We start from the raw sequence: 54,358 nt of genomic DNA on the forward strand, positions 1-54,358 counted from the left end.
GGGAGAGCGACGCCGCGCGGGAGAGCGACGCCGCGCGGGAGAGCGACGCCGCGCGGGAGAGCGACGCCGCGCGGGAGAGCGACGCCGCGCGGGAGAGCGACGCCGCGCGGGAGAGCGACGCGGCGCGGGAGAGGGACGCGGCGCGGGAGACTGATGTCGCGCCGGAGAGCGACGTCGCGCGGGAGGCGGGCGCGGCCTGGGCGGCGGACGGGGCGAACAGGAGCGGCAAAACGGCGGCGAACGCCGCGAGCAGGACAAATTTGGGCATGGTGAAACGGACACGAGCAGACAAGACGATTCCTGGTCCTTCAACCGCCTGCGAGGTTAGCTGTCGGGTTGGGCCTGAAGGCGGCCCGCCGCGCTGCGCGCGACCTCACCCCGGAGCCGGCGAGCCGGCAGAAAATGGGTCCCCCGTTCCCGCCCACTGAAGCTTCCGATCGGAGGAATGGACCGCTCGCGGTGGGCGGGACTCGGCGTCCGCGGCGGCGGTGGCCGCCGTTGCGGAAAACGGGGCCGGAAGACCAGTTCGGTGCGCGGGTCGGGCAGAAGCGGGAAAGGGCGGGGTTGCTCCCCGACGGCTACCCGCGCATCCCGGCGGCTACCCGTGAATCGGAGCATCCAGCCCGGTGAGGGGCAGACCGGACCCGCCCCACGCCGTGGCGACGATCTCGGCGGCGATCGCGACGGCCGTTTCCTCGGGGGTGCGGGCGCCCAGATCCAGGCCGATCGGAGCGGACAACCGGGCCAGCGCGGCCTCGGACACGCCGGCCTCGCGCAGGCGGCGCATCCGGTCGGAATGGGTGCGGCGGCTGCCCATCACGCCGATGTAGCGGGCCGGCGTGCGCAACGCGACCTCGAGCAGCGGAACGTCGAACTTGGGGTCATGGGTGAGGACACAGAGCACGGTGCGCTCGTCGACCTCGGTGGACTCCAGGTAACGATGCGGCCATTGCACGACCAACTCGTCGGCCGAGGGGAAACGCTTGCGGGTGGCGAAGACCGGACGCGCGTCGCAGACCGTCACGTGGTAGCCGAGGAAGCCGCCGATGCGGGCCATCGCGCCGGCGAAGTCGATCGCGCCGAAGACGATCATGCGGGGCGGCGGAAGGTAGCTCTGCACGAAGATCTCGACGGCGGTGAGGCGCTGCTCGCCGTGGGCGCCGAGGTGGACCACGCCGGTCGTGCCGGCCGACAGCATCCCGGCCGCCTGCTGCTCGGCCGCCCGGTCGAGGCCGGGGTCGCCCAGCGAGCCGGCGACGCGCGTGGGCCAGACCGCGAGCTGCTTGTTGTCCAGCGAGACGGTGGCCACCGGGCGGCCGTCCTTGACCGCCGCGAGCACCTCGTCGACGTCGGCCAGGGCGTCCCACGGCTGCACCAGCACCTCGATCGTCCCGCCGCAGGTCAGCCCCACCTCGAACGCGTCGCCGTCGCTCACGCCGTACGTGTGCTGCTGGGCCTTTCTGGTCTGCATGACCTCCTCGGCGGCGGCGTAGACGGCGCCCTCCACGCACCCGCCGGACACGCTGCCCAGCACCTCGCCGCGCTCGTTGACCGCCATGGCCGAGCCGGGCTGCCGCGGCGCCGAGCTCCACGTGCGCACGACGGTGGCCACGGCGAACGCGAGGCCCTCCGCGCGCCAGGCGATCAGCCCGTCAACGATGTCCCGCACACCCAAACCCTCCGCGATCGAGTAGTGGATCGTCAACGGTCAGTTAAGAGATCCCTTAGGTCGCTGTTGACATTGATCACCACACGCGAGAAGTTTTCCAGAATTCTTGGGAGGTGCAGCGTGCAGGTGCCGGCCCCGTTCGAGTACGAACGCGCCACCACTGTGGACCATGCCATCGGACTGCTGGAACGTCTGGGAAGCTCAGCGCGGCTCGTCGCGGGCGGGCACAGCCTGCTGCCGATGATGAAGCTGCGACTGGCGAACTTCGAATACCTCATCGACATCAATCCGCTCCACGACGAGCTGGGCTACATCAAGATCAACGACGATGACGTACGGATCGGCGCGCTGACCCGGCACCGCGAGCTGCTGGAGTCGGACGAGCTGGCGGCGGCGTTCCCGATCTTCCGGGAGGCCGAGCGGGTGATCGCCGACCCGGTGGTGCGCAACCGGGGGACGCTCGGCGGGTCGCTGTGCCAGGCCGACCCGTCGGAGGACCTGTCGGCCGTGTGCACCACGCTCGACGCGCGCTGCGTGATCCGCGGGCCCCGGGGCGAGCGGGTCGTGACCATGGAGGAGTTCCACGTCGGGCCCTATGAGACGGCGGTGGGCGACGACGAGATCCTGGTCGAGATCCGGCTGCCGCGCCGGCCCGGTCACGGCAGCGCGTACGAGAAGGTCGAGCGCCGCGCCGGGGACTGGGCGGTGGTGTCGGCCGGGGCGGCCGTGTGGCTGGCTGCGGACGGCACGATCGTCGACGCCCGGGTCGGACTCGCCGCCGTCGGGCCGAATACCACCGGGATTCCCGAAATCTCGGACACGCTCCGCGGCCGGGTTCCCGATGAGAGCGCCTACGAGCAGGCGGGCGCCATCGCGGCCCGCAGCTGCGACCCGGTCACCGACCAGCGGGGCAGCGAGGAGTACAAGCGCCACCTCGCGGACGAGCTGACCCGGCGGACCCTGCGCACGGCCGTCGAGCGGGCGAGGAGCTGAACATGCAGGTCACGATGACCGTCAACGACGTCGAGGTCACCCGGGAGATCGAGGGCCGGCTGCTGCTCGTGCACTTCCTGCGGGACGTGCTCGGCCTGACCGGCACCCACTGGGGCTGCGACACCAGCAACTGCGGCACCTGCGTGGTCTGGCTGGACGGCGAGCCCGTCAAGTCGTGCACCGTGCTCGCCGCGATGGCCGGGGGCCACGAGGTCCGTACCGTCGAGGGCCTGGCCCGCAACGGCGAGCTGGACCCGATCCAGGAGGGCTTCATGCAGTGCCACGGCCTGCAATGCGGCTTCTGCACGCCGGGCATGATGATGACCTGCCGGGCGCTGCTCGACCGCAACCCCGACCCGTCGGACGCCGAGATCCGGGAAGCGATTTCCGGGCAGATCTGCCGCTGCACCGGATATTCGACGATTGTCCGTTCCGTGCGGTGGGCCGCGGTGCATTCCGAAAAGGAGATCCCGGCATGACCACGGTGCAGGATCCGAGATTTACCGAATTTCATGACAACGACCAGAAGCCGGTCGGCTTCGGGCGCATGCTGCGCAAGGAGGACCCGCGGTTCCTGCGGGGCCGCGGCCGCTACACCGACGACGTGCAGCTGCCCGGCATGCTGCACCTGGCGATCCTGCGGTCGCCGTTCGCCCACGCCCGCATCGTCAGCGTCGACACCAGCGCGGCCGAGGCCTCGCCGGGCGTGAAGCTGGTGGTCACCGGCGCCATGCTGGCCGAGAAGGGCCTGGCCTGGATGCCGACCCTCTCCAACGACGTGCAGGCCGTGCTGGCCACCGACAAGGTCCGCTTCCAGGGCCAGGAGGTCGCGTTCGTCGTCGCCGACGACCGGTACGCCGCCCGGGACGCGCTCGAGCTCATCGACGTGGAATACGAGGTGCTCGAACCGGTCATCGACGCCCGCAAGGCGCTCGAGCCGGACGCGCCGCTGATCCGTGACGACCTGGAGGGCAAGGAGAACAACCACGTCTTCGACTGGGAGACCGGCGACGAGGCGGCCGCCGAAGCCGTGTTCCAGCGTGCCGACGTGGTGGTGCAGCAGGACATCGTCTATCCGCGCGTGCACCCGGCGCCGATGGAGACGTGCGGCGCGGTCGCCGATTTCGACGCGGTCGAGGGCAAGCTGAAGCTCTGGTCGACCACCCAGGCGCCGCACGCGCACCGTACCCTCTACGCCATCGTGGCCGGCCTTCCCGAGCACAAGATCCAGGTGATCTCGCCGGACATCGGCGGCGGTTTCGGCAACAAGGTGCCGATCTATCCCGGGTACGTCTGCGCGATCGTCGGCTCGATCCTGACCGGCAAGCCGGTGAAGTGGATGGAGGACCGCTCGGAGAATCTGATCAGCACCGGGTTCGCGCGCGACTACATCATGCGCGGCGAGATCGCCGCGACCCGCGACGGCAAGATCCTGGCCATCCGGACGAACGTGCTCGCCGACCACGGCGCCTTCAACGGGACGGCCGCGCCAGTGAAATACCCGGCCGGCTTCTTCGGCGTCTTCACCGGCAGCTACGACCTGCAGGCCGCGTATTGCAAGATGACCGCGGTCTACACCAACAAGGCGCCGGGCGGTGTCGCCTACGCCTGTTCCTTCCGGATCACCGAGGCGGTCTACCTGGTCGAGCGGATCGTCGATTGCCTCGCCGACGAGCTGGGCATGGATCCCGCCGAGCTGCGTCTGAAGAACTTCATTCAACCCGACCAATTCCCGTACGAGACGAAGACCGGCTGGGTCTACGACTCGGGCAACTACGAGCCCACGATGCGCCTGGCCATGGACATGGCGGGGTATGCGGACCTGCGCAAGGAGCAGGAGCTCAAACGGGCCCGGGGCGAGTTGATGGGCATCGGCATCGCGTTCTTCACCGAGGCGGTGGGCGCCGGCCCGCGCAAGCACATGGACATCCTCGGCCTGGGCATGGCCGACGGCTGTGAGCTGCGCGTCCACCCGACCGGCAAGGCCGTGGTGCGATTGAGCGTGCAGAGCCAGGGCCAGGGCCACGAGACGACGTTCGCGCAGATCGTGGCCGAGGAGATCGGCATCCCGCCGGCCGACATCGAGGTCGTGCACGGCGACACCGACCAGACGCCGTTCGGCCTCGGCACGTACGGCAGCCGCTCGACGCCGGTCTCGGGCGCGGCGGCCGCGCTGGTCGCCCGCAAGGTCCGCGACAAGGCGCAGCTGATCGCCTCGGCGATGCTGGAGGTGTCGGTCGCCGACCTGGAATGGGTCAAGGGCTCGTTCCAGGTCAAGGGCGACCCCGGCAAGTCGGTGACGATCCAGGACGTGGCGTTTCGCGCGCACGGCGCCGGCGACCTGCCGGACGGCGTGGAGGGCGGGCTCGAGGCGCAGATCTGCTACAACCCGTCGAACCTGACGTACCCGCACGGGGCGTACATCTGCGTGGTCGACATCGACCCGGGGACCGCGCAGGTGAAGGTGCGCCGCTTCATCGCGGTGGACGACTGCGGCACCCGGATCAACCCGATGATCATCGAGGGTCAGATCCACGGCGGGCTCACCGACGGCGTCGGCATGGCGCTGATGGAGATGATCGCCTTCGACGAGGACGGCAACTGCCTCGGCGCGTCGCTGATGGACTATCTGATCCCGACGTCGCTCGAGGTGCCCGACTGGGAGACCGGGTTCACCGTCACCCCGTCGCCGCACCACCCGATCGGCGCCAAGGGCGTGGGGGAGTCGGCCACGGTCGGCTCGCCGCCGGCCATCGTCAACGCGGTGGTCGACGCGCTCAAGCCGTTCGGCGTCCGGCACGCCGACATGCCGCTCACCCCGTCGCGCGTGTGGGACGCGATGCGCGGCCGGGCCACGCCACCGATCTAGGAGCTGGTCATGACCCTCATCGCCGAACGCGTGCGCGAGCTGACCGGCGCGCGACAGCCGTTCGTGCACGCCACCGTGGTGCGCGCGCAGGCGCCCACCTCGGCGATGCCGGGCGACGACGCGGTGATCCTCGCCGACGGGTCCATCGAGGGCTTCGTCGGCGGGGTCTGCGCCGAGACGTCGGTGCGGGCCGCGGCGCTGGACACGCTGCGCGACGGCAACACCATGCTGCTGCGCGTGCTCCCGGACGGCGCCGCCTCGTTCCCGGATGCGCCGGGCGCCCAGGTCGTGGTCAACCCCTGCCTGTCCGGCGGCGCCATCGAGATCTTCCTGCGCCCGATGCTGCCGCGCCCGCTGATCGGCGTCGCGGGCGCGACGACGCCGATCGGCGCCGCGGTGGTCACCCTGGCCGGTTTCCTCGATCTCGAGATCACCGAGCCCATGGCGTACGCGGGGGCGAGCGCCGTCGTCGTCGCCGGCTTGGGCCGCGACGACGAGCAGGTCATCCGCGCCGCCCTGGACGCCGGCGTCCCGCTGATCTCCCTGGTCGCCAGCCGCACCCGGGGAGCGGCGGTCCTCGACTCGCTCGGCTTGACGGCGGAGGAACGCGCCCGGGTGCGGCCGCATGCGGGGATCGACATCGGGGCTCGCACACACCAGGAGATCGCGCTGTCGGTGCTGGCCGAGATAGTCCGCGAGCTGCGCGCGTCGTCGCCGGAGCCGGTGGCCGCCGCGCCTACGCGGACTGCAATTGATCCGATCTGCGGGATGACTGTCGTGATCGGGGAAGGGACGCCGCACGCCGTCGTGGACGGGGTCGAGCACTGGTTCTGCTGTGCGGGGTGTCGCGATCGGTTCGTGGCGGCCTCATGACGGTCGCCGGGCTCGTGCTGGCCGCCGGACGGTCGTTGCGGCTGGGTGAGGCGAAGCAACTGCTGCCCTACCGGGGGCGGACGCTGCTCGACGCCACCCTCGACATGGCGCGGGCCTGCGGGTTTGATCAGTTGATGGTGACGCTTGGTGGGTCGGCGGCGGAGGTTCGCTCGTGGGTCGATCTGAGCGGGTGCACTGTTGTCGACAATCCCGACTTCTCGGATGGATGTGGATCGTCCATTCGCATGGCGGTGCCCCGGGTCACGGCCGATGCGGTGGTGCTGTTGCTGGGGGATCAGCCCGGGATCGATCCGGGGGACGTGCGGCGACTGTGCGAGACGCGTACGGAAATCGCGGTTTGCCGTTATGCCGACGGCCTCGGGCACCCGTTCCTGTTCCGGCGAGCGACCTTCGGGGTGCTGGCCACGCTGCACGGGGACAAGGCCGTGTGGAAGGTGCTGCATTCCGGGGCGTTCGAGGTCACGCAGGTTCCGGTCGCCCGCGACACGCCGATCGACGTGGACACCCGGGCGGACTATCGGCGGCTGCTGGCGGGGGAGCGCCGGTGAACGACCCGCTCGAGGTGAGCCGGCGCCTGGACGCGGCCGACTATCTGGTCGACGACGGCCTCGCGATGGCCGTCTTCCTGTCGCTGCGGCTGGGGAAGCCGCTCCTGCTCGAAGGCGAGCCGGGCGTGGGGAAGACCGCCGCGGCCAAGGCGCTGGCGCTCGCGCTGGACACGCCGCTCATCCGGCTGCAGTGCTACGAGGGGCTGACCGCGGGCGAGGCGCTCTACGAGTGGAACTACCAGCGGCAGCTGCTGGCGATCCGGCTCGCCGAGGCGCGGCACGAGCGGCTGGCCGACGACGACCTGTTCACCGCCGAGTTCCTGCAGGAGAGACCGATCCTCAAGGCGGTGCGCCATCGCGGCCCGACGCCGCCGGTGCTGCTGATCGACGAGATCGACCGGGCCGACGACGAGTTCGAGGCGTTGCTCCTCGAGTTCCTCGGCGAGGCGTCGGTGACCGTGCCCGAGCTCGGCACCTTCACCGCTGCCCGGCCGCCGGTCGTGGTGCTGACCTCGAACCGCAGCCGCGAGCTGCACGACGCGCTGCGCCGGCGCTGCCTCTACCACTGGATCGAGTTCCCGTCGCCGGCCCGCGCCGCCGAGATCGTGCGGCGGGCCGTCCCCGGCGCCACCCATCCGCTGATCGCGAGCGCCACCGAGCTCATCGGGCGGATTCGCAAGCTGGAGCTTGACAAGGCGCCCGGCCTGGCCGAGACCATCGACTGGGTGTCGGCGCTCGCCGCGATCGGCGCCACCGAGCTCGCGCCCGCCGACATGCTCAGCACCATCGGCACGATCGCCAAGACACCCGACGACCGGCTCGTCATCGCCGTCGCTTTGGAGACGCCATGAAGATCACGAACGAGTTCACCGTGCACACCCCGATCGAGCGGGCCTGGGCAGTGCTGACCGACCTGGAGGGCATCGCGCCGTGCATGCCCGGGGCGCGGCTCACCGGCGTCGAGGGCGACACCTACAAGGGCAAGGTGAAGGTCAAGGTGGGCCCGGTGGTCTCCGAGTTCGCCGGGACGGCGCGCTTAGCCGAGAAGGACGAGGCCGCCTACCGGGCGGTCATCGACGCCAAGGGCCGCGACGCGCGGTCGGCCGGCAATGCCGCCGCGCTGGTCACGGCCGTCCTGACGCCGGCCGGTTCGAGTACGTCGGTGAGCGTCGACACCGACCTGAAGATCAGCGGGAAGCTGGCGCAGTTCGGCAGCGGCATGATCAAGGAGGTGTCCGGAAAGCTGCTGGCCCAGTTCGTGGACAACCTGGAGGCCAAGCTCGCGGCGGAGGAGTCCGCCCCGGCCGCCACCGAGTCGCCGGCCGCTGAGCCGCCGACCGGCACCGAGCAGCCCTCCGTCGGTGACTCGTCGGCGGGCGTTGCCGGGTCCGTGACGGCCGAGCCTGAGGCCGTGCCGGCGCCGACTGAGGGTGCGGTCCCATCGGCGTCGGTGTCCCCCCGGCCGAAGCCGGCGGCTGCGTCCCCGGCGGCTGCGTCTCCGTCGGCTTTCTCGCCGTCCAGCGCGGACGAGCCCGAGCCGCTCGACCTGCTCAGCGTGGCGGGGAGCTCGATCTACAAGCGGGCGATCCCGGTGGTGATCGGCGTGGTCGTGGTGGGAGCCGTCATTGCCTGGGCCATCGCGCGGCGCTGAGCCCACGCCGGTCCTGCTGCGCGGGGTCGACCGGGCGGCGTTCGCGGTGGCGTTCGCGGCGAAGCTGCGAGCGGCCGGCCTGGCCGCCGGGCTGACCGAGGTGGACGACCTGATCCGGGCGCTCGCCGCCGGGCCGCTCGACTCGCGGGACGCCGTCTACTGGACCACCCGCGTCGCCGTGGTGCGCAGGCACGCCGACCTTGCCACCTTCGACCGGGTCTTCGCGGCGGTGTTCGACGCCGCGCCGCCGGCGGCGCCGGCCCGGGATGCCGGGGCGCCCGGGCGGTCCGGCGAGGTGCACGTGCCGGTCGCGGGGGCGGCCGACCGGCCGGCCGAGGGTGGCGGGCTGCCCTGGGCGACGCTGCCGCCGGCCGTGGCCGTCGACGAGGCCGCGAACGACTCCGAGCTGCGCCTGCCCGAGTTGCGGCCGAGCGCGCTCGCGGCGCTGGCCGGTCGGCCGTTCGAGGAGCTCGACGCGGGACAGGTTGCGCTGCTGGCCGCGTCGCTGCGGGCGGCGCTGACCCGGTGGCCGGCCCGCCGCACCCGGCGGCACGCGACCGATCCGTCCGGGCGGCGGGTGGCGCTGCGGGCGACGATCGCGCAGGCCCGCCGGACCGCGTGGGAGCCGGTGACCGTAGTGCGGGAGCGGCCGGTCCGGCGACCCCGGCGGGTGGTGATGCTCTGCGATGTCAGCGAGTCGATGCGCGCGCAGGCCACCGCCTACCTGCATCTGATGCGGGCGTTCGCGACGGTCGGCGAGGCGGAGGTGTTCGCCTTCGCCACCACGCTCACCCGGCTCACCCCGGTGCTGCGGCAGACCTCGCCGCGGGCGGCCATCGCCCAGGCCACCGAGGCGGTGACCGACCGGTTCGGCGGGACGCGGATCGCCACCAACCTCGCCGCGCTGCTGGATTCGCATCACGGGAACGCGTTGCGGGGATCGGTGGCGGTCATCGCGTCGGACGGATGGGACAGCGATCCGCCGGAACGGCTCACGGCCGCGATGCAACGGCTGCGCCGCCGCGCGTACGCAATCTTGTGGTTGAATCCCCGCGCCGGCGCGCCCGGATTTCGCCCCACGGTGGCGGCCATGGCCGCCGCATTTCCCTATTGCGATCGGCTGCTGCCGGCCGCCACCTTCGCGGATCTGATCGAGGTCGTCCGCGGCTGAACGAAGGCTAGGGATGCATGGCGGCGCCCTTCGTCACCTTGTCGACGGCGTTGCGCGGGCCGTGGACGGCCAGGCCGACCAGGTCCCATTGCTCGGCGGTGACGGCCTTGACGGCGGCGCGGTTGTCATTGTCGTTGCCGGTGGAAAAGAGGTCCGAGGTGAATATCGCGACCGGGAGATTGCGGCCGGTCGCCCGGGTGTGCGCGGCCTTCAGCAGTTCCTTGCCGCCGGCGAGAACGAGCACCGGCTGGCGGAACATCGGCAGGTACCGGGTGCCGCCGGCGTCCTCGTACGGCTCGCCGATCACCTCGGGCATGACCGTGCCGAGGCCACTGACCAGGAAGGCGGTCACGTTGAGGCGCTGCCAGGCGAGCAGGTCGTCCCGGAGGATCACGGCGATTTTGGTGTCGAAGCGTTCCATGCGACCGATGGTGCGAGCCCGTACCCGCCCGGCTCTTGTACGATTTTGACGTGTCCGGCGCGGAGTTCTCGGCCTGGCGCCCACCTCTCGACGGCGTCGTCGAGGTGCTGAGCGCCCATTTCACCGGCCACGCCTATCCGATGCACGCGCACGACACCTGGACGCTGCTGATCGTCGACGACGGGGCCGTCCGGTACGACCTGGAAAATCACGAGCGGGACGCGTTCGGCGATCTGGTCACGCTGCTGCCGCCGCACGTGCCGCACAACGGGTCGTCGCCGCGGCCGTTCCGCAAGCGGGTGCTCTATCTGGCGCAGTCGCAACTGCCCGATCGCCTGGTCGGCGCTTCGGTCGACAATTCGGGATTCGCCGACCCGGGGCTGCGGCGCCTGATCTCGTCGATGCACCGCACGATCGGGCGGCCGGGCGAGGATCTGGCCGCCGAGGTCCACCTGGCCGAGATCACCGCGCGGCTGCGCGAACGGCTCGGCGTCCCGATGCTGTCGGACCACCTTTCCCGTACGCCCGCGCATCAGCTCCGCGATCTCCTGGAGCATCACGTCGTCCCGGGCATTTCGTTGCGGCAGGCCGCGAGCCTGTTGCATTTCCACCCGGCCTATCTGGTGCGCTCCTTCACCGCCGAATTCGGGATGTCGCCGCACAAATACCTGGTGTCCCGCCGGGTCGACGTCGCCCGCCGGCTGATTCTCGCCGGCCGCCCGCTGTCGCAGGTCGCCACCGAGAGCGGCTTCTACGATCAACCGCACCTGATCCGCCATTTCAAGCGCATCCTCGGCGTCAGCCCGAAAGCGTTCGCGCCCTCATGACCGGCCGGGTCAGCTCCACAGCGTCACGTGCACCGACGGCCGGAAGTGGCCGACGTTGACCCCCGAGCCGCGCATCATCGCCTGGATCGCCCGCGGCGTCGCGGCGAACCGGGCCAGCTCGGCCGCGGCCGCCGGCGCGCCCCGATCGGCCAGCGTCATCGCGTGCCACACCGCCTCGACGCTCGCGTACGGCCCCGGCACCTGCACCAGCTGGCCGCTGCGCACGTCCGGCGCCACCGTGTACGACAGCGCCGGCGCCACCCCCTTGCCGCGTTTCGCCTCCTCCAGGGCCGCCGCGTGGCTCTGGAAGATCTGCTGGTGCTCCTCCGGGACCGCCAGCCGGCGCAGCAGCTCGGGAGTCGCGCCCATGTCGGCGGCCCCCGACGGGCCCAGCAGCCACGTCTGGTCGCGCAGCTGCCCCGCCGACGCGCGCACCCCGGCCAGCGGATGCCCGGGCCCGGCCACCACGACTACCCGGTAGTTCATCACCGGGCGGCACACCAGGCCCGCGTCGGCGGCGGGACGCGGGCCGATCGCGATGTCGGCGCTGCGGGTCGTCAGCAGCCTCGCGAACGCCTTCGGATTGCGGACGCTCAGCTCCACGTCGAGGTCGTCGGCGCGGCCGGCGAACAACTCGATCAGGCCCGGCGCGGCGTGCTCGGCGAACAGCGCGGACGCGGCCACCCGCAGCAGGCGGCGGCCCTTGCCGGCCGTGCTGACCTCGAGCAGCGTGATGTCCTGCAGGCCCAGCATCTCGGCCGCCCGCGAGGCCAGCCGGAGGCCGCCGGGGGTGAAGGCGAGGCCGGCCGCCGTGCGCGTGAAGAGCTGGTCGCCGAGCTCCTTGCGCAACTGTCCGATGTGCAGGGAGATGGCCGACTCGGAGACCCGCAGCTCGGCGGCCGCGAGTTTCACCGACCCCAGGCGCACCACGGCCGAGTAGGCGCGCAGCTGCGTGGGGGTCATTGCCCGAGCCTGCCACGACGAGCCATGTCGAGCCCCCTATGGAGTGATGCCGAAGCTCCCCGAAATGTAGCGCGTCACACTGAATCGGGGGTGGCCGGCGACGGTCGCGTCCGGGCTGGGTGCGATTGAGCTCGCCGGGCGGAAAATGGACTCCATGCGGCGCCTCGTCGCGGTGCTTGCGCTTCTGCTCCTGACCGGCTGCGCCACGTGGTCCGGTCCACCGCCCGCGCCCTTCACCGTCCCGTACGGCAGTTCCGCGCACACGCTGCGGGTGGACGGGCTCGACCGCACGTTCCGGACATATCGGCCCCGATCCACGGCCGGGGCGCGGGCGCTTCCGCTCGTGCTGGTGCTGCACGGCAGCCTCGGCTCCGGGCGGCAGGCCGAGCAGGCGTACGGATGGAACGCGACCGCCGACCGCGACGGCTTTCTCGTCGCGTACCCCGACGGGGTCGACCGCACCTGGAACGGCCCGGCGGCCGACGACATCGCCTTCGTCGCGGACCTGGTCGCCGCGGTCGGGGCGGCGGCGCCGGTCAACCTCGCCCGCGTCTACGCCACCGGGATCTCCAGCGGCGCGACGCTGGCCTACCGCCTCGCCTGCGAGACCACCCTGCTGGCGGCGATCGCGCCGGTCGCCGGCACGCTGGCCGGCCCGTGCCCCGATCCGCAACCGATCTCGGTCCTGCACATCCACGGCACGGCCGACAAAATCATTCCGTACGGGGGCGGCCCGGGCCCCTCCGCGCTGGAGCTGGCCGGCTTCTGGCGGCGGGTCGACGACTGCCCGCGCCCGCGGTTCAGCACCTCGGGCCTGGTCACCACCACGACCGCGATCTGCCCCGGCGGCCATCTCGTGGTGCTCAAGGCGATCAGCGGCGCCGGTCACCAGTGGCCCGGTGCGGGCGCGCCCGGTGCAGCCCAGCCCGGTGCGGCCGTGCCCGGCCCGGTCGTCGCCCGGCTGCGCGGCCTCGATCCGCCCGCCGGCGTCCTGGACGCGACCGCCGCCATCGCGTCGTTCTTCCGGCTGTCTTGACGCAACCGCCTGGTTGCTATAGCGTCAGTAGCAACCAATCGGTTGCTACTGAAGGAGATCGTCATGGCATTCCCCGATCGCATCGAGCGCACGCTGCAGCTCGCCCACTCGCCCGAGCGGGTCTGGGCCGCGCTCACCACCGCCGAGGGCCTGGGTACCTGGTTCGGCAACGCCGCCGAGGTCGACCTGCGGGTCGGCGGCGTCGCGAAACTTTCCTGGACCAGCGGCGACACCGCGACGCTCACCGTCGAGCGGCTCGAGCCGCCGCGGGTGTTCGGCTACACCTGGAACATCTACGGCCTGCCCGCCGACGACCCGCGCCGCACCTACGTGGAGTTCACGCTGGAGCCGTCCGGCGCCGGCACTACGCTGACCATGGTGGAGACCGGATTCGCGCAGCTGCCCGACGACCTGCACAGCAAGGCGTTCGGCGGCAACACCGACGGCTGGACCAACGAGCTGGGCGAGCTGGTCGCGTACCTCGATGGCCGCTGACCACCGGGAAGCGGTGGCGCAGGAGGTCTTCGCCGCCCTGGCCGACCCGACCCGCCGGCAGATCCTGGCCGCGCTGGCGTCGGGCGGCCCGGCCACCGCGACCGACCTCGCCGCCCGGCTGCCGATCACCCGGCAGGCCATCGCCAAGCACCTCGTCCTGCTGGCCGAGGCGGGCCTGGTGGTGGCCGAGCCGGGGGAGCGGCGGCGGGTCCGATACCGCCTCGACTCGGCCCCGATGAAGGTGGCGCAGCAGTTCCTGGCCGCCCTCGCCCGCGACTGGGACGGGCCGCTCGCCGCCCTGCGCGACCACCTGGGATGACCCCGCGCCCCGGCGGTTCGCCGCCCTGCGCAATGCGGATTGCCGGCCGTATCTGTTCGGCGCCGCATTGGCGATGATGGCCGACAATATCGAGCACGTCATCACTTTGAGGATTATTCAGGGCGGTGGAGACCAAGCCGCTGACCTGAGGCCCACTGCAGCTCAAGGTTGGCCCTGAATAATCCTCATTGGGTGCTCTGGGAGAAATTCCATCTCCGGCTCTCGCCGGCTTCCAGGTGATCAGCCACTGGGTGCCGTTCCTGCTGTTCTCCGTCTATTTCGGCGGCCTGGCCGACCGGTTCGACTGCCGGCGGGATCGTGCGGCACGAGCGGCTCGGCCTGCTCGGCTCGCTGCGGGTACTGCGCCAGGTTCGCGCCAACCGGCTGGATCCCGGCGACGGCCGGCGCGGCGGTGGTCAGCACTTTCGGGCACGGCGTGAGCACGTTGCTCTTCGCGGTGACCGGCTCGTATCCGCTCGCGGTGGCGCTGCTGGTGATCGGCGGCCTGGCGAATCTCGCGGCGATGTCGGTCGGGCAGACCGTGGTGCAGCTGCTCGCCCCGCCCGGAGATCGCGGCAAGATGCTCGGGGTGTACGGCGTGTCGGCGAGCGGCTTGCGGTTCGGCAGCGGGATCACGGTCGGGCTGTTCGGCGCGGTGGCCGGGATCCACTGGTCGCTGGGGCTGAGCGCCGCCGCAATGTGCGTCGGAACCATCCTGGCGGGGCTTCCGGTTCTTCGCGATTACCGGCGGCGGAGCTGACCGATGGTGATCAGTTGTTCATCGTCCGCTGAGGGCCGGTAACCTGTTGAGTTGGTGAAGATCTGCTGGGTATTGCCTGAATAACGATTGAGATACGGGACAGACTTTTCGCGACCCAGCCAGTACGGTCGCGAAGCGCTCTACCCCGCAATTTCGATTGGATTCTCATAGTGTCCCTCAACGAGCAGGTTCCTCCGCCGCCTCCGGGCCAGCCGCAGTATCCGAATTTCCAGGCCCCGCCGCCTCCGCCACAGCAGGGCACCAGCGGTCTCGCGATCGCCGGCCTCATCTTCGCGTTCGTGGCGCCGCTCATCGGCTTCATCCTGAGCCTGATCGCGATCTTCAAGACCGGCCCCGGCAAGGCGAAGGGGCGCGGTCTGGCGGTCGCGGGCACGATCATCGGTGGTCTGTTCACCATCGGCATCATCGGCATCATCGTCGCCGCCGGCCTCTTCGTCAGTAACTCGACGGTCGCCGACCCGGGCTGCGTCGCCGGCAAGGCCGCCATCATCAAGGGCGCCGAGAAGGTCGACGCCGCCTCGCTGCAGACCACCGTCGACGAGCTGAAGGCCGCCGCCGGCAAGGCGAAGCACGACGAGGTCCGCGACGCGATGAACACGATGGCCGACGACTACAGCCAGCTGCTCAACGCGATCAAGACCGGCGACATGCCGGACAACCTCGAGTCCAAGATCACCACGGACGTCAACAAGGTCGACTCGCTCTGCACCATCGGCTCCTGACACCGATCCACTCGCGGGCGGGGGCGCGCCGAGCGCCCTCGCCCGTGCGATCCGCACCGCCGGCATCCGCGATCAGATGAGAGCGCCGCGCCTGCCGCATCGGTTGCCGGAACGGCACGCCGCGAAAACCGCGAAAGATTGGGCGGCCTCCTCATCGGAGCCCGCCCTTCCCCCTATCCAGCCCATTCCTAGCATCTCTGCCTCGCAAGCCCCGGAAGCGGCCCGCGGAACCGAGTCAGATCGACGACGTTCGGCTCGCGCCCCGCACCTCCACCGCCTTCGGCGCCATCGATGGATTCCGGCCTGGCCCCGCCCGAGGGTGACCGACTTCGGCCAGAAAGCCGGGCCACGCCGCGCCCCCCGCGGGTGATCCATCGGGCCTAACGTGGGTACGAAAGCGTGGGCCGAGTGTCGAGGGGGACGTCTTGTCGATCGCCGTGGGTTACGCGCCGGGCGTGCGGGGGCTGCTGGATCAGGCCCGCACGGGCATGGAACGACTGACGCCCGAGCAGGCGCGAGCGGCCCACGCGGCCGGCGCGCTGCTGATCGACACGCGGACCGACGTGCAGCGGCGCGAACAGGGCGAGTTGCCCGGCGCGCTGGTCATCGACCGCACCGTCCTGGAGTGGCGTCTCGACCCGGCGTCGCCCGACCGCATCCCCGAGGCCACCGGTCACGACCTGCTCGTCATCGTCGTCTGCCGGCAGGGATACAGCTCCAGCCTCGCCGCGGCGAGCCTGCGGGCCCTGGGCCTGCGCCGGGCCACCGACATGATCGGCGGCATCGAGGCGTGGGTGGCCGCCGGCCTGCCGCTGCACACAGGTCCCGCCGACGAGCGTCGTTAGTCCGCGGACGCCGGCGAGCGTCGTCAGTCCGCCGCCGCCGGTGCGCGGCGCTGGTCGACGGCCCCGGCCGGGGCCCGGCTGGCCGCCGTGACCGCGCCGGTCAGCCGGCGCACAATCTCGGCCGTGCGGGCCAGCTCGTCCGCCGAGAACTCCGCCGCCGCGTCGCGCATCCGCTCGCCCAGCGGCACGAAGAACGCCGTGGCCACGCTCAGGGCCGTCTCGGTCATGGCGACCGTCACGCGACGGCGGTCGTGCGGGTCACGCGTACGGCTCACATGCCCGACGCCCTCCAGCCGGTCCACCAGGGCGGTCGCCGCCGCCGGGCTCAACCGCAGGCGGTGCGCCAGCTCGCCGATCGTGATCGGGTCGCCGGACGACGTGCCGTGCGCGATCCACATGATCGCGTTCAGGTCGCTGCGGCCGAGGCCGTGCGCCCGGGCGAACACGTCGACGAAGACATCGCTCTCCACGGTGAACAGGCGCAGGGCGTCGATCAGGTCACCCATGACGGTCTCGCGGTCGGGTTGCGTCGGCACGGCCGTCATTCTATCGTTTCCATAGTCGAATAATTCAACTGTCGAAACGTTGGGACAGACTGATGGTGTTTACCCGGATCAGGGTCGTCGTAGTCCTCGTGGCTACCCTCCTGTTCGCCGGGCTGGTGTTCGCGTTCTCGCCGGCCCAGCCGGAGAAGGGCGCGGCCGACGGCCTGCCCGCCGGCGCGCAGTCCACCCGGGTCACCGAGCTTCGCGACCGCTTCCCGAGCGGCCGGGCCGACAGCGCGGTCGTGGTCGTCGAGGGTCCCGGCGCCGAGCGGATCGCCACCGCCGACGCCGGCAAGCTGCGCGGGCTGGCCGGCGTCGAGACCGTGATGAGGCCGGTGACCTCGGCCGACGGGCAGGCCGCGCTCGTGGTGGTGCAGCTCGCCGAGGGGCTCGATGACGACGCGCAGCACGCGGCCGTCGACCGGATCCGGGCCGCGGTGCCGGACGCCCAGGTCACCGGCGGCGCGGCGGTCAGCCGCGACATCGCGAAGGCGTTCGACGGCGCCGACCTCACGCTGCTGTTCGCCACCGCCGCGATCGTCGCGATCCTGCTGCTGATCACGTACCGCAGCCCGATCCTCTGGATCGTCCCGCTCGCCGTGATCGGCCTCGCCGACCAGGTGGTGGCCGAGCTGCTGCCCTGGATCGCCCGCCTGGTGGGGGAGCGCACCGACGCGTCGGTCGCCGGCATCGTCTCGGTGCTGGTCTTCGGCGCCGGCACCGATTACGCACTGCTGTTGATCTCGCGATACCGGGAGGAGCTGCGGCGCACCGGCTCGCGTGCCGAGGCGATGCGCCGGGCCTGGCGGGCGGCCGCGCCGGCGATCACGGCGAGCGCGGGCACCGTCGTGCTCGCGCTGATCACGCTGCTCGCGGCGCAGATCACCGCCAACCGTACGCTCGGCGTCGCGGCCGCCGCCGGCGTGCTCGTGGCCCTGATCTTCGGCTTGTTCGTGCTGCCGGCCGCGGTGGTGGTGCTGCCCCGCGGCGTGTTCTGGCCCCGGGTGCCGCACGTCGGCAGCGCCGACCCGACCGAGACCGGGTTCTGGGCGCGCGTCGCCCGCGGCGTCGGCCGCCGTCCCGGCGTGGTGCTGTCCATGGGCCTCGCCGTCCTCGCGCTCCTTTCCGCCGGGCTGTTCCGCCTCGACGTCGGCCTCGACCAGTCCGAGCAGTTCCGCACCCAGGTCCCGTCGATCGACGCCCAGCAGGCCCTGGCCCGGCACTTCCCGGCCGGCGCCGCCCAGCCCGCCACGGTGATCACCGACGCGGCCCGGGCCGACGACGTGGCGGCCGCGTTGCGCCGGACCGAAGGCGTCGCCGCCGTGCTGCCGCCCGAGCGCTCCACCGACGGCGAGCTGGCGCAGTTCAACGTCCAGCTCACCGCCGCCGCCGGCACGCCGGCCAGCGACCGCGCCGTGCAGGAGCTGCGGACGATCCCGGACGTGCTGGTCGGCGGCAACCCGGCCGCCGAGCTGGACAAGCGCGATGCCAACGAGCGCGACGACCGGGTGGTGATCCCGCTGGTCCTCGCGGTCGTGCTGATCGTCCTGATCGCCCTGCTCCGGTCGATCGTCGCGCCGGTGCTGCTGCTGGTGACCGTCGTGGCCAGCTACGCGGCCAGCCTCGGCGCCGCCGTCCTGCTGATCGACGGCCCGCTCGACGCCAACGTGCCGCTGCTGAGCTTCCTGTTCCTGGTCGCCCTCGGCGTCGACTACAACATCTTCCTGATCACCCGGGCGCGCGACGAGGGCGTCCTGCGCGCCCTGGCGGCGACCGGCGGCGTCATCACCTCGGCCGGCATCCTGCTGGCGGCGGTCTTCGCGGTGCTGGGCGTGCTCCCGGTGGTGGTGCTGACCCAGATCGGCATCGTCGTCGGCATCGGCGTGCTGATCGACACCCTGCTCGTGCGGACCGTCGTGGTGCCCGCGCTCGCGCTCAAGCTCGGCGACCGCTTCTGGTGGCCGGCCAGGCCGAGGGTGGGTGCGCAGGCGCCCCGGCCGGCCGCCGCGAAGGAGGCGGTACCCGCGCCGTAGGCGGCGCGGGCCGGCCGGTCATTCGTAGTATTGGACGAGGCAGAACGCGTGGTCCTCCGGATCCGTCATGACGACGACCACGCCGGAGTCGTAGTCGTGCCGTTCCCCCGTGGCCCGGCCGCCGAGGCGGACGACCTCGGCCGTGGCCTCGTCGATGTCGTCGACGGCGACGTCGAGGTGGATCCGCACCTTCCCGTTCGCGGGCTCGGCGACCGGCTGGAACACCAGCCGCGGCTGGGGATCGCCCCGCTCGCCGAGATAGACCCACCCGTCCTCGGACGGCCCGGGCGCCCGCCCCAGCAGCGCGCTCCAGAATCGAGCCACCCGCTCGGGGTCGAGGCAGTCGACCGTCACACCGGACCACACATTCGCCATGCGCTCACCGTCGCAGGCTGGACAGCGCCTCCGCCAGCGAGATGACGTCGGCGTACTTCGCGTTCAGGTCGAACAGGTTGTTCTCGTGCGGGCCGCCATCGCGGTCGGCGCAGGCATCGCGCACGACGATCGGGCGGAAGCCGTGCTGCAGCGCGTCGAGAGCGGAGGCGCGAACGCACCCGCTGGTCGAGTAGCCGCCGATGACCAGGGTGTCGACGCCGTGCGAGGCCAGCCACGCGGCCAGCGACGTGCCGGCGAAGGCGCTCGCGTAGTGCTTGGTCACGACGAGCTCGCCGGCGGCGGGGGAGAGCGGCGGCGCGAAGCCGCCCAGCGGGTTGCCCTCGGCGAAGACCTTGAGCGACGGCACCTTCGCCGCGAACAGCGGGGCCTCACCGCACGACTCGTCGGCGAAGCGCACCCGGGTCCAGACCACCGGGATCGAGCCGTCGCGCGCGGCGGCGGCCAGCGACTCCATGGCCGCGGCGGCCGCGGCGCCGGTGCGCAGGAAGAGCGGCGAGTCGGGCGAGGTGTAGGCGAGCGCGGGGTCGACCAGCAACACGGCCGGGCGGCTGCCCCAGCCGAGCCGGTGCCCGAACCCGGCCGCCGCGTAGTCGGTGGAGAGGGACGTCACCGCGCTGCACCTCCGCCCGGGAAGGGGAAACGCTGCCACGATAGGGCACGCGGCTGCCGTAGGGCCAGCAACGCCGTCGCACCGGCAGTCGCAGGTAGGGGTGCGGGGATGGAGATCGTCGAGGTCGGGCCGCGCGACGGCCTGCAGTCTGGCCGACACCATCGGGGTCGGCGTGCCGGCGCAGGTGACCGAGCTGACCGCGGCCGTCCGGGAGGTCAGCGCCGCGCCGTTGCGCGCCCATTTCCACAACACCCGCAACACCGGGTACGCCAACGCCGTCACCGCCGCCGCCAACGGCTTCGCCGCGCTCGACGCGAGCCTGGGCGGGATCGGCGGCTGCCCGTTCGCCCCGGCCGCCACCGGCAACATCGCCACCGAGGACCTCGCCTACCTGCTCAACCGCTCGGGCCTGGCAACCGGCGTCGCGGTGGCGCCGGCGGCCGAGACCGGCGCCTGGATCGGGCAGCAGCTGGGCCTGGACAAGGTCCCGGCGCAGCTCGGCCGGGCCGGCGACTTCCCCGGCGATCGTCGATAGGAGGCGATCGGCCCGGGCGCCCCGAGTTCGCGGGGCGCGACCCCGCGCGATGCGACTGATGGTGCGGGCCGTCGCGGGTCACGCCGGGAGCGTCCCGGGCAGGTCACGTCTGAAGTCGTGCCGCGTTGCGGGCGTCGGCATCGCGCTGTTCGCGGGCGCGCCGCCCGGACGAGGTGGCGCCGGACGCGTGGGTGTGGCCCGGGATCGACCCGGTGCCTTCGGCGGAGTAACCACCGCTCGGCACGGGCGCGCCCGCGCCGGCGCCGTACCCGGCGGAGCCCGCCTCCGCGCCGGAGCCGCCGCCCGAGTCGCCGCCGGAGCTGCCGCCCTGCCCGCCGCCGAGGCCGCGGCCCGCGCCGCCGACCTGGCCGCCGCTCTGTGGCGGCACGAAGCCGGGGTGCCGGCCGGCGGACGAGCGGCCGGTGGCGGCGGGCGAAGGGTAGCCCGGCGGGGCGGTCCGGGCGTAGCTCGCGTCGTGCTCGAGCGACTCCGGCGCGCCGATCAGCGCGGTGAACGCGGCCCACGGCATCCGGTCGACCGGCTCGGCGCTGCCGGTGTCGGCGATCTGCCGGTACACCAGCGACGCGGCGCGCAGGGAGGCGAGCAGCGCGGCCACCGGGTGCAGCACGAGACGCACGCCGGCCCGGGCGAGGTCGGCGTCGCCCGGCACCGGCCGGTTGCCGGCCACCTCCGAGCGGTTGACGACGATCGGCACGCCCGGCAGCGCCTCGTGCACCCGGGCGAGCTCGTCGAGGGTGTCGACGCCCTCGGGGAGGACCGCGCCGGCGCCGGCCGCCGCGTAGGCGCGGCAGCGCTCGATCGCGTCGTCGAGCCCGCGCACCGGGTAGGCGCCGGTGCGGGCGATCACCGCGAGCCCCGGCACCTCGCGGGTGAGCGCGGCGACCGTGGCGGTGGCGATCCCGGCCTCGACGACCTCCGCGCCGGCCGGGTGGCCCGGGCGCCGGGGCTGGGCCCGGTCGTCGAGGTGCAGGCCGGAGATGCCGGCGCGCACGTACGCGTGCCCGGTCCAGACGGCGTCGAGCGGGTTGCCGTAGCCGATGTCGGCGTCGGCGATCAGCGGGATGCCGTCGAGGGCGGGCGCCAGCGTGGCGGCCCGGTCGGCGATCTGGGTGGCGTGCACGAAGCCCAGGTCGGAGCGGCCCAGCATGAGCGCCGACACGGCCGCGCCGGAGAGGTGGACGGCCCGGTGCCCGGCCGCCACCGCGAGCGCCGCGGTCACCGGGTCGTACACGCCCGGGACGTGCGTGACGGTGCCGGCCGCGAGCAGCGCCCGCAGCTCATCCGCTCCGGTCATGATTGAGCCTCCCTCGATGGTCGTGGAGGCGATTGTCCCTTTCGCGTTATCGTTCACGCCATGCGCACCGCCCGACTTCACGGCGCCGGGGACGTCCGCCTTGCCGACGAGCCCGATCCGGTCCCCGGCGAGGGCGAGTCGCTGGTCGAGGTGCGCAGCGTCGGGCTGTGCGGCTCCGACCTGCACTGGTTCGCCGAGGGCGGGATCGGCGACGCGGTCGTCGCCCGCCCGCTGGTGCTCGGCCACGAGATGGCCGGCGTGGTGCGCGGCGGCCCGTGGGACGGCCGGCGTGTCGCGATCGACCCGGCCATTCCCTGCCTGCGCTGCGAGCCCTGCCTCGACGGCAACCCGAACCTCTGCCTGACCATCGTCTTCGCCGGGCACGGCCGCTGCGACGGCGGCCTGCGCGGGCTGATGGCCTGGCCCAGCCACCGGCTGCATCCGATCCCCGACACCATCACCGACGACGAGGGCGCGCTGCTCGAGCCGCTGGGCGTGGCCCTGCACGCGTACGATCTGGCCCACTCCCGCCTGGCCCAGACGGTCGCGGTGGTCGGCTGCGGCCCGATCGGCCTGATGCTCATCCAGCTGGCCCGCCTGGCCGGCGCCACCCGCGTGCTCGCCGCCGACCCGCTGCCGCACCGCCTCGCCGCCGCGACCGGCCTGGGCGCCGAACCGCTCGACGGGTCCGCGCCCGAGGCCGGCCTGGTCTTCGAGGTCGCCGGCTCCGACACCGCCGTCGAGGCCGCCCTGCGTGCCGCCAAGCCGGGCGCCCGGGTGATCCTGGTCGGCATCCCCGACGGCGACCGCACCTCGTTCCCGGCCTCGATCGCCCGCCGCAAGGGCCTCACGCTGGTCATGTCGCGCCGCATGGGCGAGGTCTACCCCCGGGCGATCGCCCTGGCCGCGCAGAAGAGGGTCGACCTCACGTCGCTGGTGTCGGCGGCCTTCCCGCTGACCGAGATCGGCGCGGCGATGACCACCGCGGCCGCCCGCACCGGTCTCAAGATCGTCGTCCATCCCTGACCGGAGCGTGTCGTAACAGACAGCGGCCGGCATCTATGATCTCCGGCTCGCCGGGCGCAGGATGGGCACAGATGCCCTGATGACGGGGGCCCGCACGAGGCGGTGGACGATGGCCGGCAGCGGTATCGAGATGATCGGCATCGAGGTGGTTCCGGAGAGCGCGCGCTCCGGCGAGCCGCGGTCGTTGTTCTGGCCGTGGTTCGCGTCGAACATCTCGGTTCTGGGCGTCAGCTACGGCGCGTTCACGCTCGCCTTCGGCGTCTCGTTCTGGCAGGCGGTGATCGCCGGCGTCGTGGGCATCGTGGTCTCGTTCGCGCTCTGCGGGGTGATCGCGCTGGCCGGCAAGCGGGGCTCGGCGCCGACGATGGTGCTGTCCCGGGCGGCGTTCGGGGTCAACGGCAACCGGCTCACCGCGGCGCTGTCCTGGCTGCTCACGGTGGGCTGGGAGACGGTGCTGGTCATCCTGGCCACGCTCGCCACGTCCACGGTGTTCACCCGGCTGGGCTGGGGCGGCGGCACCGGCACCAAGGTGGTCGCGCTGGTCGTCGTGTCGGCGATCACGGTGCTGGCCGGCGTCGCGGGGTTCGCCGTGGTGATGCGCCTGCAGGCGGTGATCACGGTGGTGGCGGCGGTGCTGACGGTGGTCTACATGGTGCTGTCGGCCGACCACATCCACTGGGCGACCGTGTCGTCGTTGCCGGCCGGCTCCGCTCAGCACGTGATCGGCGCGCTGGTCTTCCTGATGACCGGCTTCGGGCTGGGCTGGGTCAACGCCGCCGCCGACTACTCGCGATATCTGCCCCGGCGGGCCTCGGCCCGCGGCGTGTTCGGCTGGACCACGTTCGGCGGCGCGCTCGGTCCGGTCGTGCTGCTGATCTTCGGCCTGTTGCTGGCCGGCTCGTCGGCCGACCTGGCCGACGCGATCGGCGCCGACCCGATCGGTGCCCTGACCACGCTGCTGCCGACGTGGTTCCTGGTGCCGTTCGCGATCGCCGCGGTGCTCGGCCTGATCGGCGGCGCCGTGCTGGACATCTACTCGTCCGGGCTGGCCCTGCTCACCGCGGGCGTCCGGATCCCGCGCTACCTGGCCGCCGGCGTCGACGGCGTCATCATGATCGCCGGAACGATCTACGTGGTGTTCTTCGGCAGCAGCTTCATCGGCGCCTTCCAAGGCTTCCTGATCACGCTCGGCGTCCCGATCGCGGCCTGGTGCGGCGTGATGGTGGCGGACGTGGCGCTGCGCCGCCGCGACTACGCCGAGGACGAGCTGTTCGATCCGCGGGGGCGCTACGGAGACGTACGTGTGCTGCCCTTGATCTTGGTTGTCGCCGGCACCGCGATCGGCTGGGGCCTGGTCACGAACTCGTTCGCGGGCTGGCTGGGCTGGCAGGGCTATCTGCTCGGGCCGCTCGGCCTCGGCGGGCGGGACGGCGACTGGGCCTATGCCGGGCTGGGCATCCTGGTCGCTCTGCTGATCGGTTTGGTCGGCACGCTGATCGGCAGCGCCGCAACGGTCCGCCGGCAGGAGGCCGCGACCTCACCGGTCCGCGACGTGGTCACCGAGCCGCGCGCGTAACGCCAGTCGATCGATCCGCACCGCCACGTCCGGCGTCACCGACGTGGCGGTGAATCCGTCGCCGGCCGGAGAAGCGTGACCGCTGACCGGAAGAGCGCCGTCCGAAGGCGACCGCTGACCAGAAGCTACGCGCCAGTAGCTAAGTGAGGCATCGACGTCCTAACATCTATGAAATTGTTTCGCGTTCGCGTGTTCCCGAAGGGATGCGTCAGATGCGCCGATACCGTCCTCTCCACGTCCTCGCCGCCACGGTCCTCGTCACCGCCGCCACCCTCACGCCGATCGCGGCCTCGCCGGCCCAGGCCGCCTACGCCGCCGACGACTACTGCCTCGGGCAGTGCTCCGACATCCTGCCGCCGGGCCAGAACGGCGACGCCGACCTGGTTCAGATCCTGGCCAACCAGGCGTTCGGCATCCTGCCGCCGCATTCCGACGACCAGCTGCAGAAGTACGGGAACCTGGCCTACAACTACACCGGCCTGACCCCGGAGCAGATCAACACGTTCTTCAACGACAGCTCCTACGGCGTGGCCCCGGGCGACGTCGCGAGCACCAAGTCGCCCCGCAGCGACGTCACCATCGTGCGGGACAAGCAGCTCGGCATCCCGCACATCACCGGCACCACCCGGGCCGGCCTGATGTACGGCGCCGGATACGCCGGCGCCCAGGACCGCCTCTTCCTGATGGATCTGATGCGGCACGTGGCCCGGGGCAACCTGACCAGCTTCGCCGGCGGCGCCGAGGGCAACCGCGAGCTGGAGCAGAGCGTCTGGCGCAACTCGCCGTACACCGAGGCCGACCTGCAGGCCCAGATCACCGCGCTGCAGAACTCGGGCACCCGCGGCGCGCAGCTCTACACCGACGTGCAGAACTACATCGCCGGCATCAACAAGTACATCGCCGACTGCATGGCCGCCCACGACTGTCCGGGCGAATACGTGCTCACCGGCCACCTCGACGCCATCACCAACGCGGGCGGGCCGGTCGCCTTCGTGCCGACCGACCTGATCGCGATCGGCGGCGTCATCGGCGGGCTGTTCGGCGGGGGCGGCGGCAACGAGATGCAGTCCGCGCTGGTCCGCATCGCCGCCCGCGCGAAGTACGGCGCGACCGCCGGGGACGCCGTCTGGCAGCAGTTCCGCTCGCAGAACGATCCCGAGACGGTGCTCACCCTCCACAACGGACAGACTTTCCCGTACGGGTCGGGGGATCCCGACGCCGCGGGGGTCGCCATGCCCGACGCCGGCACGGCCCGGCCCGAGCCGATCGTGTTCGACAAGACCGGCTCGGCGGGCGCCGCCGGCGGGACCAGCGCGCTGGCCGACTCCCTGGGGAGCCTGAAGATCGACGGCGCCCACCGCGGGATGTCCAACGCCGCGATCGTCTCCGCCGCCCACTCGGCCACCGGCCACCCGGTCGCCGTCTTCGGGCCGCAGACCGGGTACTTCGCGCCGCAGCTGCTGATGGCCCAGGAACTGCGCGGACCGGGGATCAGCAGCCGCGGCATCGCGTTCAGCGGGCTCAACCTGTACACCCTGATCGGGCGCGGCCCGGATTACGCGTGGAGCGCCACGTCGTCCATTCAGGACATCACCGACACGTACGCGGTGAAGCTGTGCAATGCCGACGGCAGCGCGGCGACCTTGGCCAGCACCGGTTACCTCTACCACGGCACGTGCACGCCGATGGAGGCGCTGACCCGGAGCAACTCGTGGAAGCCGACCGTCGCCGACTCCACCGCGGCCGGCTCCTACCGCCTCACCGTCCAGCGCACCAAGTACGGCCTGGTCACCTGGCGCGGCCTGGTCGGCGGCGTGCCCACCGCGTTCACCAGCCTGCGCTCGACCTACCGGCACGAGGCGGACTCGGCGATCGGCTTCCAGATGTTCAACGAGCCCGACCAGATGGCGACGCCGGCCGCGTTCATGAACTCGGCGTCGAACATCTCGTTCGCCTTCAACTGGTTCTATGTGAACTCGACCGACTCCGCGATGTTCACCTCGGGCGCTCAGCCGATCCGCGCGCCCGGCGCGGATCCCAACCTGCCGACCAAGGCCGAGCAGGCGTACGAGTGGCAGAACTGGAACCCGGCGACGAACGTGGCCGCCTACGTTCCCGCGTCCGGCCACCCGCAGGCGGTGAACCAGGACTACTTCGTCAGCTGGAACAACAAACAGGCGCTCGGGTACGGCGCGGCCGACGGCAACTTCAGCTTCGGCTCGGTGCACCGCGGCGACCTGCTCGACAAGCCGCTGAAGGCCGGGATCGCGGCCGGCGCCAAGTACGACCGGGCCTCGCTGCTGCAGGTGGTCGAGTCGGCGGCCGTCACCGACCTGCGCGGCACCGACGTGCTGCCGGTGCTGCTTCGGGTGATCGACACCGCCACGGTCACCGACTCGGCCCAGGCCGCGGCGCTGGCCAAGCTGCGCACCTGGCTCGCCGCCGGGGCGAAGCGGCAGGAGACGTCGGCCGGCAGCAAGGCGTACGCGAACGCCGACGCCATCCGGATCTTCGACGCCTGGTGGCCCAAGCTGGTGCAGGCGGCCTTCCAATCCGGCCTCGGTTCCGGCCTGTTCCAGGCCCTGGTCGACACCCTGCAGATCAACGAGTCCCCGTCCGGCGGGCAGACCGGCCCGGTCTCGTCGCTGCCGACCAGCGCCAACGAGTCCCAGGCGCACAAGGGCTCGAGCTTCCAGTACGGCTGGTGGGGATACGTCGACAAGGACCTGCGCGCGGTCCTCGGCGACAGCGTCCCCGGCTGGTCCACCAAGTATTGCGGCGGCGGCGTGGTCGGCGCCTGCCGCACCGCCCTGCTGACCAGCCTGTCGGCCGCGCTGGCCGAGCCGGCCGCTACGACGTACCCCGGCGACGCCACCTGCCCGGCCGGCGACCAATGGTGCGCCGACGCGATTCTGCAGAGCCCGCTCGGTGGCATCAAGCACGGCCTGATCGCCTGGCAGAATCGCCCCACCTACCAGCAGGTCGTCTCGTTCCCGGCCAGGCGCGGCGACGACATCGCCAACCTGGCCACCGGCCGGACGGCCACCGCGTCCAGCTCGCAGCTCGGCCACCCGGCCCGCGACGCGGTGGACGGCAGCCTGTCCACCCGCTGGGCCAGCTCGTGGTCCGACAACCAATGGCTCCGGGTCGATCTGGGCGCCACCGAGCCGGTCGCGCGGGCGGTCATCCGCTGGGAGGCCGCGTACGCCCGGACGTACAAGATAGAAACCTCGGCGGACGGTGCCACCTGGACCCAGGCCGCCGCCGTGACCGGCGGGAACGGCGGCCTGGACACCGTCACCTTCCCGGCGGTGTCCGCCCGATACCTGCGCCTGACCGGCCAGACCCGCGGCACGTCCTACGGCTTCTCCATCTACGAGCTCGAGCTCTACTCCCACTGACCGAACGGGCCCCGGCCGCGCGGCCGGGGCCCGTCCGGGCGGGTTGCGTGCCGCTGGTTCGATGTCTCCATGAACACCTGGACCGTGATCCTGCTCGTGGCCGCCGCCGTCGGGGTGGTGCTCGCTCTTTCCGGCTCGTCGCTGCAGGAGCGCCGGGCCACCGCGGTCCGGGTCTACCGCCGGCTCACCGGGGCGTTGCCGCTCGAGGCCAAGCGAGCGGTCGACCGCATCGCCGCCGGCGACTGACCGGCATCAAGTGCATCGGCCCGAAATGCTCAAGTTCAAGCGGCCTCGCCACGCGGCTCGAAACCTACTTTGAGGCTCACGTCCAGAGCCGCCGCCAGCCGTTCCAACAAAGTCAACGTGGGTACGGTCCCGCCGGCCTCGAACCGGGCGACCGCGGACTGCGTCATGCCCGACGCCTTCGCCAGCTGCGTCTGGCTCCACCCGCGGCGCTCACGGAGCTCCCGAACGGAACGGCCGAGCTCGAACGCCAGCCGCGCGGCGTCGTACGCCTCCGCCGCGCCCGGCTCGGCCATGCGCCGCTCCCGCATCGCGGACCAACCGACACCTTCGCTCATGACCTAGCCTTCCTCATCCATGACCTCGTGCGCCTCATCGATGCATCGCGCCAGCGCTCGGCGCGCCCGGTCGATCTCCCGTTCGTCCCGCATACGTGTCTTGTGAAAGACCGTCAACAGGATGATCCTTCTCCGGGCGGCGATCCAGTAGGTGACCCGAACCGCGCGGCGGTCGAGGTAAAACCGCAGTTCGCGCAGCTTCCGATCGAGCTGTTTTGTGTAGGGTTCGCCCAGCAACGGCCCTTGTTCAGCGAGCAGATCGACATAGAACGCCGCGTGCGCGAATTGAGCTGTCGGTAGGCTCTCCAGCCACTTCTCCACCTCCGGCTCCAGCTCGACAACACCCCAGGTCATAGCGACGATGCTATACCCGCGCTCATCGAGGTGCGAGGACAACCGGGGCGGAGGGACCGCCTCGCCGCGCGGAATCTACGGGACGCCGCGGATGCGGGTCACCAGGACCGAGCCGAGCACGGTCACCACGCCCGCGGCGAGGAACAGGACCGGGTAGCCGCCCAGGTAGGACACCAGCGGGAAGGCCAGCGCCGGCCCGAGGACCTGTGGCGCCGAGTTGGCGATGTTGATGACGCCGAGGTCGCGGGCGCGGTCCGTGGCGGCCGGGAGGACCTGGGTGATCAGCGCCTGGTCGACCGAGAGGTAGACGCCGAAGCCCAGGCCCAGGACGACCGCGGCGATCAGGGCGCCGGTCCAGGTGGGCCAGAACGCGAGCAGCAGCGTGGCCGCGGCCATCACGTAGCCGGAGAGGATGACCGAGGGCTTGCGGCGGCCGGTGCGGTCGGAGATGACGCCGCCGGCCACGACGGTCAGCACGGTCGCGATCGTGTAGACGACGATGAGGATCGCCAGGCCGTCCTCGGCGCTGTCGAGGTGGACCCGGTCGCGCAGGAAGTACAGCAGGTACAGGGTGGCCATCGCGTTGCCCAGCTGCACCAGGAAGCGGGTGCCGAAGGCCCAGGCGAAGTCGCGGTCGCGGAACGCGTCGAAGTGGAAGGCCTTGAAGCGCGGCGGCGCGGAGATGGCCGGGTCGCGGGTGGCCAGCACGAACGGGAGCGCGGTCAGCACGACCACGGCGGCGATCAGGGCGTAGCCGCCGCCGATCGCGGTGACGGCGAGGACGCCGGCCACCACGCCGACCGACTGGGTCAGGCCCACCCAGCCGGAGACCAGGCCGCGCTGGTCGACCGGGGTCTGGTCGGGCACGACCGCGGTGAGGCCGGCCTGCAGTGTGTTCAGCCCGGCCTGGGCCAGGCACCAGCCGATGCCGACCCACAGCAGGGTCCGCTGCCCGCCGAGGAAGACCAGCGCGGCGCCGCCGAAGAGGGCGCCGGCCACGATCCAGGTGTGCCGGCGGCCGGTACGGGCCGTGGTGATGTCGGACAGGGCGCCGGCGAGCGGGCCGGCGACCACCGCGATCAGCGCGCCGATCGCGGTGATGACGCCGAGCGCGGTCTCCTTGTGCTGCGGGCTGATGTCCTCGATCTGGTTGGGCAGCAGCACCTGCAGGGGCCCGAAGTAACCCATCCACAGGCCCAGGTTGGCCAGCGAGAGCAGGGCGATCCAGCGGCCGCCCACGCGCGTCTGCCGCAGGTCGGTCACCGCAGCGCGTCCCGCAGCCAGCGGAACGATGCTCTCGGCGTACGCGTCAAGGTCTTGAAGTCGACCCGGACCAGCCCGAACCGCTGGCTGTATCCCTCGGCCCACTCGAAGTTGTCCAGCAGCGACCAGACGAAGTAGCCGCGCACGTCGACGCCGTCGGCGATGGCGCGCCGGACCGCGCCGAGGTGGCCGTCGAGGTAGTCGATGCGGAACCGGTCGTCGAGCACGTCCTCGGTGGAGCAGCCGTTCTCGGTGATGTAGACCGGCGGGAGCCGGTAGGCGCCGTTCAGGCCGGTGAGCAGCTCGTGGAGGCCGTCCGGGACGACCGGCCAGCCGAAGGCGGTGGTCGGCACCCCCTCGATCGGGCGCAGCTCGAACATCTCGCCCGGATCGGCCGGCGCGGCCACCAGCGTCGGGTTGTAGTAGTTGATCCCGAGGGCGTCCAGCGGCGTCGCGATGATCCGCAGGTCGCCGTCCCGGACGACTGGCGCCAGGCCCTCCGCGAGGAACTGCGGATATTCGCCGATCAGGACCGGCTCGTTGAAAAGGCGGTTGTGGAAGCCGTCGTAGAGCATCGCCGCCGCCCGGTCGGCCTCGCCGTCGCTCGCCGGCGCCACCGGGGTGCAGTTGTTGGTGATCATCACCTCGGTCGCGCCGCGCTCGCGCAGCTGCCGCACCGCCAGGCCGTGCCCGAGCAACTGGTGGTGCGCCACGGGCAGGGCTTCGAGGTTGAGCGTCCGGCCTGGCGCGTGCGTGCCCCAGGCGTACCCCTGGGCCATGTGCACGACCGGCTCGTTCAGCGTGATCCACCGGGTGACCCGGTCGCCCAGCCGGTCGGCCACGTGCCCCGCGTACTCGGCGAACCGCAGCGCCGTGTCGCGGCTCAGCCAGCCGCCGGTGTCCTCGAGCGCCTGCGGCAGGTCCCAGTGGAACAGCGTCGGCACCGCGGCGATCCCGCGCGCGGTCAGCCCGTCGACCAGCCGGTCGTAGAAATCGAGGCCGTCCGGGCGGGGCCGGCCGGTCCCGTCCGGCTGGATGCGGGGCCAGGCGATCGAGAACCGGTACGCCCCGGCGCCCAGCTCGGCCATCAGGTCGAGGTCTTCCGCCCACCGGTGGTAGTGGTCGCAGGCCACGTCGCCGGTGTCGCCGTTGCGGGTCTTGCCGGGCGTGTGCGAGAACGTGTCCCAGATCGACGGGCCGCGCCCGCCCTCGGTGACGGCGCCCTCGATCTGATAGCTGGCGGTGGAGACCCCCACCAGAAAACCGTCGGGAAACCCCGGAAGCGACCCCACACCAGCCTCCCGCCAAAGGTGAATTCAGCTCAGGTTAGTGATCGGGCCCACAGCACGGAAGCCCCTACGGCCCGGCGAACCATCCCGCCGCCTGCAACCGGATTGCCGGGCGTCGGCCCGTACGGAAGAGAGGTTTGCGGCAAACGACCCGCCGGCAGCGAATCTCGCTGCCGGCGGACCCCCGATGTTCGGCAAGTCAGTTGGCGCTCTTCAGCGGGAAGCCGGGAACGGCCTTGGTCTTGCCGCCGTTCGGCGAGATCGCGAACCACTTGCCGTTGACGCCCTGGCCGTTGATGTCGCCCGGTTTCGCGTCGGCGATGAAGTAGTAGACCGGCCAGCCGTTGATGGCCACCTGGCAGGTGTGGTCGTCCCGTTCGATGTAGCTGATCAGCTTGGGATCGATGCCGTCGGGGAAGATCTTGCCGGGAGATTTGATGAGCAATGGCGGCCAGGCGTCGGCGCATTGGCCGTTGCAGTTCGACTTCGGCGGCTTTTGCGTGTCGTTGTCGAACCGGTAGAGCGTGCGGCCGGCGCCATCGGTGACGAAATCGCCGATCTGGTCGTTGGCGACCACGTTCAGCTCGACCGTGTTGCTCTTCTTCGTCTTGTCGGCGTTGGGCCTGATGTCCTTGTCGGACGGGCCGCTGAAGATCTTCACCCATTTCTGGGTCTTGGCGACGGTCGGCTTCACCGCCGGCTTCGCTCCGGTCCGGCCGGCGCCGCCGCCGGTGCCGGAACCCTGACCGGTCGCGGACGCGCTGGGGGACGGAGTTGCCGCGTCCGCGCCGGTCAGGTCGCCGGGCCCATCGGAAGGCGGAGGGGCCTCGGCCGACCTGGTCAGCGCGACCGGAAGGGGGATCGCGTCGGTCGATGGCGTCTGCCGGATGCCGCAGCCCGCCAGACCGGTGAGGCCGGCCAGCGTGGCCACGATGATCGATGTGCGTGCCCGCGTCATCATGGCTTTTGCTCCCTCGCTCCCGCCCGGCTGGATCCGGGCCTGCCATCCACACGACGCGTTTTCCCGGACGGTTCACCCGGGTGTGCCAAAGTCCCAAGATCTTTGATCCGGTTGCGCGACCCGGTCGTATCTCAAGTAGCCGCGGCACAGTACGTTCGTCGATGTCGGAAATGGCGCCGGTTCGGTGCCGCGGGAGAAAGAGACGCGATGCCGTCACCGAAGACCAGACCGCGCCGGGAGGTGGCCGATGAAGCACTGGTCAGATCGCTGTTCAACGAACACGGCCGGGCCATGCTCGCGTATGCCACGCAGCTGACCAGGGACCGGCAGGCCGCCGAGGACGTGGTCCAGGAGGCGCTGGTGCGCGCCTGGCGGCACCCCGACAGCCTGGACAGCGGGAAGGGATCGGTGCGCGGGTGGCTGCTCACGGTCGTCCGCAACATCGTGCTCGACCAGATCCGCGCCCGTAACCGGCGGCCCCCCGAGGTCCGGGAGAGCCCGCCGGACGCCGCGGTCGAGGGCGACCACGCCGAGCGGGTGGTCAACTCGATGATCGTGGTCGACGCGCTCAGTCGTCTCTCCGCCGAGCACCGGGCCGTGCTCGAACAGGTCTACTTGAAGGGCAACACGGTCACCGAGGCGGCCGAGGCCCTGGGCATTCCGCCGGGAACCGTGAAGTCCCGGTCCTACTATGCGTTGCGGGCCCTGCGCGAGGCCGGCAACACGGAACGGTTGGCATCATGAGTACGCCGGAGAGCACGAACCCGACCAACGACCACGTCGACATGGCCGGTTACCTGATGGAGATGCTCACGCCCGCGGAGAAGCAGGCGGCGGACGAGCATCTCGCGGGCTGTGCGGCCTGTCGCGACGAGATCGAGTCGCTGCAGGAGTGGTCGTCGGCGCTGCGCGAGATCCCCGACGAGATGCTGATGGACGGCCCGCCCGAGGACGCCGACCTGGTGTTGCAGCGGGCGTTGCGGCAGGTGCGGCAGGAGGCCGGCGGCGGCCGGATGCGCCGCTTCGCCGTCCTGGCGACGGCGGCGGCGGCGATCGTCGTGGTCGCGGTGGGCACCGGCGTCGTCGTCGGCCGGGGTACGGCGCCCGGCGGCACGACGCCGCAGGCGCAGGGCTCCGCCTCGGCTCCGGCGGTGGTGCCGGGCACCCGGGTCGTGACGGCGGCCGACCCGGGCACGGGCGCGCGGATCACCGCGACGATCACGCCGGCCCTGGGCTGGGTGCGGCTGACCGCGACCGTCGCGGGGATCCCGGCGGGGGAGAAGTGCCGGCTCGAGGTCGTCGGCAAGGACGGCTCGGCGATCCTGGCCGGGTCGTGGCTGGTGTCGCCGGCGGGCGAGGCCAACGGGACGCCGCTCGACGGGAGCGCGCTGATCGAGCCGTCCCAGGTGGCGGCGGTGCGGGTGGTGAACACCGCGGGCAAGCAGTTCGTCAGCGTCAACGTGTGAGCCGCCCTGCTTTCTTCTTGACCGGTATAGAAGAACCGTTTACTGTACCGGTATAGAAGGGAGTACGTCATGGAACTGCCCACTGCGATGATCATTGGTGTCGGCCAGGTGCGCCGCCGTTTCGAGGAGTCCGCGCCGGATGCGCCGGCCGTGCCCGCGCCCGAGCGGGCGCCCGGACAACGCCGGGCACGCGCCGCGCTCGCCCGCGGGCTGATCCGGCTGGCGCACGCGCTCGCGCCGCCCGAACCGGCCTGCCGTTGAGGTGCTTTCCGCTGGGTATCGTGATGCGGTGGCCGCACGCGTGACACTGCAGACGATCGCCGACCGGGTGGGCGTCAGCCGGATGACCGTCTCGAACGCGTTCTCGAAGCCCGATCAGCTGTCGGCCCCGCTGCGGGAGCGCATTCTCGCCGCCGCCCAGGAGCTCGGCTACGTCGGCCCCGACCCGGCGGCGCGCGCCCTCGCCAAGGGCAGCACCGGCGCGGTCGGGGTGGTGTTCACCCACTCGCTGCGCTTCGCCTTCACCGACCTGGTGGCCACCGGCTTCCTCGGCGCGATCGCCGAGGAGCTGGCCCCCACCGGGCTCTCGATCACCCTGCTGACCTCCGCCGACGAGGGCGACATCGTGCCGGCCCGGGACGTGCCGATGGACGGGGCGCTGCTCTACTCGTGCGACTGGAGCTCACGGGCGGTCGACTTCCTGCACCGGCGGCGGCTGCCGCTGGTCTACGTCGACCAGGACCCGGCCGACGACATCCCGAGCGTCAACGTCGACGACCGCGGCGGCGCCCGCGCGGCCGCCCGGCACCTGCTCGACCTCGGTCACCGGCGGATCGGCCTGCTGATGTCCGGCACGTACGGGCCGTACGGGCTCGTCGGCGACCTGCACGACGCCGGGGTCGTCGACGGCCACTCGTCCCGGCAGCGGCTGCTCGGCTGGCTCGACGAGCTGGTCCCGGCCGGCGCCGAGGTGATCGCCGCCCGGCAGGACGGCACCGGCCTCGAGCAGGCCCGCTGGGGGGCACGGCTGCTGCTCGACCGCCCCGACCGGCCGACGGCGCTGCTGTGCTTCTCCGACGCCGTGGCGTACGGGGCGCTGCAGGTCGCGGCCGAGCTGGGCATCGACGTCCCGGGACGGCTGTCGGTCGTCGGGTTCGACGACAATCCGCTTGCCGCCCAGGTGCGGCCCGGCCTCACCACGATCCGCCAGGACATCGCGGCCAAGGGCAAGGCCGCGGCGGCCACCCTGACCGCGGCGATCGCGCGGGCCAAGGCGGGCACGCCGGCGCCGGCCGAGCACGTGGTGCTGCCGACCGAGCTGGTGATCCGGGAGAGCACGGCTCCCCGGGCGGAGCCGGGCGAGCATTTGCGCTAGAGCGGATCCGGGTGCGCCTCTTCGATGGCGCTCACCCGCAGGTAGGTGAGCAGGTCCTCGCGGTCGGCCGGGTCGAGGTCGGCGAACGCTGCGTAGGCGGCGCGGCGCGAGCCGGGCGTCTCCGCGGCCAGCAGGCCGATGATCGCACCCCAGGCCAGCGAGACGCGATGGAAAACCCGGTCGGCACGGATATGCCGCAGGCGGCTGGCGTCCGCGAGCGCGGCCACGGCCGCGTCGTCGTCGGCGGCGCGGGCGGCCAGCTCGAAGACCGCCTTGGCCCGATAGACGTCGGCCCGCTCGACGAGCGCCCGCAGCTCGCCGACGGACAACGCCCGCACGTCCGGCTCGGGCGGCAGCGGCGGTGGCGGCGGGATCGTCATGGCGCCCTTCCGAAGATGTCCTCGTACTCCTTGCGGAGCAGCTCGTGCAGCTTGTCGACGGAGTCCTGGTCGCCGATCGAGCGCGCATAATCCATCTCCTGCTGGTAGGCGCGCACCTCGTTCTGATACCGGACCGCGGGATCGGACATCGAGCCGGCCATGCCGAGCCACCCGGCGTCCCGATCCTCGCGCAAGTGTGACATCTCGTGCAGAAGCGCCCCGTACGAGGCGTCCGGGTCGAGCACGATCTGCCCCGGCCGGCCGCGACTCGGCGCCGGCCCGTACGCCATGGCGCCCTCCCGGATGATCACCTCGACGCCGGCCTCCTCGGCCTCCCGCATGGCGGCGTCCCATTCCGCCGGGTGCGTCTCCCGGGCCGGGCCGTGTTTGCGGAGCGGGTCGGCGTCGGCGTGGTACAGGTGGGTGTCGCGCGTGACGTCGGGCCCCGCCGGCCGGTGAGCCTGCGCAGCGCCGCCTTGAGGTCCTCGATGATCTGCCCGAGCCGGCGGATCAGCGGCGTGAGCCGGCGCAGGCTGCTGACCAGCCCGTCGAGCAGGTGCGCGATCCGGCCGACCCACTTGCCCGCCAGCGACGTGACCTGCGCGATCACCCAAGGAGTGCCGAGGCCGAGGGTGAGCCCCTCCTCGGCGAGCCATTCCCAGAGGCGCACGGCGAGGACCGAGACGAAGTCGGCGATCAGGTCGCGCACCAGCATCCGGACGGTGGCGACCAGCAGCCCGGCGCCGGCCGTGATCTCGCTGAGCGCGTTGTTCGCCTTCACCAGGGCGGCGAGCGTCGCCTCGTACTCGCCCGATCGGCCGCGGTAGGCCGCCGCGGCGCTCCCGGTCCAGTCGGTGAGCTGCCCGGCGACCCCGTCGTGCAGCTTGATCCGCGCACCGTCGATCGCGCCGGCCACGTTCGCCCAGGTCTTGGCGTAGGCGGCGATCTGGTCGGGGTCGCCGGCCAGCACGTCGAGCGCATCCGACAGCGGCTTGAGGTGCTCGATGAGCCAGCCGACGCCCCAGGCCACGAGCTGACCGAGCGGGTCGGTGACGAAGGCGAGCGCGTCCAGCCCGGCCGCGATCCCGCCGATCGACGCGTCGATCCAGCCGCCGCCGGAGAACGAAGCCATCAGCGAGTCGATGTCCTCGGCGAGGAAGACGCCGCTGTACCAGCGGGTGCTGTCCTCGCGCGGGGCGATCAGCGGGTCGCTCACCGGCCGAAGTCCTTGGCGGTGCGCACATCGGCGCCGGTGTAGTCGCGTGCGGTGGAGCGCAGATCGTCGGCCGCGCTCCGCAACGACTCCGCGGCATCGCCAAGGGCGTCGATCACCGATTCCTGCACCGGTTCCAGCAGGCTGGGAATCAGCGAGCAGAGGATTCCGTACGCGTCCCGCCCGACGCTCACCGCCGCGGCTGCGCCCCGGGCGTCGCCGACCTGGTCGGCCACCCCGTCGACGGTCGCGGCGTGCCGGGAAATCGCGTCGGCCTGGACCTGGAAGCCCGGGTCAGCGCTCATCGTCCGGCTCGGGGTAGCGGTGCTCGAAGCCGGACACCACGGCGCGGGCGCTCTCGGAGTCGGCGCCGACGGTTTCCGCGGCGATATCGGCGACCCGCTCGGCGAGTTTCGCCTGGGCCCGACGCATCGTGCGCAGGACCTGCCGGGCCAGCTCGTCCATCGGCAGCCGGGCCGCCCCGGGCTCGAGGCGCAGATCCACCAGGCCGCCGGAGCCGTTGACCGTGGTGGTGATCAGGCGATCGGGGTCGGTCGCGTCGACGGTCAGGCCGGCGACCCGGTCGGCCATCTCACGGGCGGCGGCCGCACGCTCCGACACGGAGTCGGACCACGAGCGGACCCATTCCTCGGCCGCGTCCGTCACGGGTCATGACGATAGTCGACGCTGCCCGGTCGCGGCGCCCGCCGGATCGACTCCGGGCGGTTCGGTCAGATGTAGTCGCCCAGGACGCCGGCCAGGACGTCGGTCGCGTCCTGAACGTCTACCTCGGTCATCTGCAGCGGGCCGCCCGTCTCGACGTAGCGGGCCGTGTCGGCCCGTCCCGCGAAGACCGGAGCGAAGCCCAGGTCGCGGATCAGCTTCGACGCGGTCAGCCGGGCGTCGACCAGGTCCGTGCAGACGAACTCGGCCAGCAGCGGGTCGTGGCCCCGCCGCCGGGTGAGGATGCTGGCCGGCAGGGTGTTGAAGGCCTTCACCCAGTGCGCCTCGGGCGCCCACGCCATCAGCGTCTCGAGGCCGCTCAGGCCGCCGGGGGTGGCCTCCGGCGGGTTCGTGGCGTCGAGGACGACCTTGCCGGCGAGCGCGTCGCCGGCCATGTCGATCGCCTCGTGCGCCGACTTCCAGTCCGGCGCGAACAGCACCGCGTCGGCGTAGGCGGCCGCGTCGGGGACCGGCATGGCCACCGCGTGCTCGCCGATCCGGTCGACCAGGCCGCCCAGCCGCTCCGGGTGCCGCGACGTGATCGCCACGTCATGCCCGCTCTCCGCGCACCACTCGGCAAGGGTCGCGCCGAGCTTTCCTGCTCCGATGACGCCGATGTGCATGGTTCCAGCGTGCCAATTCGCCCACCCGCGGGGTGGGCGAACGGCCATTTTCCTGCGTTTCAGCAGCCGGCGCGCCGGCCGTCAGGCTTGCTCTTTCAGCAGCCCAGGTGGTGTGCGCCCGCGCGGGCCGCCACCACATGCGGCACCGCGGCCGTGGGGTCGACCTTGCCGCGCAGCGTCGGCGTCCAGCCCGCGTCGGAGGTGAGATCGGGGTCGTAGGCGGCGTTGTAGGCGGCCACCAGATCGACCGGCTTGGCCCGGCCGTGGCCGGTCCGGACGAGCGAGCCGATCGCGGTGATCTTCGTGCCCTTCCAGTAGTGGATGACGTCGGCGACGGGGATGGTGGCGCCTAGCTCGAAGTAGTTGTTCTCGGCGTAGATGCTCGACTCGACCCCGGCGCCGAGCGAGTACTGGTACAGCTCGTCGGTGGCGATGTACAGGTTGTCGTACACGTCGACCTGGCCGAAACGAACGCGCGGCGCGCGTTGCAGGACGTTGTCGAAGCGGTTGTGATGCACGGTGACGCGCAGCTTGCCGACATCCACGCCGGGGGTGTCGGTCGAGCCGATCAGCATCGTCTTGTCGTGGTCGTAGTAGTCGTTGTACGACACGGTGACCAGGTCGGAGCCGCGGATGATGTCGGACGCGCCGTCGTGCACCTGGTAGGGCCGGCCGAAGTGCAGCGGCTGGTCCGCGTCGTGGTTGCCGCCGTCGCTGAACGTGTTGTGATCGATCCAGACGTTGGTCGCGCCGGAGAGCGACACGAGGTCGTAGAGCGAGTTCCAGTTGCCGGTGGCACCGTCGGTGGGATCCCACGCCGGGAAACAGTCGGCCGCGTCGGTGATTTCCAGATTGCGTACGATCACGTTGCTCACGTTCGTGACCACGAGGCTGCCGTGCGTCAGCCGGCCGCCGTTGATCCCGACGATCGTGGTGTTGCCGCCGACGTTGATCTTGACGGTGTCGCCCTGATTTTTGGCCGAGCGCACCCGGGCGTCCTCGAGAGGCCCGCTGGGCTTGGTGGCCGTGCCCCAGACCGCCGGGTCGTAGGCGGCGAGGAACGCATCGAGGCTGTATTCGGGGTCGGCGAAGGCGTCGCAGCCGACCGGCCGATTGGCCGCGTCCACCCGCAGGTCGATCCGCCCGCTGACGTACACGATCTTCGGGGTGGCGTTCTGCCCGTTGGTGGCGGCGTCGCCGCCGAGGGCGGCGATGAGCTCGGCCCGGTTCCGCACGACCGAGACCTGCGCGTCGTCGGCCGCCGCGCCGCCGGTGGTGCCGGCGCCGGAGGACGCCCAGCCGTCGTTGGCGGGCAGCGTCTGGCGGCCCAGCTTCCGTGCCGCGGGGGAGAGGCCGGCCTTCTTGGCGGCTTGCGTGGTGACACCGGCGGCCGCGGCGGGGGTGAGTCCCGCGCCGGCGGTGAGCCCGGTGGCGGCGCCGGCGGTCAGCGTGGCGGCGGCGGCCTCCGCGGTGAGCTTGGCGTGGGCGGCAGCTTCCGCGCTCGCCCCGGCGGGCGCTGTGCGGGCGCCCGCCGGGGGAGCGGCGCCGGCTGGGGTGGCCGGCGGCGGGCCGGCTGTCCCCAGCGCGGCGACGGCGACGAGGACAGCGGCGGAGGTGGCTATGGAGGGCATGGCATCTCCCTAGAACGGCCGGTGGCGACCGTCGTCATCCGCAGGAAAGCGCTTGCCCGGCCATCATTCTGGTGCGGGTGGACCGCCGTCAATGCTTCGGGCAACGCAGAAAATTTGCAGTGCGGCCCGGCCTGGACACTGTCGGCGACTGCCCTATTTGCAGGACTGCGGCCGCCAGCCGTCGGCGCCGCGCAGGACGGCTGCCATCGTGTTCGCCGCGGCTTGCGCGTCGGTCAGCTGCGGACGCTCGGGTGACGGAATCGCTCCCGGGCCCCGGTTGTGGTATTCGGCCAGCCGGGCCTCGCGCCACGGCCACGTTCCGAAGTCGCTCCAGGCGGTCGCGCCCACGTGCGCGCCGATCCAGGAGTCGCGGATGACGGTCCGGCCGATCGCGTCCGGGTCGTTGCCCGGGTGCCACGGCCGGCCGAGGAAGACCGTGCCGGCCGGCGCGTCCGAGGTCAGCATGCAGCGGTGGAAGAGCAGCCCGTGCGGGTTGGCGACATCGGTGCTCGGCGCGGTCACGTACCCGTTGGGGGTGGAATGTCGATCGAGGGAGTGAATGCGGCAGCGATCGAAGACGGCGGTCGCCCGGCCGAAGATGAAGTCGACGTCGCCCTCGACGTAGCACTCGCGGAAGTACGCCCGGGCCACCACGCCGGCCGCGCTGCTGTTGGTGTAGAGGGTGTCCTGGTTGCCGAGGAACTTCACCCGGTCGAACTCCACCCGGTCGGCCCGGGTCAGCACCGCCACCGCCTGCCGCGACGTGATCTCGGGGTGCGCGGCCTCGTCGAAGAGGTTGGCGAAGGTGAGGTTGCGGGCCCGGAAACCGGCGCCGTCGACGGTGACCGACGCGCTGCCGGTGGTGCCCCAGGGCGTGCCGTCCGCCTTGAGCGTCCCGTTGGCCCGGTCGTCGGCGATCACCACCGCGTCCGGCGTGGCGCCCAGCCCGGTCAGCGTGATCAGCGGCTTGCTCGACGGCACGACGACCTGCCCGAGATAGGTGCCCGGCCGCACGGCGATGGTGAGCGGGGCGGCGTTCCCGGCCGGGACGGCGTCGACGGCCGCCTGGACGGTCGCGAAGTCTCCGGTCCCGTCGGCGGCCACGACGGCGAACGGGGGAGCGGCCCGGGAGCGACCCCGGCCCGCGGCGGCCGGGAAGCGACCGCGGCCCGCGGCGGCCGGGGCCGGTGGCGCCACGGTCGCGGTGAGGGCGGTGCCGGCGAGCCCGCCGCCGGCCAGCTCGAGGAACCTGCGTCTGCGCATCGGTGGAACCTCCGGAGGAAAGGCCTTTCCTGCGGAAGTTAGGCCCATCGATGCGTGCCGTCAATACCCGGCGGCGCTCAGTCCTCCAGCCGCCAGGTGCTCTCCCGGCGCACCAGCTCGGCCGCCACGTGTTCCACCCGCGGCTCGTCCGCCGCCGCGCTCAGCGCCAGCCGCATCGCCCGCTCGCCGAGCTCGGTCAGCGGCAGCCGCACCGAGGTCAGCGCGGGCGTCACGTCCCGGGCGATCGGCATGTCGTCGAACCCGATCACCGCCACCGGCCGCCCGGCGCCGCGCAGGGCCGCCAGCGCGCCCACCGCCATCGAGTCGTTGAGCGCCGCGATGGCCGTCACCGACGGGAACTCCGCGAGGATCCGCTCGGTCGCCGCGACCCCGCCGTCCCGGGTGAAGTCGGCGTGCACGATCCGCTCCTTCGGCAGCCTGCGGCGATACTTGCGGGCGGCCCGCCGCACGCCGGTCAGCCGGTCGGCCGTCGTGGTCAGGGCGGGCGGCCCCGCGATCACCGCGATGTCCGAGTGGCCCAGCGAGAACAGATGCTCCGCGGCGAGGAACCCGCCCTCCTCGTTGTCCGGCATGACGGCATCGCCGGTGTGCTCGTGCCGGCCGATGACGGCGATCCGGCCGCCGGTCGCCTCGAACGCTCGCAGCCGATCGTCCAGGCGGGCGGCGGTGGCGGCGTCCAGGTATCCCGAGCCCGCGATCACGATCGCCGCCACCTGGTGCGCGTGCAGCAGGTCGATGTACTCCAGCTCGCGGTCCGGCTCGCGGTAGCTGTTGCAGATGATCGCCAGCCGCCCGTCGGCCTCCGCGACCCGCTGCAGCCCCCGGGTGATCTCGGCGAAGTACGGGTCGGACACGTCGTGCACGATCACCCCGACGGCGCTGCGATGCGACCGGGCCAGCATCTGGGCGTGCGCGTTCGGCACGTACTTGAGCTCGGCCACGGCCGCCAGCACGCGCGCCCGCAGCGCGTCCGCGACCGGCTTCGGGCTGCCGTTGATGATCCGGGACGCGGTCGCGGTGGAGACTCCCGCGTGGCGCGCGACATCCGCCAAGGTGGCCATGACCGGGGACATTACCGCCGCCCTCGGCCGGCGAGGGGGACGACACCGCTCTTGCCCGCGCGGCCTCTCGCCCATTACGGTCTAGGAAAGCGCTTACCTCACGGGACCGAGGGTGAGCGTGAGGCGAAGACGGAGGACCCGCGACGATGGCCCGGACGACGATCGGAATCGTGCTCAACGGCGTCACCGGGCGGATGGGGCTGCGGCAACATCTGCTCCGCTCGGTGCTCGCCATCCGCCAGGACGGTGGGTTGCCGCTGCAGGACGGCTCGGTGCTCTGGCCCGAGCCGGTGCTGGTCGGCCGCAGCGCCGCCAAGCTCCGCGCCATCGCCGAGAGCCACGGCATCGACGAGGAGAACTGGACCACCGACCTGCCGGCCGCGCTGGCCCGGCCGGACGTGCGGGTCTACTTCGACGCCCAGGTCACCTCGGCGCGGGTCAAGGCGCTGCAGATGGCGATCGACGCGGGCAAGCACGTCTACACCGAGAAGCCGGTCGCCGAGACCCTCGAGCAGGCCGTCGAGCTGGCCCGCCTGGCCGACGCGGCCGGCGTCAAGCACGGCGTGGTGCAGGACAAGCTGTACCTCCCGGGCCTGCGAAAGCTGGCCCGCCTGGTGGAAAGCGGATTTTTCGGGAGGGTCCTCAGCGTCCGCGGCGAGTTCGGCTACTGGGTCTTCGAGGGCGACTGGCAGTCCGCCCAGCGCCCATCGTGGAACTACCGGGCGGCCGACGGCGGCGGCATCGTCCTCGACATGTTCCCGCATTGGCACTACGTCCTCGAACAGGTCTTCGGCAAAGTGGAAGCCGTGACGGCCCGCGCGGTGACTCACATCGACCGCCGCTGGGACGAGGAAGGCTCCCCTTACGAGGCGACCGCCGACGACGCCGCGTACGGAATCTTTGAATTGACCGGTGGCGTCATCGCCCAGATCAACTCCTCGTGGGCGGTCCGGGTGAACCGCGACGAGCTGGTCGAGTTCCAGGTCGACGGCACGCACGGCAGCGCGGTGGCCGGCCTGCACCACTGCCGCATCCAGCCGCGCGCCGCCACCCCCAAGCCGGTCTGGGACCCGGACGTGCCCACCACGCAGCGGTTCCGCGACCAATGGCAGGAGGTCCCCGACAACGCGGCCTTCCCCAACGGCTTCCGCGCCCAGTGGGAGCAGTTCCTCCGCTACGTGGCCGAGGACGCGCCGTACGCCGGCGACCTGTGGGCCGGCGCCCGCGGCGTGCAGGTCGCCGAGCTGGGCTTGCGGTCCTCCCGCGAGGGCCGGCGCGTCGAGATTCCGGAGCTCGGCCGATGACCTTCGCCTTCAGCGGCCGCGGTTTTCCCGCCGGCCAGGAAAAATTCAAGAGCCGCATCGCGTACGCCGCCGCGCCGGTCACCGCGGATCAGCGCGCCGAGAACATCCCCGGCGCGCCCGCCGCCCTCGACTGGGACGCCACCCTGCGGTTCCGCCATCACCTCTGGTCCCACGGCTTCGGGGTGGCCGAGGCGATGGACACCGCCCAGCGCGGCGCCGGCCTCGACTACCCCGCGACCCGCGAGCTGATCCGCCGCAGCGCCGCCGAGGCCCGGTCGGCCGGCGGCCGGATCGTGGCCGGTGTCGGCACCGATCAACTGCCACCCGGCGCCGCGTCCATCGACGACATCCGGAAGGCGTACGCGGAGCAATTGCATGACGTGCAGGAAGCCGGCGCCCAACCGGTGATCATGTGTTCCCGCCATCTCGCGGCGACAGCCGCGGATGCGGACGACTACCGGCGCGTCTACGGCGAGCTGCTCGCCCTGGCCGACGGCCCGGTGCTGCTGCATTGGCTGGGGGAGGCCTTCGACCCCGCACTGGCCGGGTACTGGGGTGGCGACGACGTCGTGCTCGAGATCATCGCCGCGCACGCCGCGAAAGTGGACGGCATCAAGCTCTCGCTGCTCGACGCCGACCGCGAGATCGCGATGCGCCGGCGTCTCCCGTCCGGCGTCCGGATGTACACCGGCGACGACTTCCACTACCCGGCCCTGATCAAGGGCGACGATCTCGGCCACTCCGAGGCCCTCCTGGGTGTCCTGGCGGTGATCGCCGCGCCGGCCGCCGCCGCCCTGCGCGCCCTGGATGCCGGCGACCTCGGGACCTACGACCAGATCATGGACGCCACCTTGCCGCTCGCCCGGCACCTGTTCGCCGCCCCGACATATCACTACAAGACCGGCATCGTCTTCCTGAACTGGCTGGCCGGCCACCAGGACCACCTGGTCATGGTCGGCGGCGCGCAGGCGGGTCGCTCGCCGAGCCATCTGCGTACGTTGATGCGCCTGGCCGACGACGCCGGCATCCTCCCCGACGCCGACCTCGCCACCGCCCGCGCCCGGGCCTGGCTCACCACGGTAGGACTGGACTGATGAACAAAGGTTTCTCGCTCAACCAGGCCACCACCAAGCGCTGGCCGCTCGACGAGCTGGTGGCCGGCTGCGTCGCGGCCGGCGTCCCCGCGGTCGGCCTGTGGCGCGAGGAGGTGGCCGAGTTCGGTTCGGACAAGGCCGCCGCGCTGATCCGCGACGCCGGCCTGGCGGTCTCCTCGCTGTGCCGCGGCGGCTTCTTCCACGAGGCCGACTGGTACGACGACAACCGCCGCGCCATCGAGGAGGCCGCCACCCTCGGCACCGACACCCTGGTGCTGGTCAGCGGTGGCCTGCCCGGCAAGTCCCGGGACATCGACGGCGCCCGACGGCACGTGAGCGACGCGATCGGCGCCCTGGTGCCCGACGCCCGCGCGGCCGGCGTCCGCCTCGCGATCGAGCCGCTGCACCCGATGTTCTGCGCCGACCGCTGCGTCGTGGCGACGCTCGGCCAGGCCCTCGAGATCGCCGCCGCGCACCCCTCCGACGCGGTCGGCGTCTGCATCGACACCTATCACCTGTGGTGGGACGACCAGGTGTGGGACCAGATCGCCGCGGCCGGGCGCGCGGGCCGGATAGCCGCCTTCCAACTGGCCGACTGGATCACCCCGCTGCCGGCGGGCGTGCTGCTCGGCCGCGGGATGCCCGGCGCCGGCTGCGTGGATCTGCGCCGCTTCGCCACCGCCGTGCACGACGCCGGCTACCGCGGATACGTCGAGGTCGAGGTCTTCCACGAGGACGTCTGGTCCCGCCCGGGCCCGTCCGTGTTGGCCGAGGCGTACGCCGGCTACCGGGCCTTCGCCGCATGACCGGTTTGCATGTCGGGGGCCGGGAAGTGGCCATTGTGGTCCGCCCCGACCTCGACATCCGGCTGGCTCCCCGCCCGTACCTGCATCCCGTCCGCACCCTCTCCGGCGTCACGGTCACCGACGCTCTCTGTTACGACCACCCCTGGCACATGGGCGCCTCGGTGACCATCGCCGACGTCGACGGCCGCAACTTCTGGGGCGGCCGCACCTACGTCCGCGACGAGGGCTACCGGTGGCTCGACGACCACGGCCGCATCGTCGAGGTCTCGTCGTGCGGCCCGGCCTCCGTGCTGGAATGGCAGGCGGCCTCCGGCGAGGTGATCCTGCGCGAGGAACGCACGGTGACGGCAAGTGCCGCGCCGCACGGCTGGCGTCTTTCTTTCGCGTACGCCCTGAGCACCGTCGCCGAGTCGGAGGTCGTGCTGGGCAGCCCCGCCACCCACGGCCGCCCCGGCCAGGCCGGTTACGGCGGCTTCTTCTGGCGCGCCGCACCCGGCGTGGCCCGGGCCTTCGGCGCGGCGTCGGACTCGCCGCACGCGTCGGCCGATCCCTGGCTGGCCGTCACGGTGGACGACCGCTACACGCTGGTCTTCCGGGGCCTGGCCGACGCCGACCGCTGGTTCGTCCGCACCGGCGACTACGTCGGCGTGTGCGCCGCCCTGGCCTTCACCGACCCGCTGCCGATCAAGCCCGGCCGGCCGCTGACCCGGACCATCGAGGTCCTGGTCGCCGACGGCGCCCTGACTCGCGATCAGATCGAGGCCGTCGACCTGACCGGAAGTCCTACTGGTCGCGAAGCGCACCCCAGAGATGGAGACGCTCGATGGTCACGTGGGTGCTGACCCGGGGACTGGTGCGGTTCGGGTAGGGCTTGCCCGTGTAATGCCGCGAGAGCCGGTCGATGTCGCGCAGACCCTCGTCGTCGGCGAGCTCCGAGGCCCGGCCCTGGATGCTGACGTGGGAGTACCAGTCGTCCTTGTCCAGCACGGTCAGCGACACGCGGGGGTCGGCCCGCAGGTGCTTGATCCGGGCGCGGGTGCTGTCCAGGCCGAGCAGGATCGTGCCGTCGTCCTCCAGCAGATACCAGGTGGCGACGGTGACCGGCCGCCCATCGGCGGCGACCGTGGCCATGACGGCCGGTTGGGGCTTACCCAGAAAATCGGCGATGTTCGCCGGCAAGATCGACACACCACCACCTTACGGTGCCGCGTGCCGTCCGGGGCCGCGGCAACTCCGATGCCGCGTCAGCCGAACTTCGTCCACTGCCCTTCGGAGACCACTTCGACGGAGCCGTCGACCACCTTGATGGCCGTCTGCTCGTCGATGGCGTAGGCCGGGACGCCGAGGTCGGCGGCCCACCGCTCGGCGTCCGCGAGGGTGTTCTCGGGGAAGGCGTCCAGGTGCGGGAAGATCGAGAAGTCGACGATTCCCAGCGTGCGGTCGTCCGGCGCCGACGGCCACTCGACGAAGTCCGCGCCGATCCGGGGGGTCATCACCATGCTTCCCGCGCTCACCCCCACCCAGACCAGGTCGGGCAGCGATGGCAGCAGATCGGCCAGCCCCGACTCGCGCATCCAATGACACAGATACGTCGCGTCGCCGCCGTCGACCAGGAGCACGTCGGCCTCCCGGACCCACGGCACCCATCGCTGCGCGCCGATGGTCGGCAGTGCGGTGAGCTCCAGCAGGCCCATCGACTTCCAGCCCAGGTCGACCATGGGCGAGGGACTCCGACCGGCGACGAACCGCCAGGCCGTCCCGGGGGTGCACATGGGATGCCCGTACGTCGCGGTCGGAACGCAGAGGGCGTTGGCGTCGCCGATCGGCTTGCCGAGAAGCTGCACGAGCGCCGACTGGATGCTCGGGTTCGTGACGCCGCCCGAGGTGAGCAAGAGCTTCACGCTGCCTCCGAATTCACGCCGCGGAAGGAGATTGCCGGACCAGGCACCGGGCCGGGGCTAATCGTAGTGCGGGTCGGCGCTGTCGGCCGTCCCTTCGGATCGCGGGCGCCGCTGCGCGCTGATCTTGATGAGTTGCGGTTGCGGCCGGACGGGAACTCTTCATCGCTGGCCGTCCCTGATCAACTGCCGCCGGACATAACCGATATTCCCGGCAGGCGTCCCACCTGATGGGCGGATCGTCCCATGTTCCGCGACCTCCGGCCGACATGCGGGAACGCGTCCCCCTGGCTGGACCCGACCGCCAGATGGTGGGATCCCGGAGCGAATCTGCGCGACCGGCCGCACCCAATGCGCCCCACCCACGCCTCCCGGCCGCGGAAGCCCCAGCTCCTCGCCGGCGATCACCGCAACCCCCATTTTTGATCACGAGTCGCGGCGCCCACAGTCCATCCCCCGCCCCCGCACTTGGGTGGGGCCGAGTAGAGCAGGTGGGTACGACAAGAATTCGTCGCTGTCCACCGACGGCCGGGCGGGCGCGTCGGACCTCGACCCCGGATGGTCTCCGATCAGTGCGCGCTGTCGCCCAGCAGCGCCGCCAGCAGCAGCACCGCGATCAGCGCCGCCGCCAGCCCGAACAAGGCCGCCTGACCGCCCAGCGACGCCGACGACTGGGCGTTCCGCGACCCGATGACCACCCACAACCCGGCCACCACCAGGCAGGCGGGCAGGAACAGCAGCCCGGCCACGACGATGGCCCGGGGCTCGTCGGTCAGCGTCCCGGTGGCGGCCGCGAAACCGGCGATGCCGACGATCAGCCCGGCCACAATCCAGGCCGCGGCGATGGTGAAGGCGCGCATCCGGCTCACCATGGCGGGCAGGATACTCCACCCGCATGCACGGCTGTCGATACCCGAGAGAGGGCTGGGTCACGGGAGCCGCCGGGTGAAGGGTGGCACCGCCCACGGCACACCCATCTCCGACGGCAGCGCCATCGTCGAGATCACCTTGCGGAGCAGGTCGTTGATGCCGGGGATGGTGCGCTTCGGGCCCTCGACCACCACGGCCGAGTCGTTCAGCAGGTGCGGCAGCGGCGCGTCCGGGGCGGTCAGCGCCGCCAGCACCGCGGTGAAGTCGGCCGTCGACCCGAGCGGCACGAGCAGCGGCGCGCCGTGCGCGCGGTGGTCGATCAGGTTGGTGAGCAGATCGGTCCGGCCCTCGACCGGCCGCATGGCGGCGTCGCCGGGCAGCGCCAGCCGGTCGGTCGGATATTCGAGCACGGCGCGCCCGCCGGGACCGCGGGCCGCGATCTCGCCGGCGATGAAGTCCTCGCCGGCCAGCGTCACCGCGATCACGATGGTCAGCCCGCTGTCGAAGCCGATCCGCGCGAACGCGGTGTCCTCCACCTCGATGGGCCGCACCCGGTAGCGCTCGGCGACCAGCTGCCGGGGCCGGCCCGCGCCGACCGCGTGCGCGCCGGCCAGCGCCTGCATCACCGCGTGTGCCAGCGGGTTGACCAACGCTCCGTCCACCACCGGGCGGCCGTTCACGCTGCGTCTGCCCGCCCAGGGCGACCGTCCGTAGTAGACGTCGTCGCGCTGCCACGACGCGGTGGCCGTGATGCCGTCGAGTCTCCCGAGCCCGGGCAGTGCCTCTCGGAACCGGAGCCAGGCCTGCGACCCGAGCGCCTGGAACCCGACCTGGCAGGCCCGCCGGGCGTCCGCCAGCGCCGCGGCGAGCGTGTGGTGCGCCGCCGGCGACGGCACCGGCGGTTTCTCGAGCAGCAGATCGCATCCGGCGGCGATCGCGTCGAGCGCGATCGGCAGATGTGTGTGCGGCGGTGTGCAGATCACGACCACGTCGGGGCTGATCTCGGCGAGCAGCTTGCGGTGGTCGTCGAAGATCAGGACCCGGTCGCGTACGAGTGGGTCCGGCTCGATCGGCCGCGGGTCGGCCAGGCCCGTCAGCCGTACGCGTCCGGCCCGCTCGATCTCCGCGATCCGCCGCCGGTGCCATCGCCCGTGCCCGTTGGCCCCGATCAGCGCCACCGTGGCCGTCACGCCGCACCCGCCAGCGTGGCCCCGACACCGTGCTTCGCGAAGGCCGTCAGCCACTCGGCGAGCTGCTCGCGGACCGTGTCGTCGCCGGCGAGGTCGGGCGCGAAGACCGTGTCGAGGCCGAGCAGCGCGTCCACGACGCCGGCCGGGGTGGCCGGGGCTGCCGCGAGCCGGGATCGGATCCGTTCCGCGAGCGGGTCGTCGAGGGGGAGGGCCCGCCCGTCGTCGGAGCGGCCGCCGACGAAGCGCATCCAGGCGGCGACCACCATGATCCCCCAGCGGGGCGTGGCGCCGGCCGCCCGCCGGTCGATGATCGTGTGCAGGACCCGCTGCGGCAGCTTCTGCGAGCCGTCCATGGCCACCTGCACGGTCCGGTAGTCGATCGCGGGGTTGGCGAAGCGGCGCAGCACCTCCTCCCCGTACGCGATGGTCTCGACGCCCGGCGGAGGGGTGAAGCTCGGCGCGATGTCCTCGGCGATGAATCGCCGCACCGCGGCGGTCATCCCGGGAAGCTCGAGCGCGTCCGCGATGGTCTCGCGCCCGGCGAGGGCGCCGAGGTAGGCGATCGCCGAGTGCACCCCGTTGAGGGTCCGCAGCTTGAGCCGCTCCCACGGCCGGGGGTCGCCGGTGAGCACCGCCCCGGCCTTCTCCCACGCCGGCCGCCCGGCCGGGAAGTCGTCCTCGATCACCCAGGCGGCATACGGTTCGCCGCTCAGCGCCGCCTCGTCGCGGACCCCGAGCTGGGCGCGCGCGACGGCCCGGGTCTCGGCGGTGCTGGCCGGCACGATCCGGTCGACCATCGTGCCGGGGAAGGTGACGTTGCCGGCCACCCAGTCGGCGAGCGCGGTGGCGGCGGCGAGCGGCTCGATCAGGCCCCGCAACCGGTGCCCGTTGGCCGGCAGGTTGTCGCAGCTGACCAGCGCGATCGGCCCGGCGCCGGCGCGGCGGCGGGCGGCCAGGCCGCGGATCAGCAGGCCGGGCACGGTGCGCGGGGGGCGGTCGGTCGCCAGGTCGCCGCGCAGCTCGTCGTCGAGCCGGAGCCGCCCGGTCGCGGGGTCGAGCAGGTACGCCTTCTCGGTCACGGTGAGCGTGACGATGCGGATGGCCGGGTCGGCGAGCAGCTCGACCACCGCGCCGGGGTCGCTCGCGGCGTGCCGGACGCCGGCCAGGGCGCCGACCACCCGGGTGGAGCGGCCCTCGGCGGCGAGGGTGGTGACGCTGTAGAGGCGGTCCTGCGCGCGCAGCGCGTCGTACACGGCAACCGAGCGGGGCGCGACGCCGATGATGCCCCAGTCGCCGCCGGCGGCCGCCATCGCGTCCTCGGTGAAGACCGCCTGGTGGGCCCGGTGGAACGCGCCGAGGCCGAGGTGGACGATGCCGGCGGCGGCCTCTCCGGGCGTGATCCGGGGGCGGGCCGCGGCGGGGATCCGGTGGAGGGTGCTCAGGCCGAGGAGATCGCTCATGACCAGGCCGGCCCGTCCGGGAAACGGAACTCGGCGATCGAGGCCGGTTTGAGAGCGGAGCTGTAACCGGGCTGCTCCGGCACCAGGTAGCGGCCGTCGCGCGTGCGTACCGGATCCTCGAAATGCTCGTGGAGGTGGTCGACGTATTCCACCATGCGCCCGTCGAGCGACGTGCCGACCCGCAGGAAATCGAAGATCGCCAGATGCTGGACCAGCTCGCAGAGGCCGACCCCGCCGGCGTGCGGGCAGACCGGCACCCCGAACTTCGCCGCCAGCAGCAGCTCGGCCAGGACCTCGGGGATGCCGGCGACCCGGCAGGCGTCGATCTGCATCACCCGGATCGCGCCGGCCTGCAGGAGCTGCTTGAAGATGACCCGGTTGGCGGCGACCTCGCCGGTGGCCACCCGGATCGGCGCGACGGCCCGCTGGACGCGGGCGTGGCCGAGCACGTCGTCGGGGTGGGTGGGCTCCTCGATCCAGTACGGGTTCATCTCGGCGAGCCGGGCCATGTTCGCGATCGCCTCGTCGACGCCCCACACCTGGTTGGCGTCCATCATCAGCAGCGCGTCCGGGCCGATCTCGTCCCGGATGATCCGGGCCCGGCGGACATCGTCGTCGATCGGGCCGCCGACCTTCATCTTCATGGCCCGCCAGCCCTGCGCGTACGCCGCCCGGGTCAGCGCCCGCACCTTGTCGTCGGGGTAGCCGAGCCAGCCCACGCTGGTCGTGTACGACGGGAAGCCCTCCCGCCGCAGCTGGGCGAGCCGGTCCTCGAGTCCGACCCGGCCCTTGTCGAGGATGGCGGCGGCGTCCCCGGGGGTGAGCGCGTCGTCGATGTGCCGGAAGTCGACGCAGGCGACCAGGTCGGCGGTGGGCATCTCGGCGAGGAACTGCCACATCGGCTTGCCGGCGAGCTTGGCGCGCAGATCCCAGACCGCGTTGAGGATCGCACCGGCCGCCATGTGGATGACGCCCTTCTCGGGCCCGAGCCAGCGCAGCTGCACGTCGGCGGTGAGGTCGCGCGGGCGCACCTCCGCCGGCGTCCGCCCGACCACGTGGTGCGCCAGCGCCTCCACCGCCGCGCAGGTGATCTCGTTGCCGCGGCCGTTGGTGAAGGTGAACCCGGTGCCGGTCGGCCCGCCGTCGGTAAACAGCTCGACGTAGGTGGCCGAGTAGTCGCCGCGGTTGATCGCGTCGGAGCCGTCCCCGGCGGCGGCGGTGGGAAATCGTACGTCGTGGACCCGCAAGCTTTTGATCTTGGTCATGTGACCGCCTTGTCCAGTCGGAAGATCCGCTTCGGCAGGTGGTAGGCGAGGTCGGCCAAGGTCTGCGCCGCCTCGTCCATCGGGAGCCGGTCCTGCACCACCAGCGAGGCGAGGTAGGCCGCGTCGACCCGGCGGGAGATGTCGTGCCGCACCGGGATCGAGCAGAACGCCCGGGTGTCGTCGACGAAGCCGGCCGTGTTGTAGAAGCCGGCCGCGTCGGTGACCGCCTCGCGGAACCGGCGCATCGCGTCCGGCGTGTCCAGGAACCACCAGGGCGCGCCCAGATAAAGAGCTGGATAGCCACCCGCGAGCGGGGCGAGCTCCCGGCTGAAGGTGTGCTCGTCGAGCGTGTAGACGACCACGCGCAGGCGCGCGTCCATCCCGTACGCGTCAAGCAGTGGTCTTAAAGCGTGCACGTAGTCGGTGGCCTGCGGGATGTCGCCACCCACGTCCTGGCCGTGCGCGGCGTGCAGCTTGCCGTTGTGGTCGCGCACGGCGCCCGGGTGGAGCTGCATGACGAGACCGTCGTCGATCGACATGCGGGCGAACTCGAGCAGCATGTGGGCCCGGAACGTCTCCGCGTCGGCCGCCGTTGCCTCGCCGCGCAGCCCGCGCTCATAGATCGCGGCGGCCTCTTCGCCGGACAGCTTTGCGGTGCGGGCGGTGGGATGGCCGTGGTCGGAGGAGGTGGCTCCGGCCGCGATGAACGCCTCGCGCCGCCGTCGCAGGGCGGTGAGATAGCCGGCGTACGTGGCGGTGTCCTCGCCGGCGAGGTCGCCGAGCACGCCGATGTTGTCGTGCCAGTCCGCGCGGTCCAGATCGACCACGTTGTCCGGGCGGAACGTCGAGATCACCCGGCCGCCGGGACCGCCCCAGCCGTCGGCGGCGAGCTTGGCGTGCTGGGCGAGGTCGTCGGTGGGCGACTCGGTGGTCGCGAGGACCTCGATGCCGAACCGCTCGAACAGCGCCCGCGGCCGGAACCCGGGCTCGGCGAGGCGGGCCGCGATCGCGTCGTAGACCTCGTCGGCGGTGTCTCGGCTCAGCGGCGTCTCGACGCCGAAGACGGTCTGGAAGGTGCGCTCGAGCCAGAGCCGGGACGGGGTGCCGCGGAACAGGTGCCAGTTGCCGGCGAGCAGCCGCCAGATCGCCCGGCCGTCGGTCTCGACCGGGCCGCCGTCGCGCCGCGGGACGCCCAGCCGGTCGGGCGGGATGCCCTGGCTCAGCAGCATCCGCGTCACGTAATGGTCGGGCACGATCAGCAGCCGCGCCGGGTCGGGAAACGGCTCGTCGTCGGCCAGCACGCGCGGGTCGACGTGGCCGTGCGGGCTGATCAGCGGCAGGCCGCGGGCGGCGGCGTACAGCTCGCGGGCGACCTGGGCGTGGCGCGGGTCGGTGGCGAACGTCGGACCATTTTCGGACACGGGCACCTCAGCTGGTCAGGTCGAGCAGGCCGGAAACCGGCACCCGCTCGGCGGTTTGCAGAGATCGGTTGGCGGCCAGCCCGGTGAGCAGCGCCAGGGCGCCGTCGCGGGCGGTCGCCGAGCGGTGCATCGGGTCGGTCTGCCCGCCGATCAGGACGGCGGTCATCCGGCTGTCGGCGCCGCCGTGGCCCGCCCGGTCGTGCGCCGGCAGCTCGACCGCGCGCGGCGGCGCCCAGAACGGGCGGACGGTCAGCGTGACGCCGCCGCGCTCGGGAGCGGCCTCGGTCCCGTGCACCGCCGCGCCCTTGAGCTCGCCGGCCGCGACCGGGCTGACGTGATCGCTCTCGACCACCTCCAGCTCGAGCCGACCCTTGCTGCCGTTGACCATGAGCCGGTAGCCCTCCCACGGCGCGTACGCGGTGAGGTGGTAGGTCATGGTCGCGCCGGTGTCGTAGCGGACCAGCACCGCCAGGTCGTCCTCGATCGTCACCCCGGGCGCGAAGACGTTCTGGTCGCGGTGGTAGCCGTCCTCGGCCTCGGCGTCGAGGTAGAGCTCGCGCAGCCGCGGGTTGTCCGCCAGGCGCAGGGCGAACGGATCGCCGTCCGCCGCCGGGCTGCCGTGCACCCGTTCGTAGTCCCGGGCGTAGCCGTGGCGTTTGCCGTTCTCCCCGTAGAAGAACAGACGGCCGGACGCGTACGCCTCCGTGGGCGCCGCGCCGAGCCACCAGTTGACCAGGTCGAAGTGGTGGCCGGACTTGTGCACGAGCAGGCCGCCGGAGTTGGCCTTGGCGCGGTGCCAGCGGCGGAAGTAGTCGGCGCCGTGCCGCACGTCGAGCAGCCATTCGAAGTGGACCGAGCCGATCTCGCCGATCTCGCCGCCGGCCAGCAGCGTGCGCACGGCCTCGTGCACCGGGTTGAACCGGTAGTTGAAGGCGACCTGCACCCGGCGGCCGGTGCGCCGCTGGGCGTCGAGGATGCGCCGCGCACTCCCGGCGTCGACGGTCATCGGCTTCTCGGTGATGACGTCGCAGCCGGCCTCGAGCGCGGTGACGATGTGCCCGGCGTGGGTGCTGTCGACGCTGGTGACGATCAGCTCGTCGACCTCGGTGCGCCGGAGCATGGCGGCCAGGTCGCCGGCCGCGTAGGTGGGCACCGGCTCGTGCCCGGCGGCCTTGAGCCAGCGGTTGTGCGCGTCCATCCGGGAC

At 72.2% G+C, this 54,358-nt stretch carries 59 protein-coding genes and 1 riboswitch (1 of these 60 cut by a window edge); of the genes, 29 read left to right on the forward strand and 30 right to left on the reverse strand.

Going from position 1 to position 54,358, the window contains the following annotated elements; all coding sequences use genetic code 11:
• Together ACFQS1_RS30130 and ACFQS1_RS30135 are read right to left on the reverse strand one after the other, a co-directional pair.
• Positions 1–268: hypothetical protein (locus ACFQS1_RS30130; protein ID WP_378974923.1), on the reverse strand; the 268-nt coding region annotated here is incomplete at its 3' end.
• Positions 269–298: 30 nt separating this feature from the next.
• Positions 299–442, reverse strand: a riboswitch (cyclic di-AMP (ydaO/yuaA leader).
• A 156-nt stretch (positions 443–598) separates the two neighbouring features.
• On the reverse strand, positions 599–1,669 hold the full coding sequence (locus ACFQS1_RS30135; protein ID WP_378974925.1) for an XdhC family protein: 1,071 nt from the start codon (positions 1,667–1,669) through the stop codon (positions 599–601).
• A 120-nt stretch (positions 1,670–1,789) separates the two neighbouring features.
• Here ACFQS1_RS30135 and ACFQS1_RS30140 point away from each other — a divergent pair, with 120 nt between their 5' ends.
• From ACFQS1_RS30140 to ACFQS1_RS30175, 8 genes are read left to right on the forward strand one after another with little or no spacing between them, the layout of a single operon-like run.
• The gene (locus ACFQS1_RS30140; protein ID WP_378974927.1) at positions 1,790–2,662 is read left to right on the forward strand and encodes an FAD binding domain-containing protein; all 873 of its coding nucleotides are present in this window, start codon (positions 1,790–1,792) and stop codon (positions 2,660–2,662) included.
• A gap of 2 nt (positions 2,663–2,664) precedes the next feature.
• Positions 2,665–3,141: a (2Fe-2S)-binding protein gene (locus tag ACFQS1_RS30145; protein WP_378974929.1), complete on the forward strand. Its 477-nt coding sequence runs from the start codon at positions 2,665–2,667 to the stop codon at positions 3,139–3,141.
• On the forward strand, positions 3,138–5,531 hold the full coding sequence (locus tag ACFQS1_RS30150) for an aerobic carbon-monoxide dehydrogenase large subunit (RefSeq protein WP_378974931.1): 2,394 nt from the start codon (positions 3,138–3,140) through the stop codon (positions 5,529–5,531). The genes ACFQS1_RS30145 and ACFQS1_RS30150 overlap by 4 nt, the downstream gene beginning before the upstream one ends.
• 9 nt (positions 5,532–5,540) lie before the next feature.
• Positions 5,541–6,404 carry an XdhC family protein gene (locus tag ACFQS1_RS30155; protein WP_378974933.1) on the forward strand — a complete coding sequence of 288 codons (864 nt, stop codon included), beginning with the start codon at positions 5,541–5,543 and terminating at the stop codon, positions 6,402–6,404.
• Positions 6,401–6,973 (forward strand): nucleotidyltransferase family protein, encoded by a 573-nt coding sequence (locus tag ACFQS1_RS30160; protein WP_378974935.1) that lies wholly within the window; start codon positions 6,401–6,403, stop codon positions 6,971–6,973. Before ACFQS1_RS30155 ends, ACFQS1_RS30160 begins: the two co-directional genes overlap by 4 nt.
• Entirely contained in the window at positions 6,970–7,824 is an 855-nt protein-coding gene (locus ACFQS1_RS30165; RefSeq protein ID WP_378974937.1) for an AAA family ATPase, read from the forward strand. The genes ACFQS1_RS30160 and ACFQS1_RS30165 overlap by 4 nt, the downstream gene beginning before the upstream one ends.
• Positions 7,821–8,624, forward strand: a complete 804-nt coding sequence (locus ACFQS1_RS30170) for an SRPBCC family protein (protein WP_378974939.1) — start codon at positions 7,821–7,823, stop codon at positions 8,622–8,624. Before ACFQS1_RS30165 ends, ACFQS1_RS30170 begins: the two co-directional genes overlap by 4 nt.
• Entirely contained in the window at positions 8,599–9,795 is a 1,197-nt protein-coding gene (locus tag ACFQS1_RS30175) for a vWA domain-containing protein (protein ID WP_378974941.1), read from the forward strand. Before ACFQS1_RS30170 ends, ACFQS1_RS30175 begins: the two co-directional genes overlap by 26 nt.
• A 7-nt stretch (positions 9,796–9,802) precedes the next feature.
• Here the strand turns inward: ACFQS1_RS30175 and ACFQS1_RS30180 are convergent, their stop codons facing one another.
• On the reverse strand, positions 9,803–10,216 hold the full coding sequence (locus ACFQS1_RS30180) for a DUF2000 family protein (RefSeq protein WP_378974943.1): 414 nt from the start codon (positions 10,214–10,216) through the stop codon (positions 9,803–9,805).
• A 50-nt stretch (positions 10,217–10,266) separates the two neighbouring features.
• Here ACFQS1_RS30180 and ACFQS1_RS30185 point away from each other — a divergent pair, with 50 nt between their 5' ends.
• Entirely contained in the window at positions 10,267–11,043 is a 777-nt protein-coding gene (locus ACFQS1_RS30185; RefSeq protein WP_378974945.1) for a helix-turn-helix transcriptional regulator, read from the forward strand.
• Positions 11,044–11,052: 9 nt separating this feature from the next.
• Here ACFQS1_RS30185 and ACFQS1_RS30190 read toward each other — a convergent pair whose 3' ends face one another.
• On the reverse strand, positions 11,053–12,006 hold the full coding sequence (locus tag ACFQS1_RS30190; protein ID WP_378974947.1) for a LysR family transcriptional regulator: 954 nt from the start codon (positions 12,004–12,006) through the stop codon (positions 11,053–11,055).
• 154 nt (positions 12,007–12,160) lie between these two features.
• Here ACFQS1_RS30190 and ACFQS1_RS30195 point away from each other — a divergent pair, with 154 nt between their 5' ends.
• From ACFQS1_RS30195 to ACFQS1_RS30220, 6 genes are all read left to right on the forward strand, one after another.
• Positions 12,161–13,042 (forward strand): CE1 family esterase, encoded by an 882-nt coding sequence (locus ACFQS1_RS30195; protein WP_378974949.1) that lies wholly within the window; start codon positions 12,161–12,163, stop codon positions 13,040–13,042.
• A gap of 63 nt (positions 13,043–13,105) precedes the next feature.
• Positions 13,106–13,537, forward strand: a complete 432-nt coding sequence (locus tag ACFQS1_RS30200) for an SRPBCC domain-containing protein (RefSeq protein WP_378974951.1) — start codon at positions 13,106–13,108, stop codon at positions 13,535–13,537.
• Positions 13,527–13,856 carry an ArsR/SmtB family transcription factor gene (locus ACFQS1_RS30205; protein WP_378974953.1) on the forward strand — a complete coding sequence of 110 codons (330 nt, stop codon included), beginning with the start codon at positions 13,527–13,529 and terminating at the stop codon, positions 13,854–13,856. The genes ACFQS1_RS30200 and ACFQS1_RS30205 overlap by 11 nt, the downstream gene beginning before the upstream one ends.
• Before the next feature lie 436 nt (positions 13,857–14,292).
• A complete protein-coding gene (locus ACFQS1_RS30210) occupies positions 14,293–14,616 on the forward strand; it encodes an MFS transporter (RefSeq protein ID WP_378974955.1) in 324 nt (107 codons plus the stop codon).
• Between the two features lie 170 nt (positions 14,617–14,786).
• Positions 14,787–15,359, forward strand: a complete 573-nt coding sequence (locus ACFQS1_RS30215; protein WP_378974957.1) for a hypothetical protein — start codon at positions 14,787–14,789, stop codon at positions 15,357–15,359.
• Positions 15,360–15,847: 488 nt separating this feature from the next.
• The gene (locus ACFQS1_RS30220) at positions 15,848–16,204 is read left to right on the forward strand and encodes a rhodanese-like domain-containing protein (RefSeq protein WP_378975101.1); all 357 of its coding nucleotides are present in this window, start codon (positions 15,848–15,850) and stop codon (positions 16,202–16,204) included.
• A 23-nt stretch (positions 16,205–16,227) separates the two neighbouring features.
• On the opposite strand, the gene ACFQS1_RS30225 is transcribed toward ACFQS1_RS30220, so the two are convergent.
• On the reverse strand, positions 16,228–16,749 hold the full coding sequence (locus ACFQS1_RS30225; RefSeq protein ID WP_378974959.1) for a MarR family winged helix-turn-helix transcriptional regulator: 522 nt from the start codon (positions 16,747–16,749) through the stop codon (positions 16,228–16,230).
• A 50-nt stretch (positions 16,750–16,799) separates the two neighbouring features.
• On the opposite strand from ACFQS1_RS30225, the gene ACFQS1_RS30230 reads away from it, so the two are divergent.
• Entirely contained in the window at positions 16,800–18,782 is a 1,983-nt protein-coding gene (locus ACFQS1_RS30230; RefSeq protein ID WP_417629336.1) for an MMPL family transporter, read from the forward strand.
• A gap of 18 nt (positions 18,783–18,800) precedes the next feature.
• On the opposite strand, the gene ACFQS1_RS30235 is transcribed toward ACFQS1_RS30230, so the two are convergent.
• The gene (locus ACFQS1_RS30235) at positions 18,801–19,157 is read right to left on the reverse strand and encodes a VOC family protein (protein ID WP_378974963.1); all 357 of its coding nucleotides are present in this window, start codon (positions 19,155–19,157) and stop codon (positions 18,801–18,803) included.
• Between the two features lie 4 nt (positions 19,158–19,161).
• Complete coding sequence (locus tag ACFQS1_RS30240) at positions 19,162–19,788, reverse strand: isochorismatase family protein (RefSeq protein ID WP_378974965.1); 627 nt, start codon at positions 19,786–19,788, stop codon at positions 19,162–19,164.
• A gap of 100 nt (positions 19,789–19,888) precedes the next feature.
• Between ACFQS1_RS30240 and ACFQS1_RS30245 the strand changes: the two genes are divergently transcribed.
• Complete coding sequence (locus ACFQS1_RS30245) at positions 19,889–20,323, forward strand: beta/alpha barrel domain-containing protein (protein ID WP_378974969.1); 435 nt, start codon at positions 19,889–19,891, stop codon at positions 20,321–20,323.
• 103 nt (positions 20,324–20,426) lie between these two features.
• On the opposite strand, the gene ACFQS1_RS30250 is transcribed toward ACFQS1_RS30245, so the two are convergent.
• On the reverse strand, positions 20,427–21,638 hold the full coding sequence (locus ACFQS1_RS30250; RefSeq protein WP_378974971.1) for an isocitrate lyase/PEP mutase family protein: 1,212 nt from the start codon (positions 21,636–21,638) through the stop codon (positions 20,427–20,429).
• A 60-nt stretch (positions 21,639–21,698) separates the two neighbouring features.
• Between ACFQS1_RS30250 and ACFQS1_RS30255 the strand changes: the two genes are divergently transcribed.
• The 4 genes from ACFQS1_RS30255 (at position 21,699) to ACFQS1_RS30270 (ending at position 27,887) form a co-directional block, all read left to right on the forward strand.
• Positions 21,699–22,664, forward strand: a complete 966-nt coding sequence (locus ACFQS1_RS30255; RefSeq protein WP_378974973.1) for a zinc-dependent alcohol dehydrogenase — start codon at positions 21,699–21,701, stop codon at positions 22,662–22,664.
• A 109-nt stretch (positions 22,665–22,773) separates the two neighbouring features.
• Entirely contained in the window at positions 22,774–24,240 is a 1,467-nt protein-coding gene (locus ACFQS1_RS30260; RefSeq protein WP_378974975.1) for a purine-cytosine permease family protein, read from the forward strand.
• Positions 24,241–24,452: 212 nt separating this feature from the next.
• On the forward strand, positions 24,453–27,641 hold the full coding sequence (locus ACFQS1_RS30265) for a penicillin acylase family protein (RefSeq protein ID WP_378974976.1): 3,189 nt from the start codon (positions 24,453–24,455) through the stop codon (positions 27,639–27,641).
• A gap of 69 nt (positions 27,642–27,710) precedes the next feature.
• Positions 27,711–27,887 carry a hypothetical protein gene (locus ACFQS1_RS30270; RefSeq protein WP_378974978.1) on the forward strand — a complete coding sequence of 59 codons (177 nt, stop codon included), beginning with the start codon at positions 27,711–27,713 and terminating at the stop codon, positions 27,885–27,887.
• 35 nt (positions 27,888–27,922) lie between these two features.
• Here ACFQS1_RS30270 and ACFQS1_RS30275 read toward each other — a convergent pair whose 3' ends face one another.
• The 5 genes from ACFQS1_RS30275 to ACFQS1_RS30295 form a co-directional block, all read right to left on the reverse strand.
• Entirely contained in the window at positions 27,923–28,222 is a 300-nt protein-coding gene (locus ACFQS1_RS30275) for a helix-turn-helix domain-containing protein (RefSeq protein WP_378974980.1), read from the reverse strand.
• A gap of 3 nt (positions 28,223–28,225) precedes the next feature.
• Positions 28,226–28,576, reverse strand: a complete 351-nt coding sequence (locus ACFQS1_RS30280; RefSeq protein WP_378974981.1) for a type II toxin-antitoxin system RelE/ParE family toxin — start codon at positions 28,574–28,576, stop codon at positions 28,226–28,228.
• Between the two features lie 75 nt (positions 28,577–28,651).
• Positions 28,652–29,839: an MFS transporter gene (locus ACFQS1_RS30285; RefSeq protein WP_378974983.1), complete on the reverse strand. Its 1,188-nt coding sequence runs from the start codon at positions 29,837–29,839 to the stop codon at positions 28,652–28,654.
• Complete coding sequence (locus tag ACFQS1_RS30290) at positions 29,836–31,095, reverse strand: GH1 family beta-glucosidase (protein WP_378974985.1); 1,260 nt, start codon at positions 31,093–31,095, stop codon at positions 29,836–29,838. Before ACFQS1_RS30290 ends, ACFQS1_RS30285 begins: the two co-directional genes overlap by 4 nt.
• A gap of 232 nt (positions 31,096–31,327) precedes the next feature.
• Positions 31,328–32,089, reverse strand: coding sequence for a COG4315 family predicted lipoprotein (locus ACFQS1_RS30295; protein ID WP_378974987.1), 762 nt, complete (start codon positions 32,087–32,089; stop codon positions 31,328–31,330).
• A gap of 207 nt (positions 32,090–32,296) precedes the next feature.
• Here ACFQS1_RS30295 and ACFQS1_RS30300 point away from each other — a divergent pair, with 207 nt between their 5' ends.
• The 4 genes from ACFQS1_RS30300 (at position 32,297) to ACFQS1_RS30315 (ending at position 34,930) form a co-directional block, all read left to right on the forward strand.
• On the forward strand, positions 32,297–32,833 hold the full coding sequence (locus ACFQS1_RS30300; RefSeq protein ID WP_378974988.1) for a sigma-70 family RNA polymerase sigma factor: 537 nt from the start codon (positions 32,297–32,299) through the stop codon (positions 32,831–32,833).
• Positions 32,830–33,555: an anti-sigma factor family protein gene (locus tag ACFQS1_RS30305; RefSeq protein WP_378974990.1), complete on the forward strand. Its 726-nt coding sequence runs from the start codon at positions 32,830–32,832 to the stop codon at positions 33,553–33,555. The genes ACFQS1_RS30300 and ACFQS1_RS30305 overlap by 4 nt, the downstream gene beginning before the upstream one ends.
• 69 nt (positions 33,556–33,624) lie before the next feature.
• Positions 33,625–33,816: a hypothetical protein gene (locus ACFQS1_RS30310; RefSeq protein ID WP_378974992.1), complete on the forward strand. Its 192-nt coding sequence runs from the start codon at positions 33,625–33,627 to the stop codon at positions 33,814–33,816.
• Positions 33,817–33,844: 28 nt separating this feature from the next.
• Positions 33,845–34,930, forward strand: a complete 1,086-nt coding sequence (locus ACFQS1_RS30315) for a LacI family DNA-binding transcriptional regulator (protein ID WP_378974994.1) — start codon at positions 33,845–33,847, stop codon at positions 34,928–34,930.
• On the opposite strand, the gene ACFQS1_RS30320 is transcribed toward ACFQS1_RS30315, so the two are convergent.
• The 9 genes from ACFQS1_RS30320 to ACFQS1_RS30360 all read right to left on the reverse strand — a co-directional run bounded on the left by ACFQS1_RS30320 (position 34,927) and on the right by ACFQS1_RS30360 (position 41,845).
• Entirely contained in the window at positions 34,927–35,310 is a 384-nt protein-coding gene (locus ACFQS1_RS30320) for a hypothetical protein (protein ID WP_378974996.1), read from the reverse strand. The genes ACFQS1_RS30315 and ACFQS1_RS30320 overlap by 4 nt on opposite strands.
• The gene (locus ACFQS1_RS30325) at positions 35,307–35,651 is read right to left on the reverse strand and encodes a hypothetical protein (protein ID WP_378974997.1); all 345 of its coding nucleotides are present in this window, start codon (positions 35,649–35,651) and stop codon (positions 35,307–35,309) included. The genes ACFQS1_RS30320 and ACFQS1_RS30325 overlap by 4 nt, the downstream gene beginning before the upstream one ends.
• Positions 35,618–36,526, reverse strand: coding sequence for a WXG100 family type VII secretion target (locus tag ACFQS1_RS30330; RefSeq protein ID WP_378974999.1), 909 nt, complete (start codon positions 36,524–36,526; stop codon positions 35,618–35,620). The genes ACFQS1_RS30325 and ACFQS1_RS30330 overlap by 34 nt, the downstream gene beginning before the upstream one ends.
• Positions 36,523–36,828, reverse strand: coding sequence for a type VII secretion target (locus ACFQS1_RS30335; protein WP_378975001.1), 306 nt, complete (start codon positions 36,826–36,828; stop codon positions 36,523–36,525). Before ACFQS1_RS30335 ends, ACFQS1_RS30330 begins: the two co-directional genes overlap by 4 nt.
• Positions 36,818–37,189, reverse strand: coding sequence for a YbaB/EbfC family nucleoid-associated protein (locus ACFQS1_RS30340; protein ID WP_378975003.1), 372 nt, complete (start codon positions 37,187–37,189; stop codon positions 36,818–36,820). Before ACFQS1_RS30340 ends, ACFQS1_RS30335 begins: the two co-directional genes overlap by 11 nt.
• 65 nt (positions 37,190–37,254) lie before the next feature.
• Positions 37,255–37,869 carry an NADPH-dependent F420 reductase gene (locus ACFQS1_RS30345; RefSeq protein WP_378975005.1) on the reverse strand — a complete coding sequence of 205 codons (615 nt, stop codon included), beginning with the start codon at positions 37,867–37,869 and terminating at the stop codon, positions 37,255–37,257.
• Positions 37,870–37,964: 95 nt separating this feature from the next.
• A complete protein-coding gene (locus tag ACFQS1_RS30350; protein ID WP_378975007.1) occupies positions 37,965–39,500 on the reverse strand; it encodes a pectate lyase family protein in 1,536 nt (511 codons plus the stop codon).
• Positions 39,501–39,653: 153 nt separating this feature from the next.
• Positions 39,654–40,763, reverse strand: coding sequence for a pectinesterase family protein (locus tag ACFQS1_RS30355; protein WP_378975009.1), 1,110 nt, complete (start codon positions 40,761–40,763; stop codon positions 39,654–39,656).
• Positions 40,764–40,840: 77 nt separating this feature from the next.
• Positions 40,841–41,845, reverse strand: a complete 1,005-nt coding sequence (locus tag ACFQS1_RS30360) for a LacI family DNA-binding transcriptional regulator (RefSeq protein ID WP_378975011.1) — start codon at positions 41,843–41,845, stop codon at positions 40,841–40,843.
• A gap of 146 nt (positions 41,846–41,991) precedes the next feature.
• Between ACFQS1_RS30360 and ACFQS1_RS30365 the strand changes: the two genes are divergently transcribed.
• The 4 genes from ACFQS1_RS30365 to ACFQS1_RS30380 are packed head-to-tail and all read left to right on the forward strand — an operon-like array spanning position 41,992 to position 45,891.
• Complete coding sequence (locus ACFQS1_RS30365) at positions 41,992–43,149, forward strand: Gfo/Idh/MocA family protein (protein ID WP_378975013.1); 1,158 nt, start codon at positions 41,992–41,994, stop codon at positions 43,147–43,149.
• A complete protein-coding gene (locus ACFQS1_RS30370) occupies positions 43,146–44,243 on the forward strand; it encodes a DUF993 family protein (protein ID WP_378975015.1) in 1,098 nt (365 codons plus the stop codon). Before ACFQS1_RS30365 ends, ACFQS1_RS30370 begins: the two co-directional genes overlap by 4 nt.
• Positions 44,243–45,049: a sugar phosphate isomerase/epimerase family protein gene (locus tag ACFQS1_RS30375; protein WP_378975017.1), complete on the forward strand. Its 807-nt coding sequence runs from the start codon at positions 44,243–44,245 to the stop codon at positions 45,047–45,049. Before ACFQS1_RS30370 ends, ACFQS1_RS30375 begins: the two co-directional genes overlap by 1 nt.
• Positions 45,046–45,891 (forward strand): DUF6807 domain-containing protein, encoded by an 846-nt coding sequence (locus tag ACFQS1_RS30380; RefSeq protein WP_378975019.1) that lies wholly within the window; start codon positions 45,046–45,048, stop codon positions 45,889–45,891. Before ACFQS1_RS30375 ends, ACFQS1_RS30380 begins: the two co-directional genes overlap by 4 nt.
• Here ACFQS1_RS30380 and ACFQS1_RS30385 read toward each other — a convergent pair.
• From ACFQS1_RS30385 to ACFQS1_RS30420, 8 genes are all read right to left on the reverse strand, one after another.
• A complete protein-coding gene (locus ACFQS1_RS30385) occupies positions 45,833–46,237 on the reverse strand; it encodes a PPOX class F420-dependent oxidoreductase (protein WP_378975021.1) in 405 nt (134 codons plus the stop codon). The genes ACFQS1_RS30380 and ACFQS1_RS30385 overlap by 59 nt on opposite strands.
• A 56-nt stretch (positions 46,238–46,293) precedes the next feature.
• On the reverse strand, positions 46,294–46,950 hold the full coding sequence (locus ACFQS1_RS30390; RefSeq protein WP_378975023.1) for a Type 1 glutamine amidotransferase-like domain-containing protein: 657 nt from the start codon (positions 46,948–46,950) through the stop codon (positions 46,294–46,296).
• A 566-nt stretch (positions 46,951–47,516) separates the two neighbouring features.
• On the reverse strand, positions 47,517–47,819 hold the full coding sequence (locus tag ACFQS1_RS30395; RefSeq protein ID WP_378975025.1) for a hypothetical protein: 303 nt from the start codon (positions 47,817–47,819) through the stop codon (positions 47,517–47,519).
• A 57-nt stretch (positions 47,820–47,876) separates the two neighbouring features.
• A complete protein-coding gene (locus ACFQS1_RS30400; protein ID WP_378975027.1) occupies positions 47,877–49,007 on the reverse strand; it encodes a Gfo/Idh/MocA family protein in 1,131 nt (376 codons plus the stop codon).
• Positions 49,004–50,467, reverse strand: coding sequence for a mannitol dehydrogenase family protein (locus tag ACFQS1_RS30405; RefSeq protein ID WP_378975029.1), 1,464 nt, complete (start codon positions 50,465–50,467; stop codon positions 49,004–49,006). Before ACFQS1_RS30405 ends, ACFQS1_RS30400 begins: the two co-directional genes overlap by 4 nt.
• A complete protein-coding gene (locus ACFQS1_RS30410; RefSeq protein ID WP_378975031.1) occupies positions 50,464–51,732 on the reverse strand; it encodes an enolase C-terminal domain-like protein in 1,269 nt (422 codons plus the stop codon). Before ACFQS1_RS30410 ends, ACFQS1_RS30405 begins: the two co-directional genes overlap by 4 nt.
• Positions 51,729–53,153, reverse strand: coding sequence for a glucuronate isomerase (gene uxaC / locus ACFQS1_RS30415; protein ID WP_378975033.1), 1,425 nt, complete (start codon positions 53,151–53,153; stop codon positions 51,729–51,731). The genes ACFQS1_RS30410 and uxaC overlap by 4 nt, the downstream gene beginning before the upstream one ends.
• Positions 53,154–53,160: 7 nt before the next feature.
• Positions 53,161–54,358: the 3' portion of a Gfo/Idh/MocA family protein gene (locus ACFQS1_RS30420; protein WP_378975035.1), read on the reverse strand. Its footprint extends 128 nt past the window's final position; only the last 1,198 of its 1,326 coding nucleotides appear in the window; its start codon lies off the right edge, out of view; it ends in the stop codon at positions 53,161–53,163.

Origin of the sequence: Paractinoplanes rhizophilus (assembly GCF_042664765.1) — a bacterium.
Taxonomy (GTDB): Bacteria; Actinomycetota; Actinomycetes; order Mycobacteriales; family Micromonosporaceae; genus Actinoplanes; species Actinoplanes rhizophilus.

What these genes read in the sequence shown, in the direction of transcription:
- ACFQS1_RS30145 (WP_378974929.1), top strand. Translation starts at nt 2,665, where the DNA reads ATGCAGGTCACGATGACCGTCAACGACGTCGAGGTCACCCGGGAGATC.
- ACFQS1_RS30150 (WP_378974931.1), top strand. Translation starts at nt 3,138, where the DNA reads ATGACCACGGTGCAGGATCCGAGATTTACCGAATTTCATGACAACGAC.
- ACFQS1_RS30155 (WP_378974933.1), top strand. Translation starts at nt 5,541, where the DNA reads ATGACCCTCATCGCCGAACGCGTGCGCGAGCTGACCGGCGCGCGACAG.
- ACFQS1_RS30160 (WP_378974935.1), top strand. Translation starts at nt 6,401, where the DNA reads ATGACGGTCGCCGGGCTCGTGCTGGCCGCCGGACGGTCGTTGCGGCTG.
- ACFQS1_RS30170 (WP_378974939.1), top strand. Translation starts at nt 7,821, where the DNA reads ATGAAGATCACGAACGAGTTCACCGTGCACACCCCGATCGAGCGGGCC.
- ACFQS1_RS30180 (WP_378974943.1), bottom strand. Translation starts at nt 10,216, where the DNA reads ATGGAACGCTTCGACACCAAAATCGCCGTGATCCTCCGGGACGACCTG.
- ACFQS1_RS30190 (WP_378974947.1), bottom strand. Translation starts at nt 12,006, where the DNA reads ATGACCCCCACGCAGCTGCGCGCCTACTCGGCCGTGGTGCGCCTGGGG.
- ACFQS1_RS30195 (WP_378974949.1), top strand. Translation starts at nt 12,161, where the DNA reads ATGCGGCGCCTCGTCGCGGTGCTTGCGCTTCTGCTCCTGACCGGCTGC.
- ACFQS1_RS30200 (WP_378974951.1), top strand. Translation starts at nt 13,106, where the DNA reads ATGGCATTCCCCGATCGCATCGAGCGCACGCTGCAGCTCGCCCACTCG.
- ACFQS1_RS30205 (WP_378974953.1), top strand. Translation starts at nt 13,527, where the DNA reads ATGGCCGCTGACCACCGGGAAGCGGTGGCGCAGGAGGTCTTCGCCGCC.
- ACFQS1_RS30220 (WP_378975101.1), top strand. Translation starts at nt 15,848, where the DNA reads ATGGAACGACTGACGCCCGAGCAGGCGCGAGCGGCCCACGCGGCCGGC.
- ACFQS1_RS30225 (WP_378974959.1), bottom strand. Translation starts at nt 16,749, where the DNA reads ATGACGGCCGTGCCGACGCAACCCGACCGCGAGACCGTCATGGGTGAC.
- ACFQS1_RS30235 (WP_378974963.1), bottom strand. Translation starts at nt 19,157, where the DNA reads ATGGCGAATGTGTGGTCCGGTGTGACGGTCGACTGCCTCGACCCCGAG.
- ACFQS1_RS30250 (WP_378974971.1), bottom strand. Translation starts at nt 21,638, where the DNA reads ATGACCGGAGCGGATGAGCTGCGGGCGCTGCTCGCGGCCGGCACCGTC.
- ACFQS1_RS30255 (WP_378974973.1), top strand. Translation starts at nt 21,699, where the DNA reads ATGCGCACCGCCCGACTTCACGGCGCCGGGGACGTCCGCCTTGCCGAC.
- ACFQS1_RS30260 (WP_378974975.1), top strand. Translation starts at nt 22,774, where the DNA reads ATGGCCGGCAGCGGTATCGAGATGATCGGCATCGAGGTGGTTCCGGAG.
- ACFQS1_RS30265 (WP_378974976.1), top strand. Translation starts at nt 24,453, where the DNA reads ATGCGCCGATACCGTCCTCTCCACGTCCTCGCCGCCACGGTCCTCGTC.
- ACFQS1_RS30270 (WP_378974978.1), top strand. Translation starts at nt 27,711, where the DNA reads ATGAACACCTGGACCGTGATCCTGCTCGTGGCCGCCGCCGTCGGGGTG.
- ACFQS1_RS30275 (WP_378974980.1), bottom strand. Translation starts at nt 28,222, where the DNA reads ATGAGCGAAGGTGTCGGTTGGTCCGCGATGCGGGAGCGGCGCATGGCC.
- ACFQS1_RS30280 (WP_378974981.1), bottom strand. Translation starts at nt 28,576, where the DNA reads ATGACCTGGGGTGTTGTCGAGCTGGAGCCGGAGGTGGAGAAGTGGCTG.
- ACFQS1_RS30295 (WP_378974987.1), bottom strand. Translation starts at nt 32,089, where the DNA reads ATGATGACGCGGGCACGCACATCGATCATCGTGGCCACGCTGGCCGGC.
- ACFQS1_RS30300 (WP_378974988.1), top strand. Translation starts at nt 32,297, where the DNA reads ATGCCGTCACCGAAGACCAGACCGCGCCGGGAGGTGGCCGATGAAGCA.
- ACFQS1_RS30305 (WP_378974990.1), top strand. Translation starts at nt 32,830, where the DNA reads ATGAGTACGCCGGAGAGCACGAACCCGACCAACGACCACGTCGACATG.
- ACFQS1_RS30310 (WP_378974992.1), top strand. Translation starts at nt 33,625, where the DNA reads ATGGAACTGCCCACTGCGATGATCATTGGTGTCGGCCAGGTGCGCCGC.
- ACFQS1_RS30320 (WP_378974996.1), bottom strand. Translation starts at nt 35,310, where the DNA reads ATGACGATCCCGCCGCCACCGCCGCTGCCGCCCGAGCCGGACGTGCGG.
- ACFQS1_RS30325 (WP_378974997.1), bottom strand. Translation starts at nt 35,651, where the DNA reads ATGCGGGAGGCCGAGGAGGCCGGCGTCGAGGTGATCATCCGGGAGGGC.
- ACFQS1_RS30335 (WP_378975001.1), bottom strand. Translation starts at nt 36,828, where the DNA reads ATGAGCGCTGACCCGGGCTTCCAGGTCCAGGCCGACGCGATTTCCCGG.
- ACFQS1_RS30345 (WP_378975005.1), bottom strand. Translation starts at nt 37,869, where the DNA reads ATGCACATCGGCGTCATCGGAGCAGGAAAGCTCGGCGCGACCCTTGCC.
- ACFQS1_RS30350 (WP_378975007.1), bottom strand. Translation starts at nt 39,500, where the DNA reads ATGCCCTCCATAGCCACCTCCGCCGCTGTCCTCGTCGCCGTCGCCGCG.
- ACFQS1_RS30355 (WP_378975009.1), bottom strand. Translation starts at nt 40,763, where the DNA reads ATGCGCAGACGCAGGTTCCTCGAGCTGGCCGGCGGCGGGCTCGCCGGC.
- ACFQS1_RS30360 (WP_378975011.1), bottom strand. Translation starts at nt 41,845, where the DNA reads ATGGCCACCTTGGCGGATGTCGCGCGCCACGCGGGAGTCTCCACCGCG.
- ACFQS1_RS30365 (WP_378975013.1), top strand. Translation starts at nt 41,992, where the DNA reads ATGGCCCGGACGACGATCGGAATCGTGCTCAACGGCGTCACCGGGCGG.
- ACFQS1_RS30370 (WP_378975015.1), top strand. Translation starts at nt 43,146, where the DNA reads ATGACCTTCGCCTTCAGCGGCCGCGGTTTTCCCGCCGGCCAGGAAAAA.
- ACFQS1_RS30375 (WP_378975017.1), top strand. Translation starts at nt 44,243, where the DNA reads ATGAACAAAGGTTTCTCGCTCAACCAGGCCACCACCAAGCGCTGGCCG.
- ACFQS1_RS30380 (WP_378975019.1), top strand. Translation starts at nt 45,046, where the DNA reads ATGACCGGTTTGCATGTCGGGGGCCGGGAAGTGGCCATTGTGGTCCGC.
- ACFQS1_RS30395 (WP_378975025.1), bottom strand. Translation starts at nt 47,819, where the DNA reads ATGGTGAGCCGGATGCGCGCCTTCACCATCGCCGCGGCCTGGATTGTG.
- ACFQS1_RS30405 (WP_378975029.1), bottom strand. Translation starts at nt 50,467, where the DNA reads ATGAGCGATCTCCTCGGCCTGAGCACCCTCCACCGGATCCCCGCCGCG.
- ACFQS1_RS30410 (WP_378975031.1), bottom strand. Translation starts at nt 51,732, where the DNA reads ATGACCAAGATCAAAAGCTTGCGGGTCCACGACGTACGATTTCCCACC.